The organism is Agrobacterium sp. DSM 25558, from assembly GCF_900100825.1.
Classification (GTDB): domain Bacteria; phylum Pseudomonadota; class Alphaproteobacteria; order Rhizobiales; family Rhizobiaceae; genus Agrobacterium.
The window spans coordinates 172,094-228,594 of sequence record NZ_FMUD01000002.1 but is presented as its reverse complement, the minus strand read 5'-3'; the positions used below and the strand labels follow the sequence as shown (position 1 = coordinate 228,594).

Below are 56,501 nucleotides of genomic sequence, written 5' to 3'. Positions count from 1 at the left end.
ATCAAAGCCTACGACATTGCGATCGGAGCATAACCCATGGCTGATATCCACGAATTTGCAGGCACGGTGCTGGACGCGACACAGATGCATCTTGGCGAAGGACCGAGTTTCGATCCGCTGAGCAACAAGCTTTGCTGGCTGAATATTCTCGGCAAGGAATTGCACGAACTCGATCCGGCAACCGGCGAGAAAACCGTCCACGCCCTGCCCTTTATGGCGAGCGTCGTAGCACGCATCGACGAGAAGCGGCAATTGCTGGCGTCCGACGAAGGCCTGTTCATTCGTGACCGGGCAACGGGCGACCTCTTCCTCCATGTCGATTTCGAGCCCGGTAAACCCGGCAACCGTTCCAATGACGGGCGTGTGCACCAGAGCGGCGCGCTGTGGATCGGCACCATGGGCAAGAAGGCGGAAAACGGTGCGGGCGGTATCTATCACGTGGCCAAGGGCGTGGTGACGACGCTGTTCGACAATATTAGCATCTCCAATGCCATCTGCTTTTCACCGGATGGCGCGACAGGATATTATGTCGATACAAAAGTGAACAAGCTTATGAGCGTGCCGCTGAACCCACAGACGGGCCTTCCAACCAGCTCGGCCAAAGTCCTGATCGATCAGGCAGGAAAAGAGGGTGGCATGGACGGCGCTGTCTGCGACGCGGACGGCAACATCTGGAACGCGCGATGGGGTGCCGGTGCCGTAGACCGCTATTCGCCGACCGGACAGCATCTCGACCGATACAAAGTCCCGGCAAAACAGACAACCTGCCCGGTCTTCTTCGGTGCTGCCGCCAATCGCCTTGCCGTTACCTCCGCCTGCGAAGGTCTGGACGACGAGACGATCAAGGCCAATCCGCTTTACGGAACGACTCTCGATCTTGGTATCGCGGTAAACGGCGTGCTGGATGGCGCTTATAGGGTTTAGCCCCTTTTGGGATGATCGAAACATTCTCCGTCATTCCGCATCAAGTGCACCGGTGTCCGGTTCAAATTGAAGGACAGTTTGGCGGAAATACCTTTACATCCGTCACCCCGCACTTCCTGCGGGGTCCAGTAGACGCGCGTCTGCGCGGCGTAAGACGTTCTTTCAGCCCAAGGACTTGGGCTGACTGGATCCCGCATCAAGTGCGGGATGACGGGGAACGAAGCAACATTGGAAAAGGATCACTAACCGAAGTCGCGGCCACCGGCTGACATATCGCGATAATTTTCCTGCAGATAGCGGTGTGTTGCCGCAGAATCCACTGGTCGACCATAGAAATAACCTTGGCCCATGGCGCAGCCGAGGCTGCGCAGTTTTTCCGCCTCGGTCTTATCCTCGATGCCCTCTGCGACAACCTCGAGATCCAGCCCGTCGCACATGGCAACAATAGCCTTGATGATATGTTCCGACGGGCGGTCGGTGCTGATGCGTGAGACGAAGGCGCGGTCGATCTTGACCTTGTCGAATGAGAAATCACGCAAACGCCCAAGGCTCGATTGGCCGGTGCCGAAATCGTCCAGCGAAATACGAACGCCAGCCTGCTGAAGCTCGGTGATGATGCGCTGCGCGGTATCGGCCGATGTCATGACCGCCGTTTCAGTAATCTCCAACTCCACCCGACGCGGATCGAGGCCGACGCGCCGCAGGATCGACAGGATATTCTCCGCTGTACCAGGGTCCATCAACTGTGCGGAGGACAGGTTGAAGGACAAAAACAGCTCCCGTGGCCAGGAAAGTGCGGCTTCCGCGGCCTTGCGCAACAGCGTCTCCGATAAAGCATCGATGAAGCCGCGTTCTTCAGCCAGTGGCACGAAGACGGCGGGCGACACGAAACCCAAGTCGGGATCGTTCCACCGCGCCAACGCCTCGAACCCAATGACAGTCGCATCGTTGAGACGCACGATCGGCTGGAAATGCACGTCAACGGCGTCGTTGATGATGGCGTTTCTCAACGCCTGTTCAAGCTGCGTCGCGCGCTTCATTTCCTGCGCGATTTCGCGCGAGTAAACGGTGATCTGGCCACTGCCACGTCGCTTCGAACGATAAAGCGCGGTTTCCGCGCTCTTCAACAAATCCTCGAACTCTTCGCCCGCAAAGGGGTAGATTGCAAAGCCGAAGGATGAGGACAGACGAACGTTCCGGTCTCCCAGATCATAGGGTGCAGACAGCACGTCCTTGATCATATGTCCGACGCGCTCTGCGCCTGAGCGCTCGAAGACGAGTGGCAGGACGAAGGCGAACTCATCGCCGTCGTGACGGGTCACGACAGCCCCATCCGGCACACAGGCCTTGAGGCGATGGGCGACCTGACAGAGAATTTCATCCCCCGCCTCGACGCCGAAAAGATCGTTGATCGGTTTGAAACCGTCAATATTCGCTACACCGATGGTAAAAGGTGCCGGGTCGCTGGCGCGCTCTGCTGCCAGCATGCGGATTTTATCACGCAGCCGGTACCGGTTTCCCAGACCTGTCAGCGGATCGCTGTAGGCCATGGCCTGCAACTCGTGCTGGCTTACATGCGGCGCATTTGGCTCTAGCAATTTCATGCGCGCATCCTGAACAACAGATTGTGGGAAGTTTTGCTGAGAATGATATGTGATTCTTAAAATACCACTATTGCTGAAGTCTGCGAAATAGCCATCGATTTTCACAGGATTCCGCCACTTGCATCAATCATCCTCGAATACGATGTTGGCTTTCCGGCAGATATCGCTTGAGCAATATCTCCACCATGTCAGGGCTGACCGGCTTCAGCAGCATGTCGTCCATGCCAGCATCCAGACAGGCTTGACGATCACCTTCGAAAGCCAGCGATACGACGCCGATGACGGGGGTACGGGCGCGCTCCGCTCCCATCATCTTGCGCAATCGGCGTGTTGCTTCGAAACCATCGAAATCCGGCAGCGTCGTGTCCATCAAAACAAAGGATGGTTTTTCCTGTTCGAAAAGCTGCAATGCCTGTTTGCCGGTGGCGGCAATTTTGTAGCTCAGCCCCAGACTTTCGAGGATTTGCGAAAAAACGATCTGGTTGATGTTGTTGTCTTCCACGACAAGAACATCGAGTGTCGTTTTTTTCGTGGATGCCGGTGTGCTTCCGGTGCAGATTTCCAGACTACCATCCGCCTGCGTCGATGATAACGCTTGATGCTTATTTCGGAAATGGCGCGTCATCTGGTTGATCAGAGAACTTTCCAACTGAAAATCATCGGCAGTCATGGCATCCAGGCCATAGGTCTGCGGCAGATCCAGACAGGCGATATCCAGTTGCACATCGACGATCACGAGGTCGATCCGGACGTTGGCCGAGGTGGCAAACTCGATGAAGGCCTTCATTTCGGCTTGGCTTTTCGCGACCGCGCAATCGACACCAACGGCGACCATTTTTTTGCGCGCTACTTCTCCGAGATGGTCATTGGGCGTGACGAGAAGAATGCTGCGACCCGTCAATATCTGCGAGGACTGATGATGCTCGTCCTCCAGATAAGACGACGGGGTGAAAGACATGTGCTCCAGCCCGCGAATGACGCCTTTGCCATCGGCATCCGCCGTCGCAAATGTGGTCACGTCGTCCATCGTCGTTACGAGGAAATATCGGCCAGGCTTGCCCACACGCTGCTTTCTCGTGATGACGAGAACTTCTTCGCCCGTCAGCCGCGTGACCCGCTCCGGCAGAATGGCAGGTGTGCCTGTTTCAAGAACGTGTTGATCCATGGCATCGATACGCGAGGCGAGCGGCTCTGCATGGATATCCGAAACAGTACGACCAAGAATGAGATCGGCAGATGTTTCCAACAGGGCGCACCCCGCCTTGTTGACGGCAACGTAGTAGGTGTCACGATCCTTGACGAAAATTGAAAGGGGTAACGTGTCGAGAATTTCTTCGGTCAGTTGCACACGTTCGATATCTGAACGCCACTGATCTTCGCGCTTCTTCTGCTCGGAAATATCAGAGATGACGCAGATGCCCAGGCCGGACGGAAAGCGTCTCTTGACGAGGCGCAGCCATCTGCCGCCAGCGCGCTGCTCCACCGTTTCGGAGCGCTCTTTCCAATGGGAGGACAGTTGTTCGGCGACCCAATCGTCCCGCTCGACACCACGCGGCAGCAAATCGCTGTCCGCTGTCTTTCGGCCATCGTACAATGAGGCCAAGAAATCGCGAAGCCGGGTGCCAATCGTGAGCTTGGTTTCACAAACAGGCAAATAGCTGAGAACACGACGATTGACGAAGACGATATGGTCGTCGCGATCATAGATGATCAATGCAGAGGAAATCGAATCGCAAACGGCGTCGAGCATGGCAGTGTAAATGTCTGCACAGACCGCCTCCTCACCCTTCATTGCAATTCCTCACACGCACGTCTCAAGGCAAAATGCACTCACAACAAGCCGGCCAATGACCGCATGAAAATGGATAAACTATTGGACATGCGGGTTGGGTTCTCAAAGCAGACGTTTGAGATCATGTAACGGCCCCAGCTTTCCGTCACACCTCCCTTGGCGGCACCGAAGGGACATAGATGCTGCATTCATTTCCAGCTGATTGCACAGTAGAAGCTTTCCCTTAAGACGCGCTTAACGTTGTTTGGCAGAAATATTTAGCGGGACAACCAACACATCTGCCGCAATCGGTGTGATTTTCCTTTCACAAGACGGAAGAATCCACGAAAATAGCACCATGTCCATCAAACAGCTCTCCGAGACCCTCATCAACCAGATTGCCGCAGGCGAGGTCATCGAGCGACCTTCCAGTGCAGCCAAGGAATTAATCGAAAACGCCATCGATGCCGGTGCGACGCGCATCGAGATCGCGACTGCCGGGGGCGGCAAAGGGCTTGTGCGTATTGCCGACAATGGCAGCGGCATGTCGCCCGGCGATCTGGAACTGGCAATCCGCAGACATTGCACATCGAAGATTTCCACAGCGCTGGACGATATCCGCACGCTGGGTTTTCGCGGTGAAGCTCTGCCCTCCATTGGCTCCGTGGCCAAGCTGACGATTACCAGCCGCCAGCAGGGTGCCGCCGAAGGTGCGATTATTTCAGTGAGCGGCGGCAAGCTCTCACCCGTGCGACCGGCTCCCTCCAATACCGGCACGATCGTAGAAGTACGCGACCTGTTCTTTGCCACGCCTGCGCGTTTGAAGTTCCTGAAGACGGAAAAGGCCGAAGTGGCGGCGATCACCGAAATCGTCAAGCGCATGGCGATTGCGTTTCCGCATATCCGCTTCGTGCTCTCAGGCACGGACCGCTCGACGCTGGAGTTTCCAGCAACGGGTGATGACCACCTTGCGCGAATGGCGCAGATTCTCGGTGCGGATTTCAAGGATAACGCCATCGAGATCGATGCGGAGCGCGAAAACGTGACATTGACCGGCTTTGCCGGCCTGCCAACCTTCAATCGTGGCAACTCTGCACATCAATATATGTTCGTGAACGGTCGCCCGGTGCAGGACAAACTTCTGCTTTCGGCTATTCGCGGAGCTTATGCCGAGACCATACCGCATGGGCGTTACCCTATTGCAGTTCTGGCTTTGCGGCTTGACCCAGCATTGGTGGACGTCAACGTGCATCCGGCCAAATCCGATGTGCGCTTTCGCGACCCCGGCCTTATTCGCGGGCTCATCGTCGGTGCAGTGCGTCAGGCCTTGGCCCGTGAGGGAGACCGCGCCGCAACCACCGGCGCTGCGCAGATGATGAATGCGTTTCGTCCCGGATACAGCCCATCGACCGTGCGGCCCTTTTCATCACAGGCATGGTCGCCAGCCACTTCACCGTCCCGCCCGCTTTTGGTTTCAGGTGGTTTGTCTCTGCACGAAACGCCTCAGTCTCAGTTCACCGACATCAGCATGCCCACGGCGCGCGCGGATAACGCCGACATCGGCATGAACGCGACGGCGGTGACGGAGGCCTCTCGTTATCCACTAGGCGCTGCGCGGGCGCAGGTTCACGCCAACTACATCGTCGCCCAGACGGAAGACGGTCTCGTGATCGTGGATCAACATGCAGCGCATGAGCGCCTCGTATTCGAGGAGATTCGCAAAGCGCTGCATTCCAAGCGTCCCTCATCGCAGGTTCTGCTGATACCCGAAATCATCGATTTGCCGGAAGAGGATTGCGACCGGCTGATGCAGCATGCCAGCGACTTCGACAGCATGGGACTGACCATCGAACGCTTCGGGCCGGGCGCTGTGGCGGTGCGTGAAACGCCTGCCATGCTGGGTGAGGTCAATGTACAGGGGCTGGTGCGGCAACTCGCCGATGAAATTGCCGAATGGCATACGGCGGGCAGCCTTGCCAGCAAGCTGGAATATGTCGCGGCCACGATGGCTTGCCATGGCTCAGTGCGGGCAGGTCGTCGCATGCGGCCGGAGGAAATGAACGCGCTGTTGCGGCAGATGGAAAACACGCCCGGCTCCGGCCAGTGCAACCACGGACGTCCGACCTATATCGAACTCAAGCTTGCAGACATCGAAAAGCTCTTTGGCAGAAGCTGAGATATTCCACGCATGCGCCGCTGGTATTCCGGCTGCAGCAACGTTAAAAAGACTCAGCGTCAGGAGACAGGACAAATGAACAGATTTGAAGGTGGCAGCAATCGCGAGGCCAAGATCGAATATCTCGACGGCGATATGCGCATCGTGCAGACCGGTTCCTATGTCGTCTGTGCCATGACCGGTAAACATATTCCGATCGATGAGCTGCGCTACTGGAGCGTGGTTCGTCAGGAGCCCTATGCCGATGCAGCCGCGTCGTTCGAGGCGGAAAAACGTGCCGGAGCCCTGCCCAATCAGAAACGCAGTGCCTGACCGAAAAACACATTTCCCTAAAATATAATTGAAGTTGTGCGCGACCCAGCAGGAACGATCACACCCGACGCTGGTTAGCTCGGAGTGTAATGCAAAAGCACGATTTTCAATGGGAGATGAACATGGCCGAGAAAACACTAGACGATCTTTTTTACGATACGCTGAAGGACATCTACTACGCCGAGCGTCAGGTGCTGAAGGCACTGCCAAAGATGGCGCGCGCCGCGACCGATCCAAAGCTGAAAGCAGCATTCGAAAAGCACAAGGAAGAAACCCAGGGGCATATCGAACGGCTTCAGGAAGTTTTCGAGCTTATCGGCAAGCGTGCTCAGGGCAAAACCTGCGAAGCCATTCAGGGCATCATCGCCGAGGGTGAAGAAATCATCGAAGACTACAAGGGCACCGCTGCTCTTGATGCTGGTCTGATCTCTTCAGCACAGGCCGTCGAACACTACGAAATCACCCGTTATGGCACCTTGAAAGCCTGGGCTGAAAAGCTTGGACACACCAAGGTCGTACCGCTTCTCGAAGCTACGCTGAATGAAGAGTCCACAACCGACGAGGCGCTGACTGAGCTCGCCACTGCTTCGGTAAATGCAGCTGCTCAAAAGGCTGCTTAACCTTTACAAAGCAAGAAAAAAGCCAGGCATATCGCCCGGCTTTTTTTCGTTATGGGGTGGTCGTATTTGTGGAATTGGGGTTTCTGTCCGTTCCCTCTGTCGGCGGTGTCGAGCCGGAAGGCGTATTGTTATCGAAGGTGTTAGCACCCTGCGCACCCGGATTTGGCGTCGTAGCCGGTGTTCCCGGACTTGGCGCTGGCTGCACTTCAGACGTTGCGGGAGCCGTCGACTCGCCCCATGTTTCCGCGACGATCCAGACTGCACCTGCCAGCAGCAGACTGATCACCAGAATAATCAGCACCGGACTGCCCTTTAAACCCTGGCGGCTTTCACGCGGGGTGAATACTTTTTTCTCGACCTTGTCTTGCGCCATCGTTTTCTCCTCACAACAATCCAAATTGGAATTCTTCATGAAGAGAAGCACTGCAAGCCCCGATTGTTCCTCGGCAAGGTGATAATCGCCAAATTACATCACGATGATTGTTTCTGGAGCTTACGACGGCTGTAATTCTCGAAGGCGGCCTCGATGATTAACTGCGGCGCAGTCGGATCGTCAAACTTCATGTCGATTTCGATGACGAGCGTGCGTTCAAGCAATTGAGCCGCACCGCCATGATGTCCGGCAAGGCGCACCGCATCTTTGGCTGTCGTAACCGGCAAGAGATCAAATTTGGCGGCTTCTTCTGCCACGTTCTGAATGTCTTCATCACTGAAATGATGATGGTCCGGAAAGGATCGTTTCACCACGATCTCGCCGCCGAGCTGCTCGACCGTCTGATAAAACTTGTTCGGATCGGCAATACCCGCATAGGCCAGCACACGTTTGCCCGCAAAATCCGGCTGCGGTCTGGGCTGGATGGATGAAACGAAGACAGGCTTGCCGGCGCGCGATGCAGTTCGCACAATGGCATCGGCCGCCTGCCCGTTGCCGACCTTCAAGATGGCCGAAAGCTGGCGCATCTGCTCGGACAGCGGTGCGCGGACGGGTCCGCCCGGAACGAAATGACCGTTGCCGATGCCGCGCTGGGTGTCGATGACCACAAGTGCGTAATCCAGCGTCAACCGTGCACTTTGAAACCCGTCATCCATGATGATGAAATCGACGCCCTCAGCCACCAGCCTGCGCGCGCCATCGACGCGCTTTCGCGAAATGACCGTGGTTGCTTCGCGCGCCAGCAGCAACGGCTCATCACCGACATCCACGGAACGATGGTGGGCCACATCCACAAGCGTGGTGACATCCAGGGTGCCACCGTAGCCACGGCTGAGAAAACCCGGTTTCAAACCTTTTTCTATGGCGGCTCTGGCGATAGCGATCGCAGTCGGTGTTTTGCCTGCGCCACCCACCGTGAAATTGCCGATGCAGATGACGGGAACCGGCACGGACGCACGTTTCGACGTCCTCATCTGCCGCCCGGCAACCTTGCCATAGAGATAAGAAAAGGGCGTCAGAGCCCATGCCTGCCAACCGGGCTGTTCCCACCAGAATGGCGGCGCTTCCGAAACCATCAGTCTCCAAACTCCCGCTTTGCCAATGTGGTAGCAGAAGCTATCTCGCAGAAAGGTAAGGATTTTGCAAAAAGGCGGCAAAAAAGCACTGAAATTCAGCCCTACGGGGCTGCCCGCTGCGGCAACAGGTCTTCGAGGTCGGTTATATCGTCAAAACAATAATCCGAATCCGCACGCAGGCTCTCTTTCGAGCCTGTGCCCGTCAGCACGGCAATACGCAGACCGGCCTTCGCATTGGTCGCCATGTGCAAATCGTGATTGTTGTCTCCCACCACGGCCACACGGTGCGGCGGCAGACCGATTGCCTGGCAGAAGCCTAGTACCATGCCCGGCTGTGGCTTTGTGCCATGACCGCTGTCATAACCGGCGACGAAATCGAGATCGGTTTCGAAGCCGAAGCGTTTTGCAAGTTGCCAAATGGAGGCTTCATTGTCGCTCGACGCGATGCCGAGCCGGTAGCCCCTGCCCTTGAGGCGCGCGAAAAAGGCTTTGAGGTCTGTCACGGCAACCGATTTTCCCGCAGCCTCGGTGAACAGCCGGTCGAGTCGTTGGGTGAGTTCAGCGAGTTCACAGGGAGAACCGGCTGCCACCAGCCCTTCGGCAATCTGCACCGTATTGCCAGCAGCAAGCAGGCTATCTGGCTGGACGTGGCCGGTAACGGGGTCCATGCCGCAGGCGAGAAGAAGTCTATCCGCCAGTTCGGTATCGCCTTTTGAGGCAATCGCTGCAAGCTCCCGGTTGATCGGACCCCAGCTTGCATCATAGCCAATGAGCGTCCCATCCTTGTCGAATAGGACAGCCGCAATGGCGGCGGGCGATTTTGCAGGAGCCTTGGCGTCCACGATCAGCCGGCCGCACTGCGCGGTTGAAGTTTGGCCGTCACCGTCAAAGGATTGATATAGGGCTCAAGCGCCTTCACAGTCGCAGACAGCGCGCCGCGCATGTCCTGAATGACCCTGCCGCCGGCATCGATCATCTTGTATCGCTCATTGTCGTTGACCAGCAGGTAATGCACGGCTTTGGCCAGCATTTCCACATCGCGGATAATCCGCCCGCCGCCGGACCGCAGCAGCTTCTGATAGGCTTCGCGGAAGTTCTGGACATGCGCGCCAGACAAAACGGCGCAACCCAGCATGGCCGGTTCCAGCGGGTTCTGACCGCCTTCCGCCATTAGCGAACGCCCGACAAAAGCCAGCTCGGTCAGCCGCAGGTAAAGGCCCATCTCGCCGATGCTGTCGCCAAGGAAGATATCCGTTTGCGGTGTGATGACATCGTTGCGGCTTCTGCGCGCCACGGTCAGATTCATGCCCTTGAGCATGGCCTCGATATCATCCGCCCGCTCCGGGTGCCGCGGTACGATCAGCGTCAGTTGCCCATCGCGCGATTTGATGGCTGCGTGAACGGTAGCAGCGGCCTTTTCTTCACCATCGAATGTGGAGATCGCGGCCCATGTCTTGCGATTGCCGATCTGGCGACGATAGGTATCCAGCAGTGCAGCGTCGCACGGCGGCGGATCGGTATCACCCTTGAGATTACCCGATACCACGACAGGCCATGAACCGAGATCACGGAAGCGCTCGGCATCGACGTCGGACTGCGCCACGACAAGAGCCAGCTTGCTGAACAGAGCTTCTGCAAATTCAGAGTGACGCTGCCAACGACCAAAGGAGCGATCGGAAAGCCGCGCATTGACGCGTATCTGCGGAATATGGCGGCGCTCGAGCTCCATCATGGTGACGGGCCAAATCTCGGATTCGGCGGTAATCGCGGCGTCCGGCGTCCAGTAGCTCAGGAAACGGTTGATGGAAATCTTGATATCGAGCGGCACATATTGGTGGATGACGTCATCACCCAGACGGGTTTTGCTCAACTCTGCTGACGTGACTGTGCCAGTGGTCAAAAGAACGTGAATGTCGCGTTTGCGGATTTCGCGGATGAGCGGAACGAGAGCCAGCGTTTCGCCGACACTTGCAGCATGAAACCAGACCAGCGGGCCGCGCGGACGGTCTGCGCTGGCATGGCCGAAGCGCTCCATTCGGCGGCGTTTGTCTTCCTTGCCCTTTGTAGAGCGATACATCAAATAGGGTCTGGCAAAGGGATAGGCGGCAACACCAGCAATTCTATAACCCGAAAGGGCGAAACGTGCGATCCGGCTATTCATGACATGCTGCCTTTGATCAATGCGCGCAATGTTTTCCCCTGTGATCGATACCAGAGCGACGCGCCATGAAATGGAACTGTCCGCGTTGCCCTGTCGTTCGTTTGAGCATCGAATGTCCCGAGAACAGCGCCACATTCCTCGGGTCGATGACGTGAAACCTACTTCTTATGAAAATACGTCTTTTTTGTCTCAGAGCATAAGGCCAACGAAAAAATGATGTCGAGGCCGGAGAGGTTATGCGTGTCCCCGCAGACTCACACAACCTCCTGTCCATTCACGATAGTACAAAGGAAGTAGGAAACCAGCGATTATTTGCTTTGCGGGTCAAGCAAGCGGTGCATATGCACTATAAAATAACGCATATGGGCGTTATCCACAGTCTGCTGCGCCTTTGACTTCCATGCTGTGAGTGCTGTTGCATAGTCTGGGAAGATGCCGACGATGTCGAGCGCCTTCAAATCGCGAAATTGTACGTCCTGAAGATTTTCCAGCTCGCCGCCGAATACCAGGTGCAGAAGCTGTTTTTCGTTGCCCGCTACGGTCATAGTCTTCTCTTCTTTCTCATCGTTCAAAGTCTTGTGATCAGATGGATCGGGGGTCTTTAGCAGACTATCAACGTTCTGATCTTCACCGAAAGGATCAGGATTTTATGCGAAAAATCCAGAGTGTCTTTCGCAGTCCCGGTCCGTGAGGCCTTCATCTGCGGGATTTTCCGCTGAAAATCAACCTCTGGCTGGTGACTTCAACCGCTCCAGCAGGTCTGGCAACAAATGATTTGCTGCGGCGCACAATTCGGGGTGGCTGACCTCACGACGGTTATACGTCAGTGGAGCTCCGGACAGGTCCAGAAGCTGCCCGCCGGCGCGCTCCAGAATGAGATCGGCCGCTGCCAGATCCCAGTCATGGGAATTGGCCTTGACCAGCGTTCCGTCGATACGACCGTCTGATACCATGGCCAAGCGATAGGCGAGCGACGGCACGTGCGGAATGCGGTGAACGCGTGATTTGAGATGCGCAGGAAGCTGCGCAATCACATCTTCGGGCGCTGCAAGCTTGATGTCTCCGGAACTGGCATCCGACACAGACAGCACCTGACCGTTCTTCATGGCAGGTCCAGACAGAACCGCCGTAAACTCCTCGTTGAAGGCCGGGGCGACGAGAACAGCAGCAGTGGGCCTGCCATGGTGCACGACAGCGACGCTGACGCACCACGTGTCCTTGCCGCCGATAAATGCGCGGGTTCCGTCGATTGGATCGACAACAAAGAGCGTGTCTCTGGATAGACGGTCCTCATCGTCGTCGGTTTCTTCCGAAAGCCAGCCATAACCGGGGCGCGCCTTGCGAAGGATCGTCTCCAGAGCTTCGTTCGCGGCGTAATCCGCAGCACTGACGGGCGAATGGCCTTTTTTCCACCAGACTTCAGGATCCTTGCGAAAAAATGTCATCGCAACTCTACCAGCCTCGCGGGCGGCATCCAGAATGAGCCCGAGATCGGAACTCCAGTCGGCTCCTGCAACATCTGTCATTTTATTGTCGTTCATTTCGCTGTCTCCGGTGCATCAACATGCACCGGCCATTGTCCCCAAAGCAACCGATGAATGGTGCTATCAGCGTCCCGCTATGGTCATGCCTTCGATAGCGATCGTCGGTGCAGCAACGCCAAATTTGCGGTCTATGTCGTTTGCAGGGGTCAGCCGCATGAACATATCCTTGAGGTTGGAGGCGATCGTCACCTCGGAGACCGGGAATGCCTTTTCGCCATTCTCGATCCAGAAGCCGCTTGCGCCGCAGCTATATTCGCCCGTCAGCAGATTGGCACCATGGCCGATCAGTTCGGTCACATAAAAGCCGGTGCCGACCTGCGCGATCAAATCTTCCGGCGAGATATCGCCCGGCTCCAGCGCCAGATTGGTGGAGGACGGAGACACGGACGTTCCGCCGCGCACGCCGCGTCCGTTGGTTTCCAGACCGATTTCGCGGGCGGTCGATGTCGAGAGGAACCAGTGCTTCAAAACACCGTCCTCAATCATGACAAGCTTTTCGCCGCGCACGCCTTCACCATCGAAAGGACGCGACGACGCGCCGCGCACGATCTGCGGATCGTCGGTGATAACAAGGCCCTTTTTCAGAACCTGCTGGCCCATCTTGTCGCGCAGAAAGCTGGTCTTGCGCGCAACCGACGCACCATTGATGGCACCGGCAATGCCGCCGACAAAGCCGCGGGCGATGCGTGGGTCGAACACGACGGTTATATTGCTGCCGGTATCGACCTGCCGGGGATTAATGCGCTTGACTGCTTTCTCACCCGCGCGGCGGCCGATGTCTTCAGGCTTGTCGAGATCGGCGAAATAAAGGCGGCTGTCATAGTCGTAATCGCGCTCCATCTTGGTGCCCTCACCGGCGATGACGCTGACGGAGCGGCCGAAGCGGCTGCCCATGTAGCTGCCGGAAAAACCGTGCGAGGTGACCAGCACCATGCCACCCATGCCGCTGGAAGCACCGGCACCTGATGAATTGCTAACGCCCGGAACGGCGAGCGCCTCTTCTTCCGCCGCAAGCGCTGCTTCGCGCAATTGGTCAGCGGAAACTTCGGTTGGGTCGAACAATTGCAGATCATCGTAAGACTTTGCCAGCCGGTTGCTGTCCGCAAGGCAGGCATAGGGGTCTTCCGGCGACACCTTGGCCATGGCCACCGCACGTTCCGCCAATGTCTTCAGGTCGAAACCGGGATTGGCCGAAACGCTGGCGACGCGTTTGCCGACGAAGACGCGCAGCGAAAAATCATCGCTCTCGGATGACTCGGTGCTTTCCACCTTGCCGAGCCGCACGCCGACGGATTGCGACCGCGACCGCACGATGACGGCATCCGCCTCATCGGCACCAGCGCGGCGGGCCATATCAACCAGTTCGCTAGCGCGCTCGAGAAGCTTGGAGGAATCGATATCTGAGGACATGGGTTAAGCCTTTCGTTGACCTTCATTTATTGCGGCGCACCTGCCGCATCAAGGCCAAAGCGGCATTTCACCGGTAATTGAGGGAAATGCCTACACGTCCACGCCGTGGCCTCGATGATAAAGCTCCACCTGCATCTCGATCTGGCGCTTGAGATCGTCCTTGCTGACCTGGGATTCGGCCAGCACCTCGTGCGCCTTGCGGAAATCCAGCACCTTGAAACGGTTGACCGGCGGGCGCAGGAAAATATGTGGCGGGTGCATGCGCAGCTTCAACGAGATCACCGATTGCATCATCAACTGGCTGGCACCGAACAGGCTCTCGAAACGGCTGGGCATCGTCGTGCCATCGCCTTCCGGCCCGCCGACCACGTCCACCGCAATCACGATATCCGCCTTATCCAGCAGATGATCGTAAGGCACCGGATTGAAAATTCCGCCATCGATCATGATGCGGTCATTCATGCGAATGGGCATGAACAGGGCGGGAATGGCCGAGGAAGCTGCAAGCGCCTGACGCAGATCGCCGCTTTCGACGATGACCTCCGACTGCGCATAATAATCTGTTGCCGTCACCTTCAGCGGGATTTTCAGCCCTTCGAAGGTCTTTGGCATCGCAGATGGCAGCAGAGCATCGAGAACGAGCTCCAGATTGAACTGTCCCAGGCGAAAGCCGAACACGGCGTGGCGCATGGAGGCAGGGCCGAGGCTCCAGAGCTTGTTGGCAACGCTGCCCTTTTTGCCCATCAGTTCCAGCGTGTATTCTCTGATGTCGCGGCCACTCATGCCAGCGGCCATGCCGGCACCGATAATGGAACCGATGGACGAACCGGCAATGGCTGTGGGACGAATACCGAGCTCATCCAGCGCTTCAACGATATTGATATGGCAGATGCCGCGTGCGCCACCACCACCCAGGGCCAGCGCGAATGTCGGATCGCGGACTTCTTTTACGCGGGCTTCTCTGGCAGCTTCTTCGCGTTTACGCTTTTTGCCAGAGAGTTTCTTTTTCTTTTCAGCCACGGGTGCGGCCTCTCCTTCAAGTCATTTCGCTTCCCGCTCTATGACACAAAGACGACAGGAGAGTGACGCACGACTGCAACCTCGTGCATCACCGCCTGCAAAGACGTATCAAGGCTCGTAGCGGTAAAAATGCATGATGGAATCCCCGAAGGTGCGACTTTCCATCAGCTTGAACGCCGGATCGACCGTCACGAGGACATCCGCGCGTTCTTCGAGAATGGCCAAAGCACCCGGTACCAGCCAACCGCCGAGATGCGCCGCTACAAAGGCTTTTTCGCCCTGCCCCTGAGCATAGGGTGGGTCTGCAAACAAGACATCGAAGGGCTCGATATTATTCACGCTGCCGAGCTTGGTGGCATCGCGGCGCAAAATGCGCGCACGACCGTGCAGACCGAGAGCATCGATATTTTCCCACAACAGACCCCTGCCCTCGACGCCGTTTTCAACGAACAGGGCAACGCGGCAACCACGCGACAGGGCTTCGAGCCCCACCGCGCCTGTTCCGGCGAAGACATCGAGAATCCGCGTCCCATCCAGACTTTCCGGATAAGCGTGGCTCAGGATATTGAAGAGGCTTTCACGCGTACGATCGATAGTCGGCCTGATTGCATTCGATTTCGGAGCGGCCAGTGACCGGCCGCGAAACTCACCGCCTACGATCCGCATTACGCGTCATTCCCCTGTTTCCAGTCGGTTTGCTTCCAGTCGGCTTACCACCCGGACCTTTGCCACCGGGACCGCTGCCGCCAGGTCCCTTGTTTCCGGGACCCTTGCCCGAAAAACCGCCTTCGGAGCGCTCGCCGCGCGGTTTTCCGAACGCTGGCTTGCCTGCAGAACCACCCGGCTTGCCGCCAGAGGGCCTGCCTTCGCGCGGCTTATCGCCAAACGGCTTTGCGCCACGGGGCTTGTCACCGAAAGGACGATCCGAGCGTGGACGATCTCCGTCCTCACGGGGCTTGCGGTCGCCATAGGGGCGTTCGCTGCGTTCACCAGTGCGCGCCGGACGGTCGCCAAATGATCTTTCTGGACGCGCGGGGCGGTCGCCTCGGTCTGGACGATCCCCGAAGGACCGTTCGCCACGAGGACGCTCTGCGCGGTCGCCACCTTCACGCGGCTTACGGTCATCGTAGGGGCGCTCACTGCGTTCGCCGCCGCGTGCGGGACGATCACCAAAAGGTTTGCCGCCACGGTCCGGGCGGTCCCCAAACGACCGTTCGCCACGAGGGCGCTCTGCACGGTCGCCGCCTTCACGTGGCTTGCGGTCACCGAACGGGCGGTCGCTGCGTTCGCCACCACGGGCGGGACGATCACCAAAGGATTTGCCGCCGCGGTCTCCACGGTCGCCGCCCTTGCCGCGTCCACGGCTTTCATCCTGCGCGGGCTTGTCGGCGCGGATCCATTCGCCATCGACATCCTTGTGTCTGACGATCGCGCGCCGGGCATCGGCTTCCGCTGATGGTTTGAAGACGCTTTCGGCTTCATCCCGGTAAGACTTGCGTTCCTTGCCGTCGCGGGTTGGCCTGGCACCCGGTGCCATCCACACATTGGCCGTGCGGTTGCTGCCCATTGGTGGACGCTTGGGGCCGCGATCTTCCTGACCTTCATCACGGCCCTTGGCGAAAGGTTTGCCTGGACGTTTGCCATCCGGCTTTCCCTGCGCGCCATCGCGAAGATTATCTCGCTTTTCGGCAAAGTTGCCACCGCGTGGGTTCTGCTCCGCGGCACCTCGCTTGGTCCATTCGGACTTGACGGGACGCGGAGCTGGGGCCTCGTCTTCATCGCCAACCGCATCATAGATCGGCGCATCGAAATTGGCACCAGCCGCTTCAATGAGGCGTGGACCCAACTGGTCACGCAGCATACGGCCACGCACTTCCACGACCTGGCTTTCCGGCAGGTCGCCAAGCTGGAAGGGACCATAGGAAATACGGATAAGACGGTTCACTTCAAGGCCGAGAGCGCCGAGAACGTTCTTGATTTCACGGTTCTTGCCTTCGCGAAGACCCATGGTGATCCAGACGTTACGGCCCTGGGTGCGGTCCAACGTCGCCTCGATTGCGCCGTAGAGCACGCCATCGACAGCGATGCCTTCCTTCAACTTATCGAGTGCCGCCTGATCGACTTCGCCGTGGGCGCGAACGCGGTAGCGGCGCAGCCAGCCGGTGGTCGGCAGTTCGAGAACGCGCGACAGACCGCCATCATTGGTCAGCAGCAGCAGGCCTTCGGTGTTGATATCCAGACGCCCGATGGACAGGACGCGCGGAAGCTCCTTCGGCAGGTTGTCGAAAACGGTTGGACGTCCTTCCGGATCGGAATTGGTTGTCACCAGACCTGACGGCTTGTGGTAGAGCCAAAGGCGCGTACGCTCGGCACCACGGATCGGTTCGCCATCAACCTCGATTTTGTCATCGAGGGTGGCGTTCACGACGGGGCTGTCAAGCTTCACGCCATTCAGCGAGACGCGACCTTCCATGATCATCCGCTCGACATCGCGGCGCGAGGCCACACCTGCGCGGGCGATGATCTTGGAAATACGCTCGGGTTTTGCCGCTGCGGTCTCCGCGACAGCGCTTTCCGTTTTTGCCACGAACGGCTTTTTCTCGCGCGCGGCATCGGGCTTGCCGGAGGACTTCGGCTTGCTATCCCGATCGAATGTCTTAGCCCCAGCGCGCTTCGGCTTGTCTTTGAATGTCATTTGTTGTTTGCCTGTTGTTTGGCGTGTCCTATCAGGTCACGCGGCACTGGTTAAGAGGAAATTGCACGAACTATGGCGGAAACGACGCATTTCATGGACTTGGCGCTTGCCGAAGCGCAAGCAGCGGGCTCCCGTGACGAGGTACCCATCGGTGCCGTGCTGGTGCTGGATGGCCGCATCATTGCCCGTTCCGGCAACCGAACCCGCGAACTGAACGACGTGACTGCCCATGCCGAAATCGCCGTTATCCGCATGGCATGCGAGGAACTGGGCCAGGAAAGGCTGACCGGCGCCGACCTCTACGTCACGCTAGAGCCATGCACCATGTGCGCCGCCGCCATCTCCTTTGCCCGCATCCGCCGCCTGTATTATGGCGCGAACGATCCCAAAGGTGGCGCGGTGGAAAGTGGCGTGCGGTTTTTCAATCAGCCCACCTGCCACCACGCGCCGGAGGTTTATTCAGGTTTGGCGGAGATGGAGAGTGCGAAGATTTTGCGTGGGTTTTTTCAAGGGAAGCGGAATGATAGCGGAGTGTAGGTGGGGTTGGAGCGGTTGCTACGCTCGCCCCACACTCAACGTCATCCTCGGGCTTGACCCGAGGATCTAACCACGTTGACGTAGGGGTTCGTTAGATCCTCGGGTCAAGCCCGAGGATGACGGAGGTTGAGTTTGCCGTGACCTTAAGACAACGACGTAGGCAAGTTCATACCCGCCTCACAAACCAGAAAATCCCCTACTGGAACGGGTTCCACCAGCTTTTGCCAGTGTTGGCCATGGCTGCATTCTTCTTGCGTTCTTTTTCTTTTTTCGCTTCCGGCTCGCCCAGGTCAGCCAACTGATCCTGTGGCAAGTTGCGGTATTCAACCGGCGGGTCGGTGAGGAATTTGCGCTGGTTGCTATTCACGACGGTGCCGCCTTGCGCGTCGGCCTTGGCCTTGCGGAAGGCTTCCCACTTCTGGCTTTCGGTCATCTGACCGTTGGTGCCGTTACCGGCGAGAAGCGGTGAACGATAATGCGGGTTGTCCTTGTTGGCGTCGGCTTCCTGGCGCAGACGCTCGCGCGCCTCTTCCGGTGTTTCCGGCCATTGCGGGTTGGTTTCGCGGTTGGCAAGGCTCTGCTGCGGCTGCGTCAGTTGATCTGCGCGTGCCTGTGCTGGCACAACGAGGCCGGGGCGCGGATTGTATTTCAGGTTACGCTTGTCCTGGTTGCCCGTAATCGACGTGGCGCTACCAAGATCGTCCACCAGCTGTTCAGCCGAAGTCTTTCCCGTGCCGTAGGTCGGGCTGGTGCATGCGCTCAGCGCAAGGCCAACAGTCACTGCGCCCGCAATCGTGCCATACATGCGAAAACTCTGCGTCATGCTCATGGAAACCCTTCCGCCCAAGCCGTCCAGACGACCGGCAGCCCGCATTGGTGCTAAAATCCGGCCATTTTCAGGCAGGTTTACCGGATGAACGCCCAAAGTGCAATTCATCCGGCACTTTTCTTAAATGGCTACACCCAATTCGCGGAGTGCAGCGGCATCACGCGCCGAGACATCGGGAAATGCAGCGTCCGAGCCGACATCTGTAGTGATGCGCCATGAACGGGCGCATTTGCGGCCTTCGGCCAGCTTCTGCTCGACGGAAACATTCTGCACTTCGCCCAGACGGAAGGCCTCTGCCGGGCCTTCACCCGATGCGACCGAGATGCCCGAAGTGATACAGATTTCCGCGAAATCCTGACCTTCAAGCGCTGCCAGAAGTTCGGGATCGGCAACATACACCACAGGAGCCGCTTCCAAAGACGAGCCGATGCGCTTTTCACGGCGCTCGACTTCCAGGGCGCCTGTTACGACCGTGCGCACCTTGCGGATTTTGTCCCACTTGGCTTCCAACGCCTCGTTCTTCCACTCGGCTGGAATCTGCGGGAACTGCACGAGGTGGACCGATTCCGCGTCGGAATATCGCGAAAGCCACGCTTCTTCCGTCGTGAACGGCAGCATCGGGGCAAGCCATGTGACGAGGCAATCGAACAGCTTTGCGATGACCGATAGCGATGCACGACGCTTCAGCGACGACGGCGCATCGCAATAGAGCGCATCCTTGCGGATATCGAAGTAGAAAGCCGACAGCTCGACATTGGCGAAATCGATCAGCGCACGAGTGATCTTCTTGAACTCGAAAGCGTCATAGCCTTCGCGCACGACCGTATCCAGTTCGGACAGACGGTGCAGCACCAGCTTTTCCAGCTCCGGCAGATCGGCATAGGCAATCTCTTCGCCCTTGTCGTGCGCCAGCGTGCCCAGCATCCAGCGGATGGTGTTGCGCAATTTGCGATAGGAATCGACATTGGTCTGGATGATGGCCTTGCCCAGACGCTGGTCTTCCCAGTAATCCGTGGTCATGACCCACAGACGCAGGATATCCGCACCGGACTCCTTCATCACATCCTGCGGAGCCACCACGTTGCCGAGCGACTTGGACTGCTTGCGACCCTGCTCATCCATGGTGAAACCATGGGTGACGACAGCGTTATACGGCGCACGACCGCGCGTCGCGCAGCTTTCCAGCAGCGACGAGTGGAACCAGCCACGATGCTGGTCGGAGCCTTCCAAATAGACATCCGCAGGCCATTTCAGGTCTGGGCGATCTTCCAGCGTGAAGGTGTGCGTGCAGCCCGAGTCGAACCAGACGTCGAGGATATCGCGCACCTGATGCCACTTGGCGTGATCATGGTCGTTGCCGAGGAAACGTTCCTTGGCACCGTCGGCAAACCATGCGTCCGCGCCTTCGGCCTCGAAGGCCTCCAGAATGCGGGCGTTTACGGCCTCGTCCAGCAGCACTTCGCCATGCTCATCGGCAAAGACGGCGATGGGAACGCCCCAGGCGCGCTGGCGCGACAGCACCCAATCCGGGCGGTTTTCGATCATGGCGCGCAGGCGGTTCTGGCCAGCGGCAGGCACGAAACGGGTATCGTCGATGGCCGACAGTGAGCGCGAGCGCAGCGTGGTGCCATCGCCCAGTTCCTTGTCCATATATACGAACCATTGTGGCGTATTACGGAAGATGACCGGCTTCTTGGAGCGCCAGCTATGCGGATAGCTGTGCTTCAGACGGCCACGGGCAAACAGATTGTTGGCCGCGATCAGCGCCTTGATGACGCGCTCGTTTGCGTCACCCTTCTTGCCGTTGTCGTCCATAACGCGGGCAGCGCCGCCTTCAGCCGATGGGCCGAAACCGGGGGCATCTTCGGTGTAGAAACCATCATCGCCAACGGGGAACGGGATTTTGGACGAAATGCCACGCGCTTCGATTTCGCGAGCCTTAGAGGTCCACGCGTCAAAGTCTTCGCGACCGTGGCTTGGTGCTGTGTGGACGAAGCCCGTGCCTGCATCATCGGTGACGTGATCGCCGTCGAGAAGTGGGACGGCGAAGTCGTAGCCAAGGTCGGCCAGCGGATGGGCGCAGGTGATCGCAGCCAGTTCTTCCGCAGTGACAGGACGAACGAGCTTAAATGTCAGCTTTGCCTTCTTGGCGGCTTCGTCGGCCAGCTTGGTCGCGAAGATCAGCTTTTCGCCGGGCTGTGGGCCAAAGTCGTTCTCAGCGGATTCGACTTCGAACAAGCCGTAAGGGAAGCGCGAGGAGAAGGAGATCGCGCGGTTGCCGGGGATGGTCCAAGGTGTTGTGGTCCAGATGACGACGGATGCATGATAAAGATCGGAGCGAAGCTCATCCTTTCGAGCGACCGAAGCAGCCGCGTCAGGATTGAAACCCAAATCGTACGTTGCGACAGGGAACTTCACCCAGATCATGTCGCTCTCGACATCGGCATACTCGACCTCGGCCTCAGCCAAAGCCGTACGCTCGACAACCGACCACATGACCGGCTTCGACCCACGATAAAGCTGTCCGCTCTTGGCGATCTTCAATAGCTCGCCAGCGATCCGGGCTTCCGAATGGAAGTTCATGGTCGTATAGGGTTGTTCGAAATCGCCCTCGATGCCGAGACGCTTGAACTCGGCGGATTGCTTCTCGATCCAGCCAGCAGCGAACTCACGGCATTCCTGGCGGAATTCGTTGATCGGAACCTCGTCCTTGTTCTTGCCCTTGGCGCGGTAGGCTTCCTCGATCTTCCACTCGATGGGAAGGCCGTGGCAGTCCCAGCCGGGAACGTAGTTCGAGTCAAAACCGCGCATCTGGAACGAGCGGGTGATGACGTCCTTAAGGATCTTGTTCAGCGCGTGGCCGATGTGGATGTTGCCGTTGGCATAGGGAGGGCCATCATGCAGCACGAATTTTTCGCGGCCAGCGGCGGAAGCGCGCAGCTTCTTGTAGAGCCCCATTTGCTGCCAGCGGGCAACCGTTTCCGGCTCCTTCTGCGGCAGACCGGCGCGCATGGGGAAATCCGTCTGCGGTAGGTATAGCGTTTTGGAATAGTCGATCGTCTGTGCGGTGTCGTTCATGATCATACCGTTATGCGGCGCCCCGAATGAGAACAATCTCAGGGTCACGCCGTCTTGAGTGCAAGAGGGCTAAAGCGGAGGGCGCTCAAGGCAAGCGCCGAAATCCCGGACCTTTCGGCTGCTTACTGCGCGCGAAAGGCCGGGCCAATAATTCGGGATATGAACGTCAACCGAAATTTGTACATGGGCGACTGTTTATGTGTTTTTCCAGCATTTGAAAAGCGAATAGATGCTGCGCAAGTGCTATCGGTTTCAAAAAGCGATCAACGCATCCAGTTCGCCCAGCGGTTTGACGCCTGCAAGCAGCGCCCTCGCCTCTTCCTCATCTCGTTTGATCTGCGCCACCAGTGGCTCTAGCCCATCGAACTTCAACTCGTCGCGCAGGTGGCCGAAGAAGGATACCGAACACAACTCGCCGTAGAGGTCGCCGGAGAAATCGAAAACGAACGTTTCCAGCAGCGCCGCGCCGTTATCCGTAACGGTGGGTCGATAGCCGAAGCTGGCCACGCCGTCATAAAGCCTGCCATCCATGCGGCGGAACCGTACCGCGTAGATACCGGGCTTCAGTCCCGTTTCCGGCGGCAAGGCCATGTTGGCGGTCGGGTAGCCTAGCGTGCGGCCAAGCTTCTGCCCGCCAATCACTTCCGCCTCGACTGTGTAACGGTAACCCAGCAGGCCTGCGGCACCCACAACGTCGCCTTGCAACAGCAATTCCCTGATGCGGCTGGACGACACGACGTCGGCGCCCTCATCGCGGAAGGCATCCACCAGCGTCACGTCGAAACCATGGCGACGACCGGCTTCCATCAAAAATGCCGGACCGCCTTCGCGACCCTTGCCGAAATGGAAATCGAAGCCGGTGACGACAGCGCTGGCACCCAGCCAGTCGACCAGGACGGATTTGACGAAATCTTCTGCTGAACGCTGCGCGAAATCGCGGTCGAACGGATATTCGATGACGGACTGAAAGCCTTCGGCCGCCAGCAACCGTGCCTTGACTGGGGCTGGCGTCAGCCGGAACACCGGCGTTTCCGGGCGAAACACCGTTCTCGGATGCGGTTCGAATGTCAGGGCCAAAACCGGAATGTTACGAGCCCGCGCCAACTCCAGCGCACGGTCCAGCACGGCACGATGGCCGCGGTGCACACCATCGAAGTTACCGATGGCAACCAGGCCGCCCTTGAGGTTATCCGGCAGCGGTTCTTTCTTCTCGTTGCGATGAAAAACGGTCATGGGCAAACTCTGTTCTCAAGCGAGACGCGGCATCCACCAGCCGGGGGCTGCGTTCTGGCTTTTGAGGTAAGCATTCATCAGAGCCTCGTCGGTCTCGCCATTCAGCGTATATTCCGCCGCGTGAATGCCGCCACTGACATAAAGAAGCTGGAGGCCTGCATCGATGGCACCCTTCACATCCGTCGGCATACCGTCACCGATGGCCAGCACGCGATCTTTGGAAAACTCGCCGCGAACCTCTTTTGCCGCAGCAAGGCACGCCTCATAAATCGGCGAATGCGGCTTGCCTGCGATACGCACCTCACCACCAAGCTGCTCATAATAGGCAGCCATGGCACCGGCGCAGGGAATGATGCGCTCACCGCGCTCCACAACCAGATCCGGGTTGGCGCAGATCATCGGCACGGAGCGAGTAATGAAGCCCTTGAGCATATCCGTGTAGTCTTCGGGCGTTTCGGTTTCGTCATCGAAAAAGCCGGTGCAGACAACGGCCGTCGCTTCTGCTTCTGTGGCGATCTCGACATCCAGACCTTCCAGTAACGGCAGGTCACGCTCAGGGCCGAGAAGAAAGATTTTTTTCGGCCCTACGGCAATCAGACCACGCGTTACATCGCCAGATGTGACGATACGGTCATAAGCGCTATCGGAAATGCCGAAAGCCCGCAATTGCGCAATGACGCCGGGCGCCGGGCGCGGTGAATTGGTGATGAGCACCACAGTCTTGCCCGCCTTGCGCGCCGCTTCCAGTGCAATAGCGGCATCCGGAAAAACGGACACACCATTGTGCAACACCCCCCACACATCAGACAGAATAACGTCGAACTGAGCGGTGATGTCGCCAAGCGTGGCAATGCGATGGGCCATTTAATAATTCCAAGCGTTCCGTGAATTCACGCTGTGACATCGCAAAGCGGGATGGCGATGGCAAGCGAAAAAGCAGGACTCCAGGCCGGTTATGTCAACCAGAGCCTTACGAAACCCGCTGCGATGCACAATCCCAAAACCGGCAGCATGCCCAGTTTCAAACGGAAAAGCATGATGGCAGAGACGATGAACAGGCAAAGCGAAAACAGATCGAGCGTCTGCCAGACTGGCCACGACACCTGGAGATTGACGGCGGGCAGAAGCGGAATCCGCTCGATCTCGCCGAACAGCACATGCAGGCCAAACCAGACGGACAGATTGAGAATGACCCCGACAACCGCCGCCGTAATCGCCGAAAGCGCCGCCGACAGCAGGCGGTTATGGCGCAGCTTTTCCATATAAGGCGCGCCTGCGAAGATGAACATGAAGCTCGGCACGAAGGTTGCCCATGCCGCAACGCTGGCACCCAGAATGCCTGCTGTCATTGGGTCGAACAATCCAGGATGACGGAAGGCGGCAAGAAACCCGATGTAGGACAGGACGAGCACCAATGGACCCGGCGTCGCCTCTGCCAGCGCCAGCCCATCCAGCATCTCACCCGGCATCATCCAGCCATGCGTTTCCACCGCCACCTGCGCCACATAGGCCAGCACCGCATAGGCACCTCCGAATGTCACCACGGCCATTTTGGAAAAGAATATCTGCAGATCGACGAGCGTCCCTGGTCCGCTAGTGACCCACAAGAGCAGCAATGGCAATTGCCAGATCACGACACCAACCAGCAGGCCTCGAACCAGCCTTTTCCATGAGGGTGAGGCTGTATCGACCTCCAATAGTTCGATTTGCGGCAGTGTGTTGCCTCTTGCTTTTAAGAAGCAGACAAGCCCGGCGGCCAGAATGACCAGCGGAAACGGAACCCCGAAAAAGAACAGAGCCACGAAGGCAGCAGCCGCTATGCCCACCAGAAAACGGCTGGTCAGCGCCCTTTTGGCGACCCGCAGCAACGCTTCCATGACGATGGCCAGAACACCTGCTTTGAGGCCGGACAGCAACGCGGGCAACCAGTGCGTATCCTGATAAAGCGCGTAGGCTGCTGCCAGCGCGACGATGACCATAAACCCCGGCAGAACGAACAGCGCGCCAGCGACGATGCCGCCCCGCCTGCCATGCAGCAACCAGCCGGAATAGGTCGCCAGTTGTTGTGCCTCTGGTCCCGGCAAAAGCATGCAATAATTCAATGCGTGGAGGAAGCGCTGCTCCGATAGCCAGCCCCTCTCATCCACCAGCACACGGTGCATCAGACCGATCTGTCCAGCAGGTCCGCCGAAACTCAGCAAGCCGATGCGACCGAACACGGCGGTCATCTCCAAAAAGGAAGGGCGTGCAGGGGAAATATCGTCGCGTAAAAATTCTGTCATACGGCGGTAGTAACCATTTTACATGAAATTTTTCCGACAGCCTGTCCTTGACTCAGTCCCATAGCCTGCTTATCTCCGTCTCGCTGGCACTCCACAACAGGGAGTGCTAACAATCATCACTCGGACCTTTTTGTGAGGTTCGTTCAGGTCATTTGATCGAGGGATTAGACTAATGACAAGCACAACATTCCGTCCGCTGCATGACCGCGTCGTTGTTCGTCGCGTTGAGTCTGAAGCAAAGACAAAGGGCGGCATCATCATTCCTGATACCGCCAAGGAAAAGCCACAGGAAGGCGAAATCGTCGCTGTTGGTACCGGCGCTCGCGATGATAGCGGCAAGCTCGTTCCTTTGGACGTCAAGGCTGGCGACCGCGTTCTGTTCGGCAAGTGGTCCGGCACCGAAGTCAAGCTCGACGGCGAAGACCTTCTGATCATGAAGGAATCCGACATCATGGGCGTTATCGGCTGATTTAGCCGGTTCTTCTCACCTTTCCATGACAACCAATGGGCAATGAGCCCGGGAGTTTGCTACAATGGCAGCTAAAGAAATTAAATTCGGCCGCACAGCGCGCGAAAAGATGCTCAAGGGCGTCGACGTTCTCGCAGACGCAGTGAAGGTAACGCTTGGTCCTAAGGGCCGTAACGTCATCATCGACAAGTCCTTCGGCGCACCGCGCATCACCAAGGACGGCGTTTCTGTCGCCAAGGAAATCGAACTCGAAGACAAGTTCGAAAACATGGGCGCACAGATGGTCCGCGAAGTTGCTTCGAAGACCAACGACATCGCCGGTGACGGCACGACGACTGCGACCGTTCTTGCACAGGCCATCGTTCGCGAAGGCAACAAGGCTGTTGCAGCCGGCATGAACCCAATGGATCTCAAGCGCGGTATCGACCTCGCTGTGTCCGAAGTCGTCAAGGACCTTCAGTCCAAGGCCAAGAAGATCTCCACTTCGGAAGAAGTTGCACAGGTCGGTACGATCTCTGCAAACGGCGACACGCAGGTCGGCAAGGACATTGCCGAAGCCATGCAGAAGGTTGGCAACGAAGGTGTTATCACCGTCGAAGAAGCCAAGACTGCTGAAACCGAACTTGAAGTCGTTGAAGGCATGCAGTTCGACCGGGGTTACCTGTCGCCTTACTTCGTCACCAACCCTGAAAAGATGGTTGCTGACCTGGAAGACGCTTACATTCTTCTCCACGAGAAGAAGCTTTCGAACCTTCAGGCCATGCTGCCTGTTCTCGAAGCTGTCGTTCAGACCGGCAAGCCACTCGTCATCATTGCTGAAGACGTTGAAGGCGAAGCTCTTGCTACGCTCGTCGTCAACAAGCTGCGTGGCGGCCTGAAGATTGCTGCTGTCAAGGCTCCTGGCTTCGGCGATCGCCGCAAGGCCATGCTCGAAGACATCGCGATCCTGACCGGCGGTACCGTTATCTCCGAAGATATCGGCATCAAGCTTGAAAACGTCACGCTCGACATGCTCGGCAAGGCGAAGAAAGTTTCGATCACCAAGGAAAACACAACGATCGTTGACGGTTCGGGCCAGAAGTCCGACATCGAAGGCCGCGTTGCGCAGATCAAGGCTCAGATCGAAGAAACATCTTCCGATTACGACCGCGAAAAGCTGCAGGAACGTCTTGCCAAGCTCGCTGGCGGCGTTGCCGTCATCCGCGTTGGCGGCTCCACGGAAATCGAAGTCAAGGAACGCAAGGACCGCATCGACGACGCTCTGAACGCGACGCGCGCTGCTGTTCAGGAAGGCATCGTCGCTGGCGGCGGTACTGCTCTTCTGCGCTCTTCCACGAAGATCACCGTCAAGGGTGCAAACGACGACCAGGAAGCTGGCATCAACATCGTTCGCCGCGCTCTTCAGTCGCTGGTTCGCCAGATCGCTGAAAACGCAGGTGACGAAGCCTCCATCGTTGTTGGCAAGATCCTCGAGAAGAACGAAGAGAACTGGGGCTACAACGCTCAGACCTCTGAATATGGCGACATGATTGCCATGGGTATCGTTGACCCGGTCAAGGTTGTTCGTACAGCTCTGCAGAACGCAGCTTCGGTTGCTTCCCTGCTGATCACGACAGAAGCCATGATTGCCGAACTTCCTAAGAAGGAATCGGCAATGCCACAGATGCCAGGCGGCGGAATGGGCGGTATGGACTTCTAAGAAGTCTTACCTTCTTGGAATACGGAAAGGCGGTCCTTGCGGGCCGCCTTTTTTGTTGCGGTGATTTCGGAGCCTCTATATCGTCAAACGAGAGCAGGACAGAATACGCAACCAAAGTGACGGAGCTCACGTGTCGGAAGCAGAAACGGAGCCAGCGGCGGTACGCGCAAGGATCCCGTCGTCTCTCTTTTATGAACGACTGCTTCTTTTGGTCGCTGCGGTGCTTATGTTTGCCGCAGGATCATGCGTTTACGACATCATCAGCCTGCCTGTGCCGGCACCGTCAAACACTGTCAGTTTTCTATCCGCCTTGCTGTATTCCGCCGTCTTCAGCTTCCCGTCCATAGTCCTCATCAATGCCCTTGTATATTTTGGCAAGATGTTCGACCCTCCCCCTGCCGAGAAGCGAAAATGGGACTTTCCAGGCTGGATATTGAAAAATCCCTATGCTGCCATCATCATCGGTCCGCTTGTGTTTATCTCACCGTTTCTCCTTATTTTCGGTCTTTCCGGTATCGTGTTTTTGTTTGCAGTCGGAATTGCGTTTTACGTAACGCCTAGGCTATTGGCCAAGGGACCTCTTGGGTACGTCCTGTTTCTAGCGATATCGCTGGCTGGCGGATGGATAGTTTCCATGCTCCTCTCCAATACACACAGGATAACTGAGTGCGAGGCCGATAAGACGGTGCCGCTTCGCTCCGGTGCGACAGTGCCGTGTGATGCTTACTCCTTCATAGAAAAGGCCGAAGGATTGCTCATCACACACGGCCAATCGTCCACCTTCGTGCCGCTGACAGATCTCGCGCCAGACGAGATTGAGGCACTGGGGCATAGAAGTTGGTTTATGCGAAGCGGGATCAGGCAGTACGACTGAGCCAAGGCCGAGACCGCGGATCACTGTCTTCAAATAGTGAACAAATAGTCTCCACTTGTTCATCTTTTCCCGGGTGACAATTTGGCGCATACCTCCGCGCATAAATTCATGCCATCAGGCGCCTTCTTCGGAGACATGCAATGTCCAACACCCAGAACGCACTCGTGCTCATCGCACGCATTCTTCTTTCTTTCATTTTCATTCTCTCCGGCTTCGGCAAGCTAACGGATCCTGCCGGTACAGCTGGCATGATCACGGGCGCTGGCCTTCCGGCTGCGACGGCGCTCGCTTACCTTGCTGGCGCTTTCGAACTGGTCACCGGTCTCGCCATCCTCGTTGGATTCCAGACGAAGATCGCCGCTTGGGCGCTGGCCGTATTCTGCGTGTTCACCGGCCTCGTTTTCCACAGCGGCACAGTTGCCGTTCCCGGCTGGCCTGATGCCGCTCTCGGTTGGATCAACACGCTGAACGGCATCATGCTGATGAAGAACATCACGCTGGCTGGTGCCTATATCCTGCTTGCCGCTTTCGGTGCCGGTGCCTATTCGCTCGACGCACGCCGTGGCCTCAGCCTCGCTCGCGCATAAGCTGATCTTCAGTTCTTAAAAAAGCCGCTGGAGCGATCCGGCGGCTTTTTTTCATCCCGTATAGTCTTTCTCGTAACCCGGCAGATGCTCGATATCGGATAACCAGTCCACAGCAGAACACGTCCATATCTGCGCTTTGGGAACCAGCGCGTCTCGCTCATTGATGCTGCCCCAGCGGATACCCCATTCCTCGGCGTCATCACCCTCGCCGCTGGTAAACAAAGGCGAACCACATTCCGGGCAGAAGTGCTGGTTGCGCACACGACCATTGTCAGCCGTCTTGCGATAGACCTTCGGCTCGTTCTCACCAATCTTGAGTGCCGAGCGCTGGACCAACAACGTGACGCGGAAGGGCGAGCCGGTCAGCCGCTGGCAATCCGTGCAATGGCAAATGCCGACGCGGTTCGAATCGGTCTCCACCTCAAACTTGATATGGCCGCACTGGCACTGGCCGGTAAATTGCATGATGAACTCCTTCTCCAAGGAGCCCATCTTAGAGCAACCACTCGATAAACCAAAATTACAGGGCGGCTTGCACGCGCGCGATGATGTCTTTCACCGCAGCATTACCCTCATGTTCCGGCTTGCGCGCCCGTACGAAGCAGGCTTCCGAGCGCAGAATGATGCCGTCGGTGAGAACCTTGAGATGGTTGGCTGTCAGTGTCGAGCCGGTGGAGGTGATATCGACGATGATATCCGCCTGCCCTGCCGCCGGTGCGCCTTCGGTCGCTCCCAGGCTTTCCACGATACGGTAAAGCTGGATGCCATGCTGGCGAGAGAAGAACTGCTGTGTCAGCCGCCAGTATTTGGTGGCGATGGCGAGGCGGCGGCCATGGCGGGCGCGGAATTCGGAGGCGACATCGCCGAGATCGGCCATGCTGTCCACGTCCAGCCATATCTCCGGCACGGCCACCACGACATCGGCGTGGCCGAAACCGAGGCGGGCGCAGAATTCGACGCGATTTTCGACATCGCTCAAATCTTCGCGCACCAGATCTTCGCCGGTCACGCCGAAATCCACGGTGCCGTTGCCGATCTCGCGGGCGATTTCAGAGGCCGAGAGATAGGCGATCTCGATATCGTCCCGCCCCTCGACCCGACCGCGATAGGAGCGGTCATTGCCGATGGCGAGAACCTTGAGACCTGCACGCTCCAGAATGGCAGAGGCGTCTTCCTTCATACGGCCCTTGGAGGGCAAAGCGATGGTAATGGTCATGGCTTGGCCCTCACGGCTTCGATGCGATCCAGCCAGAGCGAGAAACCGACCGCCGGTATTTTGTCCTTCGCGCCCAGCAACGTCATCAGCCGGTCGAACCGCCCGCCACCAGCCAGCACGGCCCCCTCACCTTCCACGCCGACTTCGAAAACGAGGCCGGTGTAGTAATCCAGCGGACGCCCGAAGGCTGCGCCATAGGTGATGGCGTCGAGATCAAGTCCGCCATTGGCAAGCGCGGCGACGCGGGCATCGAAAGCAGACAACGCGCCATCCAGTTTCAGCTTTGCCTTGTCGGCGAACTCGACAAGCGTTTGAGACGCCTGCGAGAGCGGTGCTTGCAGGCTCAAAAACTGTTTCAGAAGTTCAAAGCTTTCATCCGGCAGGCGCGTGGCGGCCAGCGCGAGCTTTTCGCGCAGACGCCGGGCGATTTCCTGCGGGGCGCGGCTGGCGTTGGTAGAATATCCGGTGTCCTGCATGACGCTGTCGATATAGTCGACCAACACCTTTTCCTCACCGGTGGCGAGCAGTCCAGCAACACGCGCATCGAGCCCCGTCATGGGCTTGGGGCTGACGAGGCTTTGAAGCAGCGCTTCGAGCTGAACCGTATCGCCGAACGCCTGCACCAGCCGCTTCTGCCAGCCGGATGGCAGGCCAAGTGCGGCGACAACAGCCTCGAACACCTGCTGATCGCCCAGCGTGACCGTCAGCTTGCGGCTCGGCAACAGGCGTTTCAAAATGGCGGTCGCATCGCTGATGGCTCGGGCATCGGCGGCGGCAACATTCGTATCGCCGAGATCCTCGATACCGGCCTGATAGAATTCGTTCGCGCCATCGCGACGCTGGCGAAAGACTTCACCCAGATAGGAATAGCGCTTGGGCGTACCGGTTGCGGTTTCGATGTGGCGCAGACAAACGGGAATAGTGAATTCCGGGCGCAGGCACAGGCTGGCCCCCGTCTCACTCTCCGTCATGAAAATGCGGCGGCGCAGGTCTTCCCCGGCCATATCGAGGAAAGGTTCTGCCGGTTGAATGACCGGCGTATTCACCCGCGCCGTCTTGCGGGCCGCGAATTCATCCAGAAGCTCTGCGGAAAAGTCTGGCATATCGATCAGAGGCATGGACTATCTCCTGCGTGGCACTCCACACTGTCGCGCGGTTTCACGTTACCTAAAGGCGCAGAGCTATGGGACATGGATGGCAAGAGAGCGTCTCGGTCTCTTCTCCCCGAGGGGGAGAAGGTCGCGGCAGCGGGATGAGGGGGGCTGACTGGGCTCATCGCTTCAGTTGCTCTCTGCTCGACGTCGATCCTCGGCCTGTGCTGCCAAAATTTCCCTCACCTTCGCAACCAGTTCCGCTTCCGGCACAGTTTCCTGCGCCACGCGAGCTTCGCGCCATGCAGCGTTGTCCTCGATCTCGCCAGACAGGCGCTTGCCCTCGATCAGGTCCTTGATCTGCACGATCCCGGCCGCGCGCTCGTCACTGCCCTGAATGATGGCGATGGGTGCGCCCATGCGGTCGGCATATTTCAGCTGATTGCCGAATTTCTTCCAGTTGCCCTGATACATTTCAGCGCGAATGCCAGCGTTGCGCAGCGCCTGCGTGAAGCGCTGGTAACGGCCCATGCTCTCCACATCGCCATCCATGACGGTGACAAGAACCGGCGCAAGCGGCTTTTTCTGACCGAGCTTGCCAAGGTTCTTGAGCGCCGTCATCAGGCGTGAAACGCCGATGGAAAAGCCCGTGGCCGGAACCGGCTGGCCCATGAAACGCGACACCAGACCATCGTAGCGACCACCGCCGCCAACAGAGCCGAAGACGACCTTTTCGCCCTTTTCGTTGGTGACGTCGAAGGTGAGTTCGGCTTCGTAGACAGGGCCGGTATAGTATTCGAGGCCACGGACTACTGAAACGTCGATCCTAATTCTCTTTGTTCCATAGCCAGCAGAGCGCACCAAGCTGCTTATTTGCTGCAATTCGCGCACACCTTCCTTAAGCATCTCGCTTTCGGGAAACAATTCTAAAAAGAGCTCAAGAACCCTTGGATTACCAAGAACCATTTGCCCAACATCAATCTGAGAAGGCATTCGATTCTGAGACACAAGAATTTGGTCATCGCTTAAAAGCTCAGCGTCCTGCATGAACATAAAATAATCGCGGCGACCGTCATCCCGGATTATGTAGAGCTTTTCAATTCTTTCGATTTGCGCATCATCCAGTCCCGCACCCTTAGTGAAATCTCCGGATTCGTCTTTTCGCCCGGGACCAAGCAAAAGCTTCACGCCTTCCGGTCCAAACTTGTCCAACTTATCAATCGCACGCAGCACGTTCAGCCGTCGACCCGCATTCCCCTCACCCCCAAGCCCGATGGCTTCCATCACGCCATCCAGAACCTTGCGGTTATTGACCCGGATCACATAGTCACCACGCTTGATACCCAGCGCCTCCAGCGTATCCGCCATCATCATGCACATTTCGGCATCGGCCTGAACGCCGAAGGCACCGATGGTATCGGCATCGAACTGCATGAACTGGCGGAAGCGGCCGGGGCCGGGCTTTTCGTTGCGGAAGACGTAGCCAGCGCGATAGGTGCGGAACGGCAACTGGATTTCGTTGAAGTTCTCAGCGACATGGCGGGCGAGCGGGGCGGTGAGATCGTAGCGCAAGCTCATCCACTGGTCGTCATCATCAGTCAGCGAAAACACGCCTTCATTGGGGCGGTCGCTATCGGGCAGGAACTTGCCCAGCGCATCTGTGTATTCGAACAGCGGTGTTTCGATGGGGTCGAAACCGTAGAGTTCGTAGACCCCACGAATTTTCTCGATCATCTCATTAGTGGCATGAATATCGGCGCTCGAGCGATCCACGAAGCCGCGCGGCAGGCGGGCTTTCAGTTTCTGAGGCTTTTTTGCTTTTTCGCTCATGATGCCAGTCCAATTATCTCTTGAATTCAAGCCGGTGTATTAGAGGATGAAGCCTTGTGCGGCAAGGCCGGAGCGTTGCAGTTTTACTGGCGTGAGGATGGAAATCATGCTAGGTGGGATACACGCATCCCAATTACGTAAGGGAGAGGGAAACCATGAGCAAACAAACCGCCATCCGCCTGCCCGACGAAACCTTCGAGCGCCTGAAAGCTCTCTCCGAGCGCACCGGTCGCACATCCGCCTATTACATCCGCGAGGCCATTGAAAAGCATATCGAGGATATGGAGGATTTGTATCTGGCGGAAGAGGCGACGCGGCAGATACAGCGCGGTGAGTCCAAGATCATCAGCGCGGAGGAGATGTGGCGTGACCTGGAAAATTGAGTACCACTCGGATTTCCGAACGAAAGTCGCAGACATCGATCCAAGTCTTCGCCACCGCATCCGCTCGTTTTTGCATGAGCAGGTAGAGGTCTTGGACGACCCGCGCAAAATCGGCGCAAATCTCGGCAACTACTGGCGATATTGGGAAAGCGGTTTGCGTTTCATTTGCGACATTCAAGATCAAAAGCGGTCTATCCTCGTCATCGAAGTCGGCCACCTGCCCAAGAAGTCTATCGCTGAACCATGATTCTCGAAGCCATCAATTACGCCGCGACATACCGCAAGACGCCGCCGGAATTTCGCCCCTATATCCGCTATTCCGTCAATCTGTGGGCGCGCGCAAACCGTTGCGGAAAAGCTTGGGCGGAGCATGAGGAGAATAGCCAGCGGTTCATTTTAACTGCGGCTGCGAAACTTCGGCAGCGCCGCACCGCTGTCGTGCTCGGTTCCGGCCTTTTGCGAGATGTGCCGTTGAAACAACTGGCAGCAGCCTTCGATACCGTTGTTTTGGTGGATCTCGTGCATCTGGCAAGTGTCCGCGCCGGACTTTGGCGACACGCAAGAAGCACCGTGCTCTCCAGCCGCGATCTGTCCGGTTACGACCAGTTGCAAGCAGGCCAACTGCTGGAACCCCTAAGCTTCCTGCGACAGGTGCCTTATCTAGACTTCGTCATCTCCGCCAATCTGCTGTCGCAGATCGGAACGGGCGTGCGCAAACGGATCGAGAAAGAACCGGCAAATGCGATGCCGAAGGATACATTGCCACGCCTCATCCATGCCCACATTGATGGCCTTTCCGGCCTGCCCTGCAAGGCCTGCCTCGTGACAGACACGGCGTTCGAGGTGATCGATAAAAACGGCGCGCTACATCAAAAAGAGGATTTGTTGCACGGAGTGACGGTGCCCAAAATCGCGAGAGAGTGGGACTGGCCGGTCGTGCCCTTTGGCGAGGAAAGCCGGGACTATCAGATCATTCACAAAGTGATTGCCAGCGACCTGACCTGACGGCCATTTTCCTGTCGCTTTTCAGCAGCTAAAGTTGGCGCATGCGCTCTTTCGTTCACATGTTGATGTTTCTGGCCTGCATGCTGTACAGCGCGATGCCCGCACAGGCAGCGCTCAGCATGTCGATGCCTGTGAACACCGTAAAAACGCATGTTTAAGAGATGGAGCATGGCGACCATGCCATGCCGATGGCTTCGTCCGAAAACACCGATAAAGGCGATCCGTGCCCGCACCGGGGCAGCATGACACATGCGCCGTTTTGCGCGGCCTGCCTTGTGTTGATCCCAAATCTACGTTTTGCCGAAAAAGGGCGCGCACCACACGCTTACCCTAAACCCGAATTGCAGCAAGCTTTCATCGGCAATGTTCCACCGCCGCCGCTGCCACCTCCCCGTGCCTGACAGGCAAATTCAGACATTCACGAACAGATTCCGTCAGACACAGGAAGGATAATCCATGCCTATCAAAACCATGACCCTCACCGCAGCTCTTCTCACCGCTTTCATGATGCCAGCTTACGCGCAGGATGGCAGCCATGTGGGCCACGACATGTCCAAGGGTGCTGCGTCCGAAAACGCGTCTACCAAGGCCTTCATGGAAGCCAGCAAGAAGATGCATGGCGATATGTCAATGGAATACACGGGCGATGCCGATGTGGATTTCGTGCGCGGCATGATCCCGCATCATCAGGGCGCAATCGATATGGCGAAAGTGGAAGTGCAATATGGCAAGGACCCGGACATCCGCAAACTCGCGCAAGAGGTCATTACGGCGCAGGAAGCGGAAATTGCCATGATGAAAGAATGGCTGAAATCCAAGGGCCACTAAAGAGAGATGGTGGAGAGGCGGCTTACGGCTGCCTCTCCACCGTGACCGTGTAGTTTGCGCCAAGGCCGCGGCGTGAAGAGCTGAGCACGAGGATGGGGCGGATAAGCCATTCCGTATCCGTCTTGGGCGTCAGCACCGCCGTGTTCTTGCCCGCCTCGCTGAAAAAGATCGCATCGTCATCCGGCTTGGCGAAGTCGAAAATCGCCATCACCACGAATTCGCTACGACTGGTGAGGGTGACCTTCAGTGTTTCCCCGGCTTTGACCTTGAGGCGGTAGACATCTCCCCGGCCCTGTCGTGTCCAGCCGTTCAGCACCAGCGGACCGGATACCGGCATGGCGGCAGACTTCAAGTTTTCACCATCGTCCAGCCATATGCCATCGACATTGCGGGGCTCCGAATGGGCGGGAGCGGCAACCGATACCGTCAGAAGAGAAGCCAGGAGAATGTGTGAAAATCGGGTCACGGGCGTAAAAACTCCAGCCTTTGCGTGTCTATGCGTGGGCGGCAATGGCAACCTTCGATGTGGTCGTTGACCATGCCCATGGCCTGCATAAATGCGTAAACGGTGGTGGGGCCAACAAAGGTCCAGCCGCGCTTTTTCAGGTCTTTCGACAGGCGCGTGGAGGCGGGCGTGATGGGGTTGGCGCGCAGGGTTGCGTAATCGAATACGGGCGGGCGCTCTTCCGGCTTCGGCTCAAAGCTCCAGAAGTAGCGGGCAAGCGTTCCGAATTCTTCGCGCATCTCAATGGCGCGGCGGGCATTGTTGATGGTGGAAACGATCTTTCCGCGATGGCGGATGATGCCTTTATCCGTGACGCAGCGATCTATATCCGCCTCACCGAATTTTGCGACCTTGTCGAAATCGAAACCGCAGAACGCGGCGCGAAACGCCTCGCGCTTTCTGAGCACCGTCAGCCAGGAGAGGCCGGATTGAAAGCCCTCGAGGCAAATCTTTTCGAACAGGCGCGTGTCGTTCTTGACCGGACGGCCCCACTCCTCATCGTGATACAGCGCGTAGTCCGTCAGTCCCTGCTGCCAGGAACAGCGGATAACGCCGTCTTCACCCGTTGAAAGTCCTGTTTCAGTCATGGAGACAATGCCTTTTTCGTCGTCTGCCGGTGATTACCATTGATTCACTTTGTTTCAAAACCGTACGCTAACCTTATTAAAAGGTTTCGGCCAAATCGCGGCTTTTCATGAAGCGCCATTTACCATTCGCTGTCGCGGAGGTGCGAACGTGGTGATTATTTTCCGGTGTCATGTAGAGAGTCCACCCGATGTCGATGAAATCCGTTTTTCTGGCGCTGAGCATCCTCTCCGCCATGTCAATGCCAGCTCTTGCCAATGATCGCTACCGGGAGCGCCCGCCTGTGGTCGTCAGCCCCGATTTGACAGCCCCGTGGGTCATGCAGCTTGGCGGTGCGCAGGTTCGCCCGGTCGTTTACCCGCAGCGCCCCGTCCGTCCGTCGCTGTTTCAGCAGCCGCGTGCGCAGGCCGTGGCTGCAAGGCCGAATGCGCCACGTCTACGGATCGACCCGCAATTCCTTCCGCAGATGGTACAGTATCAGGGCAAGGAAGCACCCGGCACCATCGTCATCGATACGCCCAACCGCTTTCTGTATCTCGTGATGGCGGATGGAAAAGCCCGGCGTTATGGCGTCGGCGTTGGCAAGCCGGGTTTTGAGTGGGCCGGTACGCACAAGATTACCCGCAAGAACGAGTGGCCAAGCTGGACACCACCGCAGGAAATGATTACCCGCGAATCCGCCAAAGGTCATTACCTGCCAGCCTTTATGGAAGGTGGCCCGCAGAACCCCATGGGCGCGCGCGCCATGTATCTCGGCTCCACGCTTTACCGCATTCACGGCACCAACCAGCCATGGACCATCGGCAGCAACAACTCGTCAGGCTGCATCCGCATGCGCAATGAAGATGTGACCGATCTTTATGAGCGCGTGAATGTGGGTACCCGCGTGATTGTGATCTGATAGCAACGCTAAAGTCATTCTTCGCGTCGAAGAGTTGTGAAATGAACTGAACGTGCTTGCTGGATGGCAGGAATGCGTTAAATTCCGCGCATAAACTTTGGCGGGGGACGTCAAGGGCCGGAAGCGCTTTCCAGCTGCATGCCGGATATTAAAAAACGGGCGGGTCAAACCGCCCGTTTTTTATTGTAATGCTTCAATCTTATTCGGCTTATGGCCGCCATAGGCCCAGTCGAGCAATTGCACGGTGTGCAGAATGGGAATCTGGGTGCCGCTCGCGATCTGCGTCATGCAGCCTATGTTGCCGGTGGCGATGATATCGGCCTTCGTCGCCTCGATATTCTTCACCTTGCGAGCCTTCAACTGCGCCGAAATCTCCGGCTGCAGAATATTGTAGGTGCCAGCCGAACCGCAACAGAGATGCCCTTCCGCCGGGTCGCGCACGGTAAAGCCTGCCGCTTTCAGCAGCAGTTTCGGTGCCGCCGTAATCTTCTGCCCATGCTGCATGGAGCAGGCGGAATGATAGGCCACAATCAGGCCGTTTCGCTCCAGCGGCGGCAGATCGAGACCAACGAGATATTCGGTGATATCCTTCGCCAGCGCCGAGACCTTTTGCGCCTTTTCGGCATAGGCACCATCCAGCCGCAGCATATGGCCATAGTCCTTGATGGTGGTGCCGCAGCCGGATGCGGTGATGATGATGGCGTCCAGACCACCGCGCTCGATTTCGCGCATCCACACATCGACATTGCGCCGCGCCGAGGCCAGCGCCTGCTCTTCCCGGCCCATATGATGCACCAGCGCGCCGCAACAGCCCTCCCCTTCCGGCAACACCACCTCAATACCAAGGCGCGTCAGAAGTCTGATGGTCGCGTCGTTGATACCAGGGTCGAGCACCGGTTGGGCGCAGCCGCTGAGGATGGCGACGCGCCCACGCTTTTCGGCTTGCGGGGCTTGGGTGCTGGGATTTGCGAACGTCGACGGTGCAGGAATGGTTTTCGGGGCGAGATCGAGCATCGATGCCAAGGGTCTCAGCGCTTTGGTGTTGCGAAACAATCCTGCAAGTGGGTGACCGAGGCGGGCGAGCTTGAGTGCTACGCGAAACCGGTTCGGGTACGGCAGTACGAAGGCCAGAAGGTTGCGGATGAGGCGGTCCATGATGGGCCGCTGGTAGGTTTTTTCGATGTGGGTACGGGCGTGATCGACCAGATGCATGTAGTCCACGCCGGAAGGACAGGTGGTCACGCAGGCCAGACAGGACAGACAGCGATCGATATGCGTCACCACTTGGGCGTCCGCCGGGCGGTCGTTTTCCAGCATGTCCTTGATGAGATAGATGCGGCCGCGCGGGCTATCCAGCTCGTTGCCCAGCGTCACATAGGTGGGACAGGTGGCCGTACAGAAACCGCAATGCACACATTTGCGCAGGATTTTCTCGGATTCCGCAACATTGGGATCGGCGAGTTGATGAGGGGTGAAGGAGGTCTGCATTAGAGGAGACCTCGGGCGTGGGTGCGGAAGCGCCCCCCTCTGTCCTGCCGGACATCTCCCCCACAGGTGGGGAGATTGGCTGGGCGCAAAGACGTCGCTTCACCTTCAGCGTCAGAGATCGGCAGGAGGTCACCGCAAATCGATCTCCCTCCTTGTGGGGGAGATGTCCGGCAGGACAGAGGGGAGTAAGCCACGAATTCGACCATCATGATATTCCCATCTTCCCCGGATTAAAAATTCCTACCGGATCAAGCTTTGCCTTAACTCGTGCCGAAAGCGCAGCCTCCACCGTCGAAAGTGGCTCAAACGACGCAATGCCCTCCCGGGCCTCAGCGCGCACCAGTGTGGCATGGCCACCACCGACCGCCTTCACATAGTGCCGCAGAAGCTCCGCTTCCGGCTGCGCCTCCATCTGCATCCAGACCAACCCGCCCTGCCAGTCATAAAACGCATCGATACCCGCTTCCAGCCGCAGCGCCGCCACCAGCTTGTGGCCTTGGGAAGGAGCAACTGAGACGCGCCAGAGCGGTTTTGCTGGATTGGCGGCATAGGGCGTCACATCGCGGATCTCACGCCAAAGCGCCTTGCTTTCGCCATCACCGAGAAACACCGAAGGGCCGAGTGCTGACAGAATGGTCTGCAATTTTAGCGACCGCGCTTTGACCGAAGCACCAAGCCCTTCCAGCCGCAACACCGTTGCCGCACCATCCGGCAGCGATCCGCTCAGGAAGCGTGACTTGACGCTTTCCGGCAGATGCGCGGCACCTGAGACTTCGACACTGGTTGCCATCGCGGCGGCCATGGCATGGGTGGCGGCTTCGTCTTCAAGGCCGGATATGACGAGCGTGGTCTGCGCAGGCGGCACCGGCAGGACACGGAAGGTAACTTCCGTCAGGAAGCCGAGCGTTCCGTAAGAGCCCGCCAGCAGTTTCACCAGATCGAGCCCCGTGACATTCTTCATCACCCGCCCGCCAGCCTTGATGGCCTCACCCTGACCATTGACGAAACGGATGCCGAGAAGGCTGTCACGCGCCGCACCCGCCACGTAACGGCGCGGGCCGGATACATTGGCGGCGAAGATTCCGCCGATGGTCGGCTCTCCTGTCGTGCCCATCACGGCGCGGTGGTCCATGGGTTCGAAGCACATCATCTGGTTGGCCGATGACAACGCTGCTTCAACCTCTGCCACCGGCGTTCCGGCTTTCACCGTCATGACCATTTCAGCAGGATTATAAGCAACGATGCCGGTGATCGCTCGCGATGACAGCGACGCTTCGGCTTCGACGCGATTGCCGAAGCCGGAGCGCGTGTTGCCTCCGAAGATCGCCAGCGCGCGGCGGGCCTCCGCATAGTCGCGGATGATATCAGCAGCTTCGGTTTCATCCGTGGGCAGAAGCATGTCCCTCATGACCCGGGCCGTCCATCCAGCGGGAAGACTTTCGAAGGGTTCAATATCCATCCCTCATCAAAGGCAGAGCGCACAGCCATTTGCTGGTTCAGATCGGCATCTGAATATTGGTGGCGCATTAGGTCACGCTTTTCGATGCCGACGCCGTGTTCTCCCGTCAGGCAGCCGCCCGCATCAACGCAGAGACGCAGTATTTGATTGCCCGCCTCTTCTGCTTTGGCGGCCTCTTCCGGGTCGTTGGCGTTGAAAAGAATGAGCGGGTGCATGTTGCCGTCGCCCGCATGGAAGACATTGGCGACGCGAAGCCCGAGGCTATCGACAATTTCTCCAGTCTTTTGCAGAACATAGGACAACTGGCTGAGCGGCACCGTACCATCCATGCAGATATAATCGGAGATGCGACCCGTCGCGCCGAAGGCGGACTTGCGGCCTTTCCAGATGGCGGCGGCTTCCATGGCGGATTGGCATTCGCGCACTTTTTTAACGTCGTGTTTGCGGGCGATGGCAACGATATCCGCCAGCATGGCGTCCATCTCGTCTTCCGATCCCTCAACCTCGACAATCAGCAGCGCGCCGACATCCAGCGGATATCCGGCCTTGGCGAAAGCCTCGCAGATTTCGATGGCCGGTTTATCCATGAATTCGATGGCCACGGGAATGATGCCCGCGCCGATGATATCCGCCACGCAGGAACCCGCCTCCTCGGAGGTTTCGAAACCAAACAAAACCGGCCGTGCGCCTTCCGGCTTGGCAATCAGCCGCACCGTCGCTTCGGTAACGATACCGAGTTGGCCTTCCGAGCCGCAGACCAAGCCGAGCAGATCGTAACCGCTGGCATCCAGATGTTTGCCGCCCAGTTCCAGCACGGTGCCATCCACCAGCACCATTTTGACGCCGAGCAGATTGTTGGTGGTCACACCGTATTTCAGGCAGTGCGCGCCACCGGAATTCATGCCGATATTGCCGCCGATGGTGCAGGCCAGTTGGGAACTGGGATCGGGCGCGTAAAAGAAGCCTTGAGGGCCTGCGACATCGGAAATCGATAGATTGGTGACGCCCGCCTGTACGGTCGCGGTGCGGTTGAACAAGTCCAGATCAAGTATCTCCGACATTTTGGAGAGGCCAATGACGACGGCATCTTCCTGCGGTATGGCACCACCGGACAACGATGTCCCTGCCCCACGCGGCACGATGGGAATGCCGTAGCGATGGCAATATTTCATGACAGCAGCAACCTGCGCCGTCGTCTTCGGCAACGCGACAGCCAAGGGCAGCTTCCGGTATGAGACGAAGGCATCCGTTTCGAACGGAACGAGCTCTCGCGCTTCATGCACCAGACATTCCGGCGGTAGAAGATCGGCAAGGTCAGCCACGATTCTATCTCGGCTGGCGAGAACGGATGCTCGGGGCTTTAGAAACTCTATGGTTTGCGACATGGTAGCTCCACAGGCCTCCCTCCTTGCGATGCGTGGTATGATGTTACGGGTCTTTGGTGCCTCGACGCAAGCTCTGCTCGCAGAGCCGAAAGCGTTACGGCCCGAAGCTCGTGTAAAACGACATTTGAGAAATTTTATCTCGTTTTGATGGAACTTTTTCCGCAGCGCGTGCTTTTCAACAGGTTGCCTGGAAATTTTTATTACGATGGGACGCTATGATTACCACGAGCGAAACTGAACGCTATCCACGGATAGCACTCATATCGACACATGGCTACGTAGCCGCACAGCCGCCATTGGGCGCTGCTGACACCGGAGGACAGGTCGTTTACGTGCTCGAACTAGCCCGTAAACTTGGCCAGCTAGGATACACTGTCGATCTCTACACCCGCCAATTTGAAGACCAACCAGAAATCGACGAGGTCGATGAGCGCGTGCGGGTCGTTCGCATTCCCTGCGGTGGCAAGAATTTCATTCCGAAAGAATATCTGCACCGCCATATGATGGAGTGGTGCGAAAATGCGCTTCGTTTCATCAAGAAAAACGACCTGAATTACACGTTCATCAACAGCCATTATTGGGATGCCGGAGTTGCCGGACAACGTCTTTCAGAAGCGCTGAAAATTCCGCATCTGCACACACCGCATTCCATCGGCATCTGGAAGAAACGCCAGATGGAAACGGACTATCCGGAAAAAGCGGATACGTTCGAGCTGGAGTTCAACTTCAAGGAACGCATTCAGCATGAGTTGATCGTTTATCGCAGCTGCGACATGGTCATTGCGACCACGCCGGTACAGCTGGACGTGCTGATCGAAGATTATGGCCTGAAGCGCAAACACATTCACATGATCCCGCCGGGTTATGACGACAACAGGTTTTTCCCTGTGTCCGAAGGTTCGCGGCAGATGCTGCGCCAGCGTTTCGGCTTCGAAGGCAAGACCGTTCTCGCTCTGGGGCGTCTCGCCACGAACAAGGGTTATGACCTGCTGATCGACGGTTTCTCTGTGCTGGCAGCACGAGAGCCTGAAGCCCGTCTTCACCTGGCCGTCGGCGGCGAGAATATGGACGAGCAGGAAACGACGATCCTCAACCAACTCAAGGACCGGGTGAAGTCCCTCAACCTTGGGGATAAAGTCGTCTTTTCCGGTTACGTGGAAGATGAGGACTTGCCCGATATCTACCGCGCGGCCGACCTTTTCGTGCTGTCCAGCCGCTATGAGCCATTCGGCATGACAGCCATCGAAGCGATGGCCAGCGGTACGCCAACCGTGGTGACGATCCATGGCGGCTTGTTCCGCGCAATCAGCTACGGACGACATGCTCTGTTTGCCGATCCTTTCGACAAGGAAGACCTCGGCATCACCATGATGAAGCCGTTCAAGCACGACAGGCTCTATGGTCGTCTGTCACGCATGGGTGCGCACAAGGCCCGCAGCCTGTTCACCTGGACCGGCATCGCGCAGCAGCTTCTGGCCTTGGTCGAAGGCCGCACCATGATGCCTGTACTAGAAGAAGCCGATTGGGCTGAACCATGGAATGATGGCGATTGAAACAGGTCCGTATATTCTTCACAGACCTCGACGGGACCGTTGTTGGTAACAATGACGCAACGGCCCGTCTCCGGGATTTTTGGCAATCTTTGCCAAAAGAAACGCGACCGCTGCTGGTTTTCAACAGTGGTCGCCTTTTGGACGACCAGTTCGAACTGATGGAAGAGGTGCCACTCCCCTCCCCCGATTATGTCATCGGGGGGGTCGGTACCATGCTGTCCTGTCGCGACCAGCCGTCATTGCGACAGGCTTACGCCACCTCTCTAGGGCAGGCATTTGATATGGATAAGATTGTATCTCTCCTCTCAACCGTATCAGGCGCGAGCGTTCAGCCTGAACGGTATCAGCATTCGTTGAAGTCCAGTTGGTATCTGCATGATGCCAGCGACGCCGACATTTCCGCTATCGAGCAACGCCTGGCGGATAATGATATCGATGCCCGCATCGTCTATTCCAGCAATCGTGATCTGGATATTCTCCCACGCGCCGCCGACAAGGGTGCCGCAATCTCTTGGTTGTGTAACCATCTCGACATTGGCCTCGACGAAGTGGTGGTCGCCGGAGATACCGGCAATGACCGCGCCATGTTCGAATTGCCTGACGTGCGCGGCATCGTCGTTTCCAACGCTTTGCCGGAGTTGAAGGCCTTGGCGGAGGATAAAACCCGTGTCTTTTCTGCTTCAGAAGCAGAGGCAGATGGGGTCGTGTCGGGCCTGAGATACTGGCTGTCTTTATAAAGACGCAAGTTTCGATCACATAAGATATGTGTTGAACATCAAATATGCTGAAGCTTTTGCTCCCGGCTCATTGACGTTGGTCAGTAACCGCCGGACAATCAAGCGAATCATTCCATATCCTGTACGGCAATATGGCGTGACCAACCTGGTCATAACATTAGAATTATTGTATATAAAATGACTGTAACCTGAAGGACATGAACCCCATTGAACGTGCTCACCCGATTGGCAACTGACGTCTGCTTGATGCTGCGCCGCCCCCCGCGCCAGCAATATGCGGCGCTTTGCTATCGCAGGAAGAAGGGCTTGACGGAAGTTCTCTTGCTGACCAGCCGGGACACGGGCCGCTGGGTTATCCCTAAGGGCTGGCCGATGGATGGCAAGAAGGCCCATGCGGTTGCCGCACAGGAAGCCTTCGAGGAAGCCGGGGTTCGTGGCAACGTCGATAAAAATCATTTCGGTTTTTTCGACTACGACAAAAAACTCCGCAATGGCGTGAAGGTGGTGTGCCGCGTCCAGGTGCATTTGCTCGAGGTTACCGATCTGGTCAAAAACTTTCCAGAGCGCGAAAGTCGTACCCTTGAATGGGTTACGCCTGTGGAAGCGTCGCACCGTGTGAATGAGCCTGAGTTGAAGGAACTTTTCCTTTCCTTCGATCAACAAATGGCGCAAACACAACAGCGACCCGCTCAAAAAAACGTAAATTTATAAGCCCACTCCAAAGCCGCTCAAACGCCTGCACACGCGGCTAAAGCCGCAGATGAAAGCAGATTGATGGCGCGACCACCTCCCAACCGCATGAAGCCGACGCTGGACAAGGATCTTGATCGGGTTACGCGTGTAGAGGAAGCCACCTTTCACATTACCGACCGCTTGACGGCACCGGGAGTTGGCCTGCTTTTTCTGATCATGACGGCACTTTTTGCCAGCGCCTATGTCGTCGGCAAACCCGGCGCGATCATTATCGTGGCTGCGGCGATCATCGGGGCCTATATGGCCCTGAACATCGGTGCCAAGGACGTGGCCAACAATGTCGGGCCTGCCGTGGGTGCGAAAGCGCTGCCGTTGACGGCTGCGCTGTTGATGGCTGCGGTCTGCGAGGTACTAGGCGCGCTGATCACCGGCGGCAACGTGGTCGAAACCATCTCTCGTGGCATCATCAGCGTCGAAACCATTCCCAACACCGAAATCTTTACCTTGGCGATGTTGGCTGCATTGATAACGGCGGGCCTGCTGGTCAACCTGTCGAATTTTGTCAAGGCACCGATCTCGACCACCCATACGATCGTCGGTGGTGTGGCGGGTGCCGGTACGGCAGCTTATGGATTTGGCGCGGTTGACTGGTTCTCCCTGTCCGAGATCGCACTGGCTTGGATGACGACCCCTTTTATCAGCGCCTTTTTCGCCATTGTGCTCCTTGCCTTCATCAAGGAATTCATCATCTACCGCGACGACAAGATCGAGGCGGCACGGCTTTGGGTTCCGGTTCTCATCGGCGTCATGAGCGGCATTTTCACCGCCTATCTCATCTGGGTCGGGCTACATAATGTCGTGCTGGTTTCACTCGGAACCGCCAGCCTGCTGGGATTGGCGATTGGCCTTCTCAGCTGGCGTCTTTGCGTTCCGCTCATCCGCAAGCAATCCGAGGGGCTGGAAAATCGCAATCAGTCCCTGCGCAAGATGTTTCAATGGCCTCTCATTCTCGCCGCCGGACTGATGTCTTTTGCTCATGGTGCGAATGATGTTTCCAACGCGATTGGCCCAGTGGTGGCAATCGTGCGCGCTACTCAAGGTCAGTTCGTCGGCGATACCGCCCGCGCACCTGAATGGGTGATGCTGATCGGTGCCTTTGGCCTGTCCTGCGGTATCCTGCTGTTTGGCCCGCGCCTCATCCGGCTGGTCGGTGAGCAAATCACCAAGCTGAACCCGGTGCGCGCCTTTTGCGTATCGGTGTCGACAGCGCTGACTGTGCTGGTCGCATCCCGGCTGGGATTGCCGGTCAGCACCACGCATACGGCCATTGGTGCTATCTTCGGTGTTGGCTTCTTCCGCGAATGGTACACCCACCGGACGCGAACCCGCCAGGATATGGCGCGTGCTGACGTCACCGATACCAGCGACACCAGCGATGAGGATAATGAAAACACCTCCGAGGTTCGCCGCCGCTATCTGGTTCGCCGTTCACACTTCATGACGATCGTCGCCGCTTGGATCATTACTGTGCCCACAAGTGCGGTACTGGCGGCAGCGCTCTATGGAATCATGTATATTGTGTTTATCTAGGATCGAGTGACGACGATCCACCCTGAAATCAAAGAGAAACATGCGCGCCAATTTTCGAATGCAACGGCTCTTCGTCAGCCAGCCTATCCGCCAGGGCGAGGCTATCGAAGCCAATAGCGACCAGTTCAACTATCTCGCCAATGTATTGCGCTTGACTGATGGTGCGGAAATTCTCTTGTTCAACGGACGCGATGGTGAGTGGAAGACAACCCTCTCCTACCCCACCCGCAAGAAGATCCTGCTGACGGCCGTTGAACAAACGAGACCGCAACCGGAGACGCCGGACCTGCACTATCTGTTTGCGCCTCTGAAAACCGGCCGCATGGATTATCTGGTGCAAAAGGCGGTGGAAATGGGCGCAGGCGTGCTCCAGCCGGTCATGACGCAACATGTTCAAGGCAAGATCACCAATCTCGACAAACTACGTGCCAACGTCATTGAAGCGGCAGAACAATGCGGCATTCTGGCCGTGCCGCAGGTTCTGGAGCCGATAAAGCTGAAAGACCTGCTGGAAAGCTGGGGCGCATCCCGTCGCATCATCTATTGTGATGAAGGCGATGAGGGGCAGAACCCATTGCCGGTTCTGAGCCGCATCGAGGAGAAGCAACTCGCTCTGCTGGTTGGCCCTGAGGGTGGCTTTTCGGAAGAAGAGCGCCAGTTGCTGCGCGACCACCCTTCTGTCACACCCATTCCACTTGGACCCCGTATTCTGCGCGCCGATACTGCGGCCGTTGCAGCGCTTGCTGTGATCCAGGCAACCGTAGGCGATTGGAAATAGAGGCCTACAAGGCACGGCGATGGAGCAAAACAATTGCCTTTGGCCATGCTTGAAAGAAATTCATTTGCGTAAGCCAGTGCCGCACCCTATCAGCGAATTCAACAAGCCTAAAAGCCAAACATCGACCATAAGGTAACTCCATGGCCCGCGACACGACCGACCAGACACCCATTTCCTCCGTACAGGATTTGACCGACTATCTGGCGGGCGGCTGCAAACCCGTTGAGAAATTCCGCATTGGCACCGAGCACGAGAAGTTCGCCTTCTTTCGCGAAGACAACACGCCAGTCCCTTATTTTGGCGATGCCAGCATTTCTGCTCTGCTGAAAGGCATGCAGGAGAAACTCGGTTGGGAACCGATCATCGATGAGGGCAACATCATCGGCCTCAGCGAACAGAGCGGCATGGGCGCCATCTCCATCGAGCCCGGCGGACAGTTCGAACTTTCCGGTGCGCCGCTGGAAAACCTGCATGAGACCTGCAAGGAATCCAACCGGCATCTGGCGACTGTGCGCGAGGTGGCCGAGCCCATGGGCATTCGCTTCCTTGGCATAGGCGGCAGCCCGCTGTGGACGTACGAAGAAACACCGCAGATGCCGAAGTCGCGCTATGCGATCATGACCCGCTACATGCCAAAGGTCGGCACACAGGGGCTGGACATGATGTACCGTACCTGCACGATCCAGGTTAATCTCGACTTTTCCTCGGAAGACGACATGCGCCGCAAGATGCGCGTCTCGATGAAGCTGCAATCGCTGGCAACGGCGCTGTTTGCGTCTTCGCCCTTTACCGAGGGCAAGCCGAACGGGCTGCTGTCCTGGCGCGGCGATATCTGGCGCGATACCGACAACCGCCGCTCCGGCGTGTTGCCGTTCACCTTCGAAGCTGATTTCGGGTTCAAGGATTACGTGGAGTGGGCGCTGGATGCGCCGATGTATTTCATCGTTCGTGACGATAAATATCGCGACTGCACCGACATCACCTTCCGCCAATTCATGAACGGTGCGCTGAAGGGCCAGATCGCCGAATGGGAGCCCAATCTGGGCGACTGGACGAACCACTTGTCCACGCTGTTCCCCGATGTTCGCATGAAGCGCTTTCTGGAAATGCGCGGCGCGGACGGCGGTCCGTGGCGCCGTATCTGCGCGCTGCCCGCTTTCTGGGTGGGTCTTCTCTATGACGACAGCGCATTGTCCGCTGCTGATGAATTGACCAAGGACTGGACCGTCGAGGACGTCATCGCCATGCGCGACACTGTTCCCGCCCTGGGTCTCAAGGCCAAGGTCGCAGGCCATGATCTGCTCGACATCGCCCGCGAGACCGTCTCTATTTCCCGTGAAGGGCTGCGCAATCGCAAACGCCTGAACGATGACGGGCAGGATGAAAGCGTCTTCCTGACGACCTTGGATGAGGTTCTGGCGAAGAAGGCGACGTTGGCCGAGGATTTGCTGGCACTTTACAATGGCCGTTGGGGCCAGTCGGTTCTGCCGGTTTTCGACGAATACCAATACTGAGGGCCGGATACAAAAAAGCCCGGTGCAGCTCGAGGGCAGACACCGGGCAAAGGCAGGGCTTATTGGCAAATCACCCTGCGGGGAAACTGATTGAAGGCTTGCGTTGAATTACAACGCTTTCGCCGCAGCCATTCTGGCAATGCGCGCAAGCCGGGTCGTGGGGTCTTCCATGATCCCCGTGTCGAGCGCACTCCTCAGATCACTGCGGGTCAGACCGATATCGGCGAGCTGATGGTCGTCCATCTCCACGAGGCGATTGGCGGCGATGCGGTTGGCAATGCGGCGCAGAAACGTCACGAAACCTTTGCCCACGCCTGCTGCCGCCTGCTCGAAAGACGCGGCGCGTGGTGCGATCAAACCCAGTTCCATTTTCCGTTCTGCCGTGCGCATGACACAATCCCTTCATTTAGGCACGATGAGGCACTGCCTTCACACCCATGCGTGAAGGCCGCTGGTCTGGTCACCTTCGGATGACCAATTGGTTATTTGCTGCTTCTGGCGTCAAAATGTCGCAAGACCATTGATCAGTCCAACGAATGTTTCTAATGTGAGCCATCAATCATTCTTATGGATGGCCGCTCATGTCCGCACCTCTCGACATAGACCAGTTGCACACCTTCATCGCCATTGTTGATGCCGGAAGTTTCACGAAGGCAGCAGACCGCGTCTTCAAAACGCAATCGGCTGTTTCCATGCAGATGCGGCGGCTGGAAGAGCGACTGGGAAAGCAGCTTTTTGCCAAGGACGGGCGTGGCAACAGGCTGACGGCTGAGGGCGAAAAGCTGATGCATTATGCGCGACGCATCATCCGTCTCAACAACGAGGCTGTCGCCGCCTTCGATGACAACCGTCTGGAAGGCACGTTGCGCATCGGCACGCCGGATGACTACGCGGACCGTTACATGCCCGAGATCATCGGTCGTTTTGCCAAGACGCATCCGAATGTCGAGCTTTACATCGTCTGCGAACCCTCGGTCAGCCTTGCCGAAAAGATGGCGCGCGGAGAGCTGGATATCGCGCTCGTCACTCACAATCCCCGTGCCCGCGCGTCAGATATCGTGCGCACCGAGCCGCTGTGCTGGGTAGCGTCCGCCAACCATCCGCTGCGCGATGACGTGCCCGTACCGCTGGCCGTTGGACGCCGGGATTGCCAATGGCGACAACTCGCCGCTTCGGCGCTCGATGCCGATGGCCGCGATTATCAGGTTCTGTTCACAAGCTGGTCGTCAACCGTCATCGCCGCCGCCGTTCTCGCCGGCATGGCCGTTTCGGTTCTGCCGGAATCGACGCTCAGAACTGGCATGAAGGTGCTGACAGCAGCAGACGGCTTCCCGCCTCTTCCGCCGGTACAGATCGGTCTGATGAAGCGCCCCGGCCTGTCGCCATCTCTCATCAACGCCATCACCGATCACATCACCGCCTGCCTCGACAACATCTCTCTGGCATCCCCGCCAGATGAATTGGACGATGATATCAAGGCGTTTCCGAAACTGGCGCGCGTGCGCACGGGGCAGTTGGCACCGGGATGGTAGGCAATTTTAGCTGAAAGCGGAGGGTGTGGCTACCCCCCCTCTGTCCTGCCGGACATCTCCCCCACAGGTGGGGAGATCGACTCGTTGAACCCTCGCATTAAGGCTCGGATGGGTGGAGCATGCGCTGCCGATCTCCCCCCTTGAGGGGGAGATGTCGGCAGGACAGAGGGGGGTAGCCACACCCTCCGCGCGATAATAACCATCCATCCTACATGCCCAAAGCATCAAAGGCTGATGGAAGTTCACCCCAAATTCTTCCGGAAGAACTCGACTGTTCGGCTCCACGCAAGATCCGCCGCAGCCTTGTCATAACGCGCACTCGACGTGTCATTGTTGAACGCGTGATTAACGCCGTCATAGACGAAGATTTCAAACGTCTTGCCATTGGATTCCAACGCTTTGCGGTAAGCATCGATGCCAGCATTGATACGCTCATCCAGACCGCCATAGTGAAGCATCAGCGGTGCTTTGATGGCAGGAACATCCTCAGCTGGCGGCTGCGCGCCGTAATAGGCAACACCGGCATTTAACCCTTGCGACTTGGTGGCGAAACGGTTGACGAGGCCGCCGCCCCAGCAAAAGCCAACAGCGCCCACTTTGCCGTTGGAGCCATCGCGCTTCGTCAGCCAGAGACGGGTGGCTTCCGCATTGGCAACAGTGGCGTTCATGTCCAGACCGCTGAACATCTCGCGGGCCTTGTCTTCGTCAGATGGCGTGCCGCCCTGTGGTGATAGAAAATCGGGAGCAAGGGCAACGAAGCCTTCCAGTGCCATACGGCGGGCAACATCACGGATATGCGCGTTGAGACCGCGATTCTCGTGAATGACGATGACGGAGCCCAATGGTTTGGCCACATCCTTGGGTGTGACAAGATAGCCCCTCATCTCGCCGTTTGCACCGGGATAGGTGACATCCTCGGCGACGAGACGATCGTCCGTTTCAGGAACGATGGCAGCTTGCGCGCCACTGGCCGCCAGCAGAGGAGCAATGGCCGCAGCCGCAGCACCGGAGCCTGCCAGCAACGTCAGCTTTTCCATGAACTTGCGGCGGTCGAGGCTTAAATGCGTATATTCATCATAGGCATCGATCATCGCCTGCGAAATCTTCGGGCCTTCAGTCATCGTATGCTCCCATCACACATAGCTGGAAAATCATACATAACCGAAAAGCATCACAATTGGTGCGACGACCGGAGATCGACGAAACAACTTTTCGCGATTACTCGAACGCCAGCCAGACGACCATCCAGCCCCACATCAGCACAAGTGCTCCAAAACTGACGGCGAAGGCAGGGGCGCGGTAACGCAGCCTGTTGCTGGTCACATGCACATAGGAATGCGCATAACGGCCAACCACGAATATCCAGGCGAGGATAATGGTGGCGATGTTGTCCGCATCGGTGATGTAAAGAAGCAGACACACTGCGTGGAACAGCATGGGCATTTCGAACTGGTTGGCGATGTTCTTGTTGACCAGCAGGCTTTGCTGCGCCTCTTCGCCCTCATCGCGGAAGCGTTTGAACGCATCCTTATTCGTGAAGGTAAACTTTTTCCGACGAATGAAAAGCAGGACATAGAGACCAAAGACCAGAAAGGCATGGGCGATCATGGGCCAGAACATTGCGGTCGTCGGTGACATCTATTTGCATCCTTTTTAGCAAGACGCTCCCCGAACGGTTCGGTTCGGGGAGCGCGTCTTCATCATCATATTATCGCGCGGTTTAAAGATCAAACCGCGCCGGGATAGTTCGGGCTTTCGCGGGTGATCGTCACGTCATGGGCATGGCTTTCGCGCAGGCCCGCACCAGAAATGCGAACGAAGGTGGCGCGCTCCTGGAATTCCGGGATCGTGCCGCCACCGACATAACCCATGGCAGCCTTCAGACCGCCAGCGAGCTGGTGGAGAACGCCGGACACCGGGCCCTTGTAAGGCACCTGACCTTCGATGCCTTCAGGAACCAGCTTCAGCGTGTCGCGCACTTCCGCCTGGAAGTAGCGGTCCGCCGAGCCGCGTGCCATGGCACCGACCGAACCCATGCCGCGATAGGCCTTGAACGAACGGCCCTGATAGAGGAACACTTCGCCCGGGCTTTCATCCGTGCCAGCCAGCAGCGAGCCGATCATGACGGCGGATGCACCGGCAGCGATGGCCTTTGCGAAGTCGCCGGAGAACTTGATGCCACCGTCTGCGATGACCGGAATATCGGCGTCGCGGGCAGCCTCGACGGCAGACATGATGGCCGCAAGCTGCGGAACGCCAACGCCGGCCACAATGCGCGTGGTGCAGATCGAACCTGGGCCGATACCGACCTTCACGGCGTCCGCACCGGCATCGATCAATGCCTTGGTGCCATCAGCCGTTGCGACGTTGCCAGCGATGATGCGAACCGAGTTCGACATCTTCTTGACCTGCGTGACGGCATCAAGAACACGCTGCGAGTGACCGTGAGCGGTGTCCACCACCAGAAGATCGACACCGGCAGCGATCAGACGCTCTGCACGTTCGATGGCATCTGCACCGACGCTGATGGCAGCAGCGGCACGAAGACGGCCCTGCGCATCCTTCGTGGCGTTGGGGTTGAGCTGCGACTTTTCGATGTCCTTGACGGTGATAAGGCCGACGCAATTTCCGCTAGCATCGACAACCACCAGTTTTTCGATGCGGTGCTTATGTAGAAGGCGGCGGGCTTCCTGCTGATCGACGCTGCTTTCCTTGACCGTCACAAGATTTTCGCGGGTCATCAGTTCATAGATTTTCTGGGCAGGGTCAGACGCGAAGCGCACGTCGCGGTTGGTGAGAATGCCCACCAGTCGTCCAGACTTATGACCGCCGGAACCGCCGTTTTCGACAACCGGAATGCCGGAAATGCTGTAGGTCTTCATCAGCGCCTGTGCTTCGGCAAGCGTCGCATCCGGGCCAATGGTCACAGGGTTGACGACCATGCCGCTCTCGAACTTCTTGACCTGACGGACCTCTTCGGCCTGTTCCACAGGGGAGAGATTGCGGTGGATGACGCCGATGCCACCTGCCTGCGCCATGGCAATGGCGAGACGACCTTCGGTCACGGTATCCATGGCAGACGACAGGATCGGCAGGTTCAGTTCGATGTCGCGGGCAATGCGTGTCGCAATATTGGTCTGGCCCGGCATGACTTCGGAGTGCCCGGGCTGAAGCAGCACATCATCGAATGTCAGAGCGTCGAGACCGGTGGGAGTTTGTATAATACGTGCCATGGCCAAATTCCTGTATTGAAAATGCAAGCCGTCCCGGAAGGAAAAGTCCACCGGCGGCCCTGCAAAGGATTGCTTGGAAGTTGGCGAGGGCTGGTAACACGTTCATGACAGGAAGGGAATAGAAAAAACCCGGAAACACGTTCCGGGTCTTGTTGTTGCAGCTACGCAGCAGTGTCAGATGTCGAACTGGTACGACTTCGGCACGAAACGATAACCCTCACTTTGCTTTTCGGCATAACCAACTGCCGGGAACGGCATGTGGTAGCCGAGAAAGGCCACGCGGTCGGTGGCGATCATGTCGAACACCTTCTTGCGGCTGGCGGCGGCTGCAGCCTTGTCCATGTCGAACTTCACTTCCCAGTCCGGGCGCTGAAGCGACAGCACGAAGTGGTTGGCGGTATCGGCCGTCAGAACCAGCTGCTTTCCTTCCGATTCGACATGGAATGTCATATGGCCGGGAGAATGGCCGAATGCGGCAGCGCTGGTAATGCCTGATACGACGGTTGCGCCGTCTCCAATGAAGGTGGCCTTTTCGGCAAGCGGCTTCACATTTGCAAGCACGCCTTTCTGGCCGCCTTCAGCCGGTGTGCCAACGCGCTTGGCATCAGTCCAGAAATCATACTCGACCTGGCCCATGACATAGCGTGCCTTGGAAAATGCCGGAGTGCCCTTTTCCATCAAGCCGCCGATGTGGTCGCCGTGCATATGTGTGAGCACGACCACGGTCACGTCTTCCGGCTTGTAGCCAGCGGCGGCGAGGCCTTCGAGCAGACGACCGTTGCCGGCTTCGCGCCCGCTTTCGCCGAAGCCCGTATCGAACAGGACGAGATCGGACCCGGTGTTGATCAGCACGGGCGAGAAGCTGTTGACGAACTGGTCTTTGGGCAGGAAATTCTTGTCCAGCAATTCACCGACCGTCTCGGCGCTCTGGTTCAGGCCGAACGTTTCATTCGGCTTGCCGGATGGTCGTGCGCCGTCCTTGACGACCAGAACCTCGAATTTTCCAAGTTTGAAGCGGTTTGTTTCTGGTGGCATGGCGTGATCGACCTTCATGGATGTTTGTGGCTGGGTTGACTGTGCGAACGCGGTGCCGCGCAGCACGAAGGGCGCGGCAATGGCCCCCATACCCGCAGCGGCAAACAAACTGCGCCTATTCATCTTTAAAAAACTGCTCATGAAATCCTCCAGCATTATTGTCCTACACCCCAACGCAGTATCATCGGTAAAGTGCCGAGAATGTGTAGAAAAACCAATTTCACACAGACGTGATGGAAAGCGTAATGTTGCAGAATGTTTAGTTGGCAAACCGCGCGCAGGGGCGTAGGTAGGATTTAACGACTTTCTCAGGATGCGGCCTGCCGCAATCACCCCATGAACCGCATCATTCCGCTGATACTCGCCGTCGCCCTTTTCATGGAGCAGATGGATTCGACCGTCATCGCAACATCCCTGCCGGCAATTGCCGCTGACCTGAATGTCGGGCCGATCACCCTGAAGCTGGCACTGACCTCCTACATGGTGGCGCTAGCGATCTTCATTCCCATCAGTGGCTGGATGGCGGATAAGTTCGGCGCAAAGAAAATTTTCCGCATTGCCATCGCCATTTTCGTTATCGGCTCTATCTGCTGCGCGGTGTCGTCGTCCGTGGTCGAATTCGTCATCTCCCGCTTCCTGCAAGGCATGGGCGGCGCGATGATGACACCAGTGGGCAGACTTGTTCTGCTGCGCACCACCAAGCGCACCGAGCTCGTCTCCGCCATGGCGCTCTTGACGATTCCGGGCCTAGTGGGACCGCTGACCGGCCCTCCCATCGGTGGCTTCATCACCACCTATTTCTCATGGCACTGGATCTTCCTCATCAATGTGCCGATCGGCGTTATCGGCATATGGCTGGCGACGATCTTTCTGCCGGAGATCGAGACCACCAATCCGCCGCCGATGGATACGAAAGGCTTCATCCTGTCAGGCATCGCCGCATCGGGCGTTGTTTTTGGCGTTTCGGTGGTCAGCCTTCCCGCTCTGCCACCCATTGTCGGCATCGCAGCAACCATCGTCGGCTTCATCTGCGGCTTCTGGTACTGGCACCATGCAAAACGCCACCCGGCACCGATCCTCGACTTCAAGATTTTCCGCAATGCGACCTTCAGGGCAGCATCGATCAGCGGCACGATCTTCCGTGTTTCAACGGGTGCCATTCCCTTCCTCATGCCGTTGATGTTGCAAATCGGCTTTGGGTTGAACCCGTTCCAATCCGGCATGATCACCTTTGCCGGCGCGATCGGCGCGATCACCACCAAGTTCATGGCGCGGCGGGTTTTTGCGGCGACCGGTTTTAGAAGCATATTGATCGGCGCTGGCATCGTCGGTGCGTGCACCACGGCGGCCAACGCGTTCTTCACGCCAAATACGCCTTATCCGCTGATCATGATATTCCTGGTGACGGCAGGCTTTGCCCGGTCGTTCTTTTTCACCGGCACCAATGCGCTCGGTTATTCTGACATTGAAGACTCGCAAGCCAGCCAGGCGACGTCGATGGCGTCAGTGCTACAACAGATCAGCCTGGCGCTGGGTGTGGCTTTTGCCGCCACCATCCTCGAAGTCAGCAGCTACATGTCCGGGGCGCATTTGCAGCTGTCCGATTTCCACACGGCCTTTACGGTCGTGGCAGTGATTTCGCTTATCGCCATTCTGCCGCTGATTGCCATGGACCGAAGTGCTGGAGCAGCGGTTTCCGGCCACCGTGGAAAAGCTTCGCAACCGGCGGAATAGAACCGTTGCGCAGCATTCCGCACAAAGTTCTATTCTACTTCACTCACTCTATTCGTCGTCTTGAGCAACCGGTTCAACAGGCTTGCGGCCTT

Annotated in this window: 55 protein-coding genes (2 of these 55 running past the window's edge); 23 read left to right on the top strand and 32 right to left on the bottom strand. The window is 57.6% G+C overall.

Going from position 1 to position 56,501, the window contains the following annotated elements; all coding sequences use genetic code 11:
- Both DSM25558_RS03575 and DSM25558_RS03570 read left to right on the top strand, forming a co-directional pair.
- Positions 1-33 carry the 3' portion of a 2-dehydro-3-deoxy-6-phosphogalactonate aldolase gene (locus DSM25558_RS03575; protein ID WP_077101843.1) on the top strand. The gene continues 597 nt to the left of window position 1, outside the view, so 33 of the gene's 630 nt are visible here — the last part of the coding sequence; its start codon lies off the left edge, out of view; its stop codon occupies positions 31-33.
- A 3-nt stretch (positions 34-36) separates the two neighbouring features.
- Positions 37-924, top strand: a complete 888-nt coding sequence (locus DSM25558_RS03570; RefSeq protein ID WP_077101841.1) for an SMP-30/gluconolactonase/LRE family protein — start codon at positions 37-39, stop codon at positions 922-924.
- Positions 925-1,166: 242 nt separating this feature from the next.
- On the opposite strand, the gene DSM25558_RS03565 is transcribed toward DSM25558_RS03570, so the two are convergent.
- Together DSM25558_RS03565 and DSM25558_RS03560 are read right to left on the bottom strand one after the other, a co-directional pair.
- Entirely contained in the window at positions 1,167-2,528 is a 1,362-nt protein-coding gene (locus DSM25558_RS03565; protein WP_077101908.1) for a putative bifunctional diguanylate cyclase/phosphodiesterase, read from the bottom strand.
- Positions 2,529-2,655: 127 nt separating this feature from the next.
- The gene (locus tag DSM25558_RS03560) at positions 2,656-4,320 is read right to left on the bottom strand and encodes a response regulator (protein WP_077101839.1); all 1,665 of its coding nucleotides are present in this window, start codon (positions 4,318-4,320) and stop codon (positions 2,656-2,658) included.
- A 337-nt stretch (positions 4,321-4,657) separates the two neighbouring features.
- On the opposite strand from DSM25558_RS03560, the gene mutL reads away from it, so the two are divergent.
- The 3 genes from mutL to DSM25558_RS03545 all read left to right on the top strand — a co-directional run bounded on the left by mutL (position 4,658) and on the right by DSM25558_RS03545 (position 7,407).
- The gene (gene mutL / locus DSM25558_RS03555) at positions 4,658-6,475 is read left to right on the top strand and encodes a DNA mismatch repair endonuclease MutL (RefSeq protein ID WP_077101837.1); all 1,818 of its coding nucleotides are present in this window, start codon (positions 4,658-4,660) and stop codon (positions 6,473-6,475) included.
- Between the two features lie 75 nt (positions 6,476-6,550).
- Positions 6,551-6,787 (top strand): DUF2093 domain-containing protein, encoded by a 237-nt coding sequence (locus DSM25558_RS03550; RefSeq protein WP_077101835.1) that lies wholly within the window; start codon positions 6,551-6,553, stop codon positions 6,785-6,787.
- A gap of 122 nt (positions 6,788-6,909) precedes the next feature.
- Positions 6,910-7,407 (top strand): YciE/YciF ferroxidase family protein, encoded by a 498-nt coding sequence (locus DSM25558_RS03545; RefSeq protein WP_077101906.1) that lies wholly within the window; start codon positions 6,910-6,912, stop codon positions 7,405-7,407.
- Between the two features lie 49 nt (positions 7,408-7,456).
- On the opposite strand, the gene DSM25558_RS28125 is transcribed toward DSM25558_RS03545, so the two are convergent.
- The 10 genes from DSM25558_RS28125 to DSM25558_RS03495 all read right to left on the bottom strand — a co-directional run bounded on the left by DSM25558_RS28125 (position 7,457) and on the right by DSM25558_RS03495 (position 17,746).
- A complete protein-coding gene (locus DSM25558_RS28125) occupies positions 7,457-7,780 on the bottom strand; it encodes a hypothetical protein (protein WP_077101833.1) in 324 nt (107 codons plus the stop codon).
- Positions 7,781-7,878: 98 nt separating this feature from the next.
- Positions 7,879-8,916 carry a tetraacyldisaccharide 4'-kinase gene (gene lpxK / locus DSM25558_RS03535; protein WP_077101831.1) on the bottom strand — a complete coding sequence of 346 codons (1,038 nt, stop codon included), beginning with the start codon at positions 8,914-8,916 and terminating at the stop codon, positions 7,879-7,881.
- Between the two features lie 101 nt (positions 8,917-9,017).
- Positions 9,018-9,758, bottom strand: coding sequence for an HAD family hydrolase (locus DSM25558_RS03530; RefSeq protein WP_077101829.1), 741 nt, complete (start codon positions 9,756-9,758; stop codon positions 9,018-9,020).
- A 2-nt stretch (positions 9,759-9,760) separates the two neighbouring features.
- A complete protein-coding gene (gene waaA / locus DSM25558_RS03525; protein WP_077101827.1) occupies positions 9,761-11,077 on the bottom strand; it encodes a lipid IV(A) 3-deoxy-D-manno-octulosonic acid transferase in 1,317 nt (438 codons plus the stop codon).
- A 308-nt stretch (positions 11,078-11,385) separates the two neighbouring features.
- Positions 11,386-11,622: a DUF4170 domain-containing protein gene (locus DSM25558_RS03520; RefSeq protein ID WP_077101825.1), complete on the bottom strand. Its 237-nt coding sequence runs from the start codon at positions 11,620-11,622 to the stop codon at positions 11,386-11,388.
- Between the two features lie 177 nt (positions 11,623-11,799).
- On the bottom strand, positions 11,800-12,603 hold the full coding sequence (locus DSM25558_RS03515) for a 3'(2'),5'-bisphosphate nucleotidase CysQ (RefSeq protein WP_077101904.1): 804 nt from the start codon (positions 12,601-12,603) through the stop codon (positions 11,800-11,802).
- Between the two features lie 81 nt (positions 12,604-12,684).
- Positions 12,685-14,031: a TldD/PmbA family protein gene (locus DSM25558_RS03510; protein ID WP_077101823.1), complete on the bottom strand. Its 1,347-nt coding sequence runs from the start codon at positions 14,029-14,031 to the stop codon at positions 12,685-12,687.
- Between the two features lie 90 nt (positions 14,032-14,121).
- The gene (locus DSM25558_RS03505; RefSeq protein ID WP_077101902.1) at positions 14,122-14,952 is read right to left on the bottom strand and encodes a patatin-like phospholipase family protein; all 831 of its coding nucleotides are present in this window, start codon (positions 14,950-14,952) and stop codon (positions 14,122-14,124) included.
- A 207-nt stretch (positions 14,953-15,159) separates the two neighbouring features.
- Positions 15,160-15,717: a 16S rRNA (guanine(966)-N(2))-methyltransferase RsmD gene (gene rsmD / locus DSM25558_RS03500; RefSeq protein WP_077101821.1), complete on the bottom strand. Its 558-nt coding sequence runs from the start codon at positions 15,715-15,717 to the stop codon at positions 15,160-15,162.
- The gene (locus DSM25558_RS03495; protein ID WP_077101819.1) at positions 15,698-17,746 is read right to left on the bottom strand and encodes a pseudouridine synthase; all 2,049 of its coding nucleotides are present in this window, start codon (positions 17,744-17,746) and stop codon (positions 15,698-15,700) included. The genes rsmD and DSM25558_RS03495 overlap by 20 nt, the downstream gene beginning before the upstream one ends.
- 72 nt (positions 17,747-17,818) lie before the next feature.
- On the opposite strand from DSM25558_RS03495, the gene DSM25558_RS03490 reads away from it, so the two are divergent.
- A complete protein-coding gene (locus DSM25558_RS03490) occupies positions 17,819-18,283 on the top strand; it encodes a nucleoside deaminase (protein ID WP_077101817.1) in 465 nt (154 codons plus the stop codon).
- Positions 18,284-18,479: 196 nt separating this feature from the next.
- Here DSM25558_RS03490 and DSM25558_RS03485 read toward each other — a convergent pair whose 3' ends face one another.
- The 5 genes from DSM25558_RS03485 to chrA form a co-directional block, all read right to left on the bottom strand.
- On the bottom strand, positions 18,480-19,106 hold the full coding sequence (locus DSM25558_RS03485; RefSeq protein ID WP_371479402.1) for a hypothetical protein: 627 nt from the start codon (positions 19,104-19,106) through the stop codon (positions 18,480-18,482).
- 126 nt (positions 19,107-19,232) lie between these two features.
- Positions 19,233-22,190, bottom strand: coding sequence for an isoleucine--tRNA ligase (ileS, locus tag DSM25558_RS03480; RefSeq protein WP_077101898.1), 2,958 nt, complete (start codon positions 22,188-22,190; stop codon positions 19,233-19,235).
- 252 nt (positions 22,191-22,442) lie between these two features.
- Positions 22,443-23,423 carry a bifunctional riboflavin kinase/FAD synthetase gene (locus tag DSM25558_RS03475; RefSeq protein ID WP_077101815.1) on the bottom strand — a complete coding sequence of 327 codons (981 nt, stop codon included), beginning with the start codon at positions 23,421-23,423 and terminating at the stop codon, positions 22,443-22,445.
- A gap of 15 nt (positions 23,424-23,438) precedes the next feature.
- Positions 23,439-24,287 (bottom strand): TIGR01459 family HAD-type hydrolase, encoded by an 849-nt coding sequence (locus tag DSM25558_RS03470; protein WP_077101812.1) that lies wholly within the window; start codon positions 24,285-24,287, stop codon positions 23,439-23,441.
- 89 nt (positions 24,288-24,376) lie between these two features.
- Positions 24,377-25,705 (bottom strand): chromate efflux transporter, encoded by a 1,329-nt coding sequence (chrA, locus tag DSM25558_RS03465; RefSeq protein ID WP_077101810.1) that lies wholly within the window; start codon positions 25,703-25,705, stop codon positions 24,377-24,379.
- 172 nt (positions 25,706-25,877) lie between these two features.
- Here chrA and groES point away from each other — a divergent pair, with 172 nt between their 5' ends.
- The 4 genes from groES to DSM25558_RS03445 all read left to right on the top strand — a co-directional run bounded on the left by groES (position 25,878) and on the right by DSM25558_RS03445 (position 29,334).
- Positions 25,878-26,174, top strand: a complete 297-nt coding sequence (gene groES / locus DSM25558_RS03460; protein WP_045229730.1) for a co-chaperone GroES — start codon at positions 25,878-25,880, stop codon at positions 26,172-26,174.
- A gap of 64 nt (positions 26,175-26,238) precedes the next feature.
- Positions 26,239-27,873 carry a chaperonin GroEL gene (gene groL, locus DSM25558_RS03455; protein WP_077101808.1) on the top strand — a complete coding sequence of 545 codons (1,635 nt, stop codon included), beginning with the start codon at positions 26,239-26,241 and terminating at the stop codon, positions 27,871-27,873.
- A gap of 130 nt (positions 27,874-28,003) precedes the next feature.
- Complete coding sequence (locus tag DSM25558_RS03450; RefSeq protein WP_077101806.1) at positions 28,004-28,747, top strand: hypothetical protein; 744 nt, start codon at positions 28,004-28,006, stop codon at positions 28,745-28,747.
- A 140-nt stretch (positions 28,748-28,887) separates the two neighbouring features.
- Entirely contained in the window at positions 28,888-29,334 is a 447-nt protein-coding gene (locus DSM25558_RS03445) for a DoxX family protein (RefSeq protein WP_077101804.1), read from the top strand.
- Positions 29,335-29,385: 51 nt separating this feature from the next.
- Here the strand turns inward: DSM25558_RS03445 and DSM25558_RS03440 are convergent, their stop codons facing one another.
- The 4 genes from DSM25558_RS03440 to hisS form a co-directional block, all read right to left on the bottom strand.
- Positions 29,386-29,799 carry a GFA family protein gene (locus tag DSM25558_RS03440; RefSeq protein WP_077101896.1) on the bottom strand — a complete coding sequence of 138 codons (414 nt, stop codon included), beginning with the start codon at positions 29,797-29,799 and terminating at the stop codon, positions 29,386-29,388.
- A 55-nt stretch (positions 29,800-29,854) separates the two neighbouring features.
- Positions 29,855-30,550: an ATP phosphoribosyltransferase gene (hisG, locus tag DSM25558_RS03435; protein ID WP_077101802.1), complete on the bottom strand. Its 696-nt coding sequence runs from the start codon at positions 30,548-30,550 to the stop codon at positions 29,855-29,857.
- Complete coding sequence (locus DSM25558_RS03430) at positions 30,547-31,668, bottom strand: ATP phosphoribosyltransferase regulatory subunit (protein ID WP_077101800.1); 1,122 nt, start codon at positions 31,666-31,668, stop codon at positions 30,547-30,549. The genes hisG and DSM25558_RS03430 overlap by 4 nt, the downstream gene beginning before the upstream one ends.
- 162 nt (positions 31,669-31,830) lie before the next feature.
- The gene (hisS, locus tag DSM25558_RS03425) at positions 31,831-33,471 is read right to left on the bottom strand and encodes a histidine--tRNA ligase (RefSeq protein ID WP_077101798.1); all 1,641 of its coding nucleotides are present in this window, start codon (positions 33,469-33,471) and stop codon (positions 31,831-31,833) included.
- Positions 33,472-33,626: 155 nt separating this feature from the next.
- Here hisS and DSM25558_RS03420 point away from each other — a divergent pair, with 155 nt between their 5' ends.
- The 4 genes from DSM25558_RS03420 to DSM25558_RS03400 all read left to right on the top strand — a co-directional run bounded on the left by DSM25558_RS03420 (position 33,627) and on the right by DSM25558_RS03400 (position 35,687).
- On the top strand, positions 33,627-33,854 hold the full coding sequence (locus DSM25558_RS03420; protein ID WP_077101796.1) for a type II toxin-antitoxin system RelB family antitoxin: 228 nt from the start codon (positions 33,627-33,629) through the stop codon (positions 33,852-33,854).
- Positions 33,838-34,101 carry a type II toxin-antitoxin system RelE family toxin gene (locus DSM25558_RS03415; RefSeq protein ID WP_077101794.1) on the top strand — a complete coding sequence of 88 codons (264 nt, stop codon included), beginning with the start codon at positions 33,838-33,840 and terminating at the stop codon, positions 34,099-34,101. Before DSM25558_RS03420 ends, DSM25558_RS03415 begins: the two co-directional genes overlap by 17 nt.
- The gene (locus DSM25558_RS03410) at positions 34,098-34,859 is read left to right on the top strand and encodes a hypothetical protein (RefSeq protein WP_077101792.1); all 762 of its coding nucleotides are present in this window, start codon (positions 34,098-34,100) and stop codon (positions 34,857-34,859) included. The genes DSM25558_RS03415 and DSM25558_RS03410 overlap by 4 nt, the downstream gene beginning before the upstream one ends.
- 456 nt (positions 34,860-35,315) lie before the next feature.
- Positions 35,316-35,687 (top strand): CopM family metallochaperone, encoded by a 372-nt coding sequence (locus tag DSM25558_RS03400; RefSeq protein WP_077101790.1) that lies wholly within the window; start codon positions 35,316-35,318, stop codon positions 35,685-35,687.
- Between the two features lie 22 nt (positions 35,688-35,709).
- Here DSM25558_RS03400 and DSM25558_RS03395 read toward each other — a convergent pair whose 3' ends face one another.
- Both DSM25558_RS03395 and DSM25558_RS03390 read right to left on the bottom strand, forming a co-directional pair.
- A complete protein-coding gene (locus DSM25558_RS03395; RefSeq protein WP_077101788.1) occupies positions 35,710-36,153 on the bottom strand; it encodes an SH3 domain-containing protein in 444 nt (147 codons plus the stop codon).
- Entirely contained in the window at positions 36,150-36,779 is a 630-nt protein-coding gene (locus tag DSM25558_RS03390; RefSeq protein WP_077101786.1) for a DNA-3-methyladenine glycosylase I, read from the bottom strand. The genes DSM25558_RS03395 and DSM25558_RS03390 overlap by 4 nt, the downstream gene beginning before the upstream one ends.
- A gap of 188 nt (positions 36,780-36,967) precedes the next feature.
- On the opposite strand from DSM25558_RS03390, the gene DSM25558_RS03385 reads away from it, so the two are divergent.
- Positions 36,968-37,678: a L,D-transpeptidase gene (locus DSM25558_RS03385; RefSeq protein ID WP_077101785.1), complete on the top strand. Its 711-nt coding sequence runs from the start codon at positions 36,968-36,970 to the stop codon at positions 37,676-37,678.
- 180 nt (positions 37,679-37,858) lie between these two features.
- Here DSM25558_RS03385 and glcF read toward each other — a convergent pair whose 3' ends face one another.
- From glcF to DSM25558_RS03365, 3 genes are all read right to left on the bottom strand, one after another.
- Entirely contained in the window at positions 37,859-39,166 is a 1,308-nt protein-coding gene (glcF, locus tag DSM25558_RS03380) for a glycolate oxidase subunit GlcF (protein ID WP_077101783.1), read from the bottom strand.
- Between the two features lie 205 nt (positions 39,167-39,371).
- Entirely contained in the window at positions 39,372-40,565 is a 1,194-nt protein-coding gene (gene glcE, locus DSM25558_RS03370) for a glycolate oxidase subunit GlcE (RefSeq protein ID WP_077101892.1), read from the bottom strand.
- 5 nt (positions 40,566-40,570) lie between these two features.
- On the bottom strand, positions 40,571-42,010 hold the full coding sequence (locus DSM25558_RS03365; RefSeq protein WP_077101781.1) for an FAD-binding oxidoreductase: 1,440 nt from the start codon (positions 42,008-42,010) through the stop codon (positions 40,571-40,573).
- Positions 42,011-42,225: 215 nt separating this feature from the next.
- Here DSM25558_RS03365 and DSM25558_RS03360 point away from each other — a divergent pair, with 215 nt between their 5' ends.
- The 6 genes from DSM25558_RS03360 (at position 42,226) to DSM25558_RS03335 (ending at position 48,875) form a co-directional block, all read left to right on the top strand.
- Positions 42,226-43,563 carry a glycosyltransferase family 4 protein gene (locus DSM25558_RS03360; protein WP_077101779.1) on the top strand — a complete coding sequence of 446 codons (1,338 nt, stop codon included), beginning with the start codon at positions 42,226-42,228 and terminating at the stop codon, positions 43,561-43,563.
- Positions 43,560-44,300 (top strand): HAD-IIB family hydrolase, encoded by a 741-nt coding sequence (locus DSM25558_RS03355; protein WP_077101777.1) that lies wholly within the window; start codon positions 43,560-43,562, stop codon positions 44,298-44,300. The genes DSM25558_RS03360 and DSM25558_RS03355 overlap by 4 nt, the downstream gene beginning before the upstream one ends.
- 207 nt (positions 44,301-44,507) lie before the next feature.
- Positions 44,508-45,011, top strand: a complete 504-nt coding sequence (locus DSM25558_RS03350) for an NUDIX hydrolase (protein ID WP_143240007.1) — start codon at positions 44,508-44,510, stop codon at positions 45,009-45,011.
- Positions 45,012-45,074: 63 nt separating this feature from the next.
- Positions 45,075-46,583, top strand: coding sequence for an inorganic phosphate transporter (locus tag DSM25558_RS03345; RefSeq protein WP_077101773.1), 1,509 nt, complete (start codon positions 45,075-45,077; stop codon positions 46,581-46,583).
- 40 nt (positions 46,584-46,623) lie between these two features.
- Positions 46,624-47,361, top strand: a complete 738-nt coding sequence (locus tag DSM25558_RS03340; RefSeq protein ID WP_077101771.1) for a 16S rRNA (uracil(1498)-N(3))-methyltransferase — start codon at positions 46,624-46,626, stop codon at positions 47,359-47,361.
- A gap of 140 nt (positions 47,362-47,501) precedes the next feature.
- The gene (locus DSM25558_RS03335; RefSeq protein WP_077101769.1) at positions 47,502-48,875 is read left to right on the top strand and encodes a glutamate--cysteine ligase; all 1,374 of its coding nucleotides are present in this window, start codon (positions 47,502-47,504) and stop codon (positions 48,873-48,875) included.
- A 108-nt stretch (positions 48,876-48,983) separates the two neighbouring features.
- On the opposite strand, the gene DSM25558_RS03330 is transcribed toward DSM25558_RS03335, so the two are convergent.
- Complete coding sequence (locus DSM25558_RS03330) at positions 48,984-49,265, bottom strand: DUF1127 domain-containing protein (RefSeq protein WP_077101767.1); 282 nt, start codon at positions 49,263-49,265, stop codon at positions 48,984-48,986.
- A 191-nt stretch (positions 49,266-49,456) separates the two neighbouring features.
- Here DSM25558_RS03330 and DSM25558_RS03325 point away from each other — a divergent pair, with 191 nt between their 5' ends.
- Positions 49,457-50,407 (top strand): LysR substrate-binding domain-containing protein, encoded by a 951-nt coding sequence (locus tag DSM25558_RS03325; protein WP_077101765.1) that lies wholly within the window; start codon positions 49,457-49,459, stop codon positions 50,405-50,407.
- 242 nt (positions 50,408-50,649) lie between these two features.
- Here the strand turns inward: DSM25558_RS03325 and DSM25558_RS03320 are convergent, their stop codons facing one another.
- The 4 genes from DSM25558_RS03320 to DSM25558_RS03305 form a co-directional block, all read right to left on the bottom strand.
- Positions 50,650-51,528 (bottom strand): dienelactone hydrolase family protein, encoded by an 879-nt coding sequence (locus DSM25558_RS03320; protein ID WP_077101763.1) that lies wholly within the window; start codon positions 51,526-51,528, stop codon positions 50,650-50,652.
- A 97-nt stretch (positions 51,529-51,625) separates the two neighbouring features.
- Positions 51,626-52,045 (bottom strand): MAPEG family protein, encoded by a 420-nt coding sequence (locus tag DSM25558_RS03315; RefSeq protein WP_143240006.1) that lies wholly within the window; start codon positions 52,043-52,045, stop codon positions 51,626-51,628.
- Positions 52,046-52,134: 89 nt separating this feature from the next.
- Positions 52,135-53,640, bottom strand: coding sequence for an IMP dehydrogenase (gene guaB / locus DSM25558_RS03310; RefSeq protein WP_077101761.1), 1,506 nt, complete (start codon positions 53,638-53,640; stop codon positions 52,135-52,137).
- A 174-nt stretch (positions 53,641-53,814) separates the two neighbouring features.
- Positions 53,815-54,798: an MBL fold metallo-hydrolase gene (locus DSM25558_RS03305; protein WP_143240010.1), complete on the bottom strand. Its 984-nt coding sequence runs from the start codon at positions 54,796-54,798 to the stop codon at positions 53,815-53,817.
- A 213-nt stretch (positions 54,799-55,011) separates the two neighbouring features.
- Here DSM25558_RS03305 and DSM25558_RS03300 point away from each other — a divergent pair, with 213 nt between their 5' ends.
- Entirely contained in the window at positions 55,012-56,409 is a 1,398-nt protein-coding gene (locus tag DSM25558_RS03300; RefSeq protein WP_077101760.1) for a DHA2 family efflux MFS transporter permease subunit, read from the top strand.
- Positions 56,410-56,457: 48 nt separating this feature from the next.
- Here DSM25558_RS03300 and DSM25558_RS03295 read toward each other — a convergent pair whose 3' ends face one another.
- A protein-coding gene (locus DSM25558_RS03295; RefSeq protein ID WP_077101758.1) for an RlmE family RNA methyltransferase crosses the window boundary here: on the bottom strand, positions 56,458-56,501 show its end. Its footprint extends 682 nt past the window's final position; only the last 44 of its 726 coding nucleotides appear in the window; its start codon lies beyond the right edge, outside the window; it ends in the stop codon at positions 56,458-56,460.

Bases quoted from the DNA above. Each gene is read 5' to 3' on its own strand.
- DSM25558_RS03570 (WP_077101841.1), top strand. From the start codon at position 37: ATGGCTGATATCCACGAATTTGCAGGCACGGTGCTGGACGCGACACAG.
- DSM25558_RS03565 (WP_077101908.1), bottom strand. From the start codon at position 2,528: ATGAAATTGCTAGAGCCAAATGCGCCGCATGTAAGCCAGCACGAGTTG.
- DSM25558_RS03560 (WP_077101839.1), bottom strand. From the start codon at position 4,320: ATGAAGGGTGAGGAGGCGGTCTGTGCAGACATTTACACTGCCATGCTC.
- mutL (WP_077101837.1), top strand. From the start codon at position 4,658: ATGTCCATCAAACAGCTCTCCGAGACCCTCATCAACCAGATTGCCGCA.
- DSM25558_RS03550 (WP_077101835.1), top strand. From the start codon at position 6,551: ATGAACAGATTTGAAGGTGGCAGCAATCGCGAGGCCAAGATCGAATAT.
- DSM25558_RS03545 (WP_077101906.1), top strand. From the start codon at position 6,910: ATGGCCGAGAAAACACTAGACGATCTTTTTTACGATACGCTGAAGGAC.
- DSM25558_RS28125 (WP_077101833.1), bottom strand. From the start codon at position 7,780: ATGGCGCAAGACAAGGTCGAGAAAAAAGTATTCACCCCGCGTGAAAGC.
- lpxK (WP_077101831.1), bottom strand. From the start codon at position 8,916: ATGGTTTCGGAAGCGCCGCCATTCTGGTGGGAACAGCCCGGTTGGCAG.
- waaA (WP_077101827.1), bottom strand. From the start codon at position 11,077: ATGAATAGCCGGATCGCACGTTTCGCCCTTTCGGGTTATAGAATTGCT.
- DSM25558_RS03520 (WP_077101825.1), bottom strand. From the start codon at position 11,622: ATGACCGTAGCGGGCAACGAAAAACAGCTTCTGCACCTGGTATTCGGC.
- DSM25558_RS03515 (WP_077101904.1), bottom strand. From the start codon at position 12,603: ATGACAGATGTTGCAGGAGCCGACTGGAGTTCCGATCTCGGGCTCATT.
- DSM25558_RS03510 (WP_077101823.1), bottom strand. From the start codon at position 14,031: ATGTCCTCAGATATCGATTCCTCCAAGCTTCTCGAGCGCGCTAGCGAA.
- rsmD (WP_077101821.1), bottom strand. From the start codon at position 15,717: ATGCGGATCGTAGGCGGTGAGTTTCGCGGCCGGTCACTGGCCGCTCCG.
- DSM25558_RS03495 (WP_077101819.1), bottom strand. From the start codon at position 17,746: ATGACATTCAAAGACAAGCCGAAGCGCGCTGGGGCTAAGACATTCGAT.
- DSM25558_RS03490 (WP_077101817.1), top strand. From the start codon at position 17,819: ATGGCGGAAACGACGCATTTCATGGACTTGGCGCTTGCCGAAGCGCAA.
- DSM25558_RS03485 (WP_371479402.1), bottom strand. From the start codon at position 19,106: ATGACGCAGAGTTTTCGCATGTATGGCACGATTGCGGGCGCAGTGACT.
- ileS (WP_077101898.1), bottom strand. From the start codon at position 22,190: ATGAACGACACCGCACAGACGATCGACTATTCCAAAACGCTATACCTA.
- DSM25558_RS03475 (WP_077101815.1), bottom strand. From the start codon at position 23,423: ATGACCGTTTTTCATCGCAACGAGAAGAAAGAACCGCTGCCGGATAAC.
- DSM25558_RS03470 (WP_077101812.1), bottom strand. From the start codon at position 24,287: ATGGCCCATCGCATTGCCACGCTTGGCGACATCACCGCTCAGTTCGAC.
- chrA (WP_077101810.1), bottom strand. From the start codon at position 25,705: ATGACAGAATTTTTACGCGACGATATTTCCCCTGCACGCCCTTCCTTT.
- groES (WP_045229730.1), top strand. From the start codon at position 25,878: ATGACAAGCACAACATTCCGTCCGCTGCATGACCGCGTCGTTGTTCGT.
- groL (WP_077101808.1), top strand. From the start codon at position 26,239: ATGGCAGCTAAAGAAATTAAATTCGGCCGCACAGCGCGCGAAAAGATG.
- DSM25558_RS03445 (WP_077101804.1), top strand. From the start codon at position 28,888: ATGTCCAACACCCAGAACGCACTCGTGCTCATCGCACGCATTCTTCTT.
- DSM25558_RS03440 (WP_077101896.1), bottom strand. From the start codon at position 29,799: ATGCAATTTACCGGCCAGTGCCAGTGCGGCCATATCAAGTTTGAGGTG.
- hisG (WP_077101802.1), bottom strand. From the start codon at position 30,550: ATGACCATTACCATCGCTTTGCCCTCCAAGGGCCGTATGAAGGAAGAC.
- DSM25558_RS03430 (WP_077101800.1), bottom strand. From the start codon at position 31,668: ATGCCTCTGATCGATATGCCAGACTTTTCCGCAGAGCTTCTGGATGAA.
- hisS (WP_077101798.1), bottom strand. From the start codon at position 33,471: ATGAGCGAAAAAGCAAAAAAGCCTCAGAAACTGAAAGCCCGCCTGCCG.
- DSM25558_RS03420 (WP_077101796.1), top strand. From the start codon at position 33,627: ATGAGCAAACAAACCGCCATCCGCCTGCCCGACGAAACCTTCGAGCGC.
- DSM25558_RS03410 (WP_077101792.1), top strand. From the start codon at position 34,098: ATGATTCTCGAAGCCATCAATTACGCCGCGACATACCGCAAGACGCCG.
- DSM25558_RS03400 (WP_077101790.1), top strand. From the start codon at position 35,316: ATGCCTATCAAAACCATGACCCTCACCGCAGCTCTTCTCACCGCTTTC.
- DSM25558_RS03390 (WP_077101786.1), bottom strand. From the start codon at position 36,779: ATGACTGAAACAGGACTTTCAACGGGTGAAGACGGCGTTATCCGCTGT.
- DSM25558_RS03385 (WP_077101785.1), top strand. From the start codon at position 36,968: ATGTCGATGAAATCCGTTTTTCTGGCGCTGAGCATCCTCTCCGCCATG.
- glcF (WP_077101783.1), bottom strand. From the start codon at position 39,166: ATGCAGACCTCCTTCACCCCTCATCAACTCGCCGATCCCAATGTTGCG.
- glcE (WP_077101892.1), bottom strand. From the start codon at position 40,565: ATGCTTCTGCCCACGGATGAAACCGAAGCTGCTGATATCATCCGCGAC.
- DSM25558_RS03365 (WP_077101781.1), bottom strand. From the start codon at position 42,010: ATGTCGCAAACCATAGAGTTTCTAAAGCCCCGAGCATCCGTTCTCGCC.
- DSM25558_RS03360 (WP_077101779.1), top strand. From the start codon at position 42,226: ATGATTACCACGAGCGAAACTGAACGCTATCCACGGATAGCACTCATA.
- DSM25558_RS03345 (WP_077101773.1), top strand. From the start codon at position 45,075: ATGGCGCGACCACCTCCCAACCGCATGAAGCCGACGCTGGACAAGGAT.
- DSM25558_RS03340 (WP_077101771.1), top strand. From the start codon at position 46,624: ATGCGCGCCAATTTTCGAATGCAACGGCTCTTCGTCAGCCAGCCTATC.
- DSM25558_RS03335 (WP_077101769.1), top strand. From the start codon at position 47,502: ATGGCCCGCGACACGACCGACCAGACACCCATTTCCTCCGTACAGGAT.
- DSM25558_RS03330 (WP_077101767.1), bottom strand. From the start codon at position 49,265: ATGCGCACGGCAGAACGGAAAATGGAACTGGGTTTGATCGCACCACGC.
- DSM25558_RS03325 (WP_077101765.1), top strand. From the start codon at position 49,457: ATGTCCGCACCTCTCGACATAGACCAGTTGCACACCTTCATCGCCATT.
- DSM25558_RS03320 (WP_077101763.1), bottom strand. From the start codon at position 51,528: ATGACTGAAGGCCCGAAGATTTCGCAGGCGATGATCGATGCCTATGAT.
- DSM25558_RS03315 (WP_143240006.1), bottom strand. From the start codon at position 52,045: ATGTCACCGACGACCGCAATGTTCTGGCCCATGATCGCCCATGCCTTT.
- guaB (WP_077101761.1), bottom strand. From the start codon at position 53,640: ATGGCACGTATTATACAAACTCCCACCGGTCTCGACGCTCTGACATTC.
- DSM25558_RS03305 (WP_143240010.1), bottom strand. From the start codon at position 54,798: ATGAATAGGCGCAGTTTGTTTGCCGCTGCGGGTATGGGGGCCATTGCC.
- DSM25558_RS03300 (WP_077101760.1), top strand. From the start codon at position 55,012: ATGAACCGCATCATTCCGCTGATACTCGCCGTCGCCCTTTTCATGGAG.